Origin of the sequence: Flavobacterium zubiriense (assembly GCF_041729725.1) — a bacterium.
In the GTDB taxonomy this organism is placed as follows: domain Bacteria; phylum Bacteroidota; class Bacteroidia; order Flavobacteriales; family Flavobacteriaceae; genus Flavobacterium; species Flavobacterium zubiriense.
Genome location: NZ_JBCFQL010000008.1, coordinates 1 through 57,671, shown reverse-complemented (window position 1 = coordinate 57,671; position 57,671 = coordinate 1). Strand labels below are relative to the sequence as shown.

The following is a 57,671-nucleotide window of genomic DNA, read 5'->3' as shown; positions in this document are numbered from 1 at the left end:
TTTTGATGGCTTTTTTTATGGTTATAATCGTCAAGAAATTTTCAGCTTTTTATCAATGTCTTTTTTTGGTAATCTAATCTATAAAATTAATATGCCTATTCGATTCATATACCACTCTTTGAAAATGGCAAAAATGATAAACTTGTTTTGAAAATTGACCTAAGTAAAAAACAGGATTTAACGGTCTTTGGAGCCATAGCAAACTTTGATTATCGTTTTTAAATTCCAATAGCGTGATTGGGATTTAATGAACATAAAAAAGCTGCCCAAAAGGCAGCTTCAATAAAAAACTGATTCTGTTTTACTACAAGTATTTAACCAAACAGTTTTAAAGACAGTAATTAATTATTAAATCACTTTACTGAAAAAAAGTTATCAAACATCCAGTTTAACATTTGTATTATTAACAACTCATATCACATAAAAACATCACAGAAACACTGATTTTTAAGGTTTTAACAATATTGTTAATTCTGTTTGAGATGCTAAAAAAATTTGGGCTTTCATTGCAAAATGATTTTTGTTTGTTCTTTGTTTGAGCCATTCCAGCTTTACGTAGACTACAATGGACAAAACATAATGACTGGTTTGAGTTTTGTTTTTTTTGTTGGCAAATTGATAAAACCAGTGTTGTTTTTTATGGATTTATGATATTATTCTACACCCTACCATTTTTTGTAGATCGTAGTTATTTTGTCATATTTAAATCACTACAAGCCGCCAATTGTATCCTTCTTGTTTTTGAAAACTTTTTGTGAGCAACAGCGTAAAATCTAATTCTTTGAGACAAATCTCCACAGTTTGCTGTTCTAGCTTTAGTGTTTCAATACTCATCTATTCCTTTTTATCATTATTTTCTTTTGATAATGCTATTTTCTAATGTTTTTTAAGCCATAAAAAATTGGTTTTTCAATTCTTATTTACAGCAAATCATATACTTTGCCGATGAATACCAGCTTTAAGCCAAAACATAATCAAAATGAAATTTGCCATTGCATTATTTGAGTATCTTTCTGAAAAGCTCATTTCTTGTCACGCTAGCTTTACGCTTAATTTACCTGTTTTAGAATCAACTTCCCAAGAGTCTTTCTTCACAAATCCAACCCCAATAAGCAAAATACCGCCTCCATCAACTTCAAGTTAATCGTACAGAAAATTCACCGCTTTCACTAAGCTGCTAAAACTATGGTCGTAATGGCAACAAAGTGCGCTAACATCAGTATTTAATTTTTCCTCGATCGAATCATCAAAATTTAATGTGATGGTATCTTTGGATTATGTGAGTTCTTGAACGTATGATTTTACCCTTTCCAAAAAATTTTACTGTCATAATCTCTTTTGAATAATTCTTTAGAAACCTTGTGGTGCTTTATATTTAATAAACTAGACATACTAGTAGTGTAAGAGCTAGAACAGATCAAATAATCACTGTATAAATTTGATAATTTCTTCATCATATTCTACACTAAATCTTATCAATATTCCAAATGTTAAAATTATAAATACTTAAGCTATCCATACTCAATATGAGTTAATTAGATTATAAAATGATTTACAAATTCGAAAAAATATTGATCAATATGTATTTACACCTATTTAATGCAAATAACCATCTTTTTAGCATATTCTGTAAACCATTTATGAACAGGATTTGCACATGCTTGTGGATCATTATCATAAGCAATACCTCCATTAATAGATCCTTTATCAATAAGATTTTCTGGAGATAAAACATTCCAACTTACATTACCTGATTCATCTGTAAGAAGTTTAAAATTAGCTCCAAACCCCCAACCTCCTGCTGTTCCTGTTACTCCACCTTTTCCCCAAACGGCATACTTGTCTGGTCCCCAATCAATTTCTGTAACGGCAATAGGTGCTATATCGGCGACTGGTTTTATGTGTTCATTCCAATTGGCTCTAAATAACGTGGGATTATTATTGTCTTTACCCCAATATCCAGGATAGATATGCACAGCATAACCAATATTTTCACCTTCAATAGGATTAACAGCATATCCTTTATATTGTGATTGCCATCCTGAACCTGGAATCCAAAGGATATTATTAGCACCATTAGTTCTAATCATATCGACAATAGGTTGAAAAAATAATTTCAACTGATCAAAATGAGCTTGGGTATTAGCCCCATAAGTACCATCGGCAAGTTTAATTCTTACAGGTTCATTAGCCAGTTCAAACATCACATGATCTGAATTTTTAAGAGAAGGATGTTTCGAAATATAATCCCAAATTACTTTTAAATAATTATGATAAGCATCACCCACTGCTATATGCTCAGGACAAACACCAGGAGGACGCAAAATAATATACATTCCTCTTGTTTTAGCATGTGCAATAAGAGGAATAATCACTTTATCTACAGCATCCTTGAAACGATTGACATTAAATTGAGAAATATCATTTTCTTGAATACCTGAAACTCCTAAATTGTTAGTCCAATATGGATCAATATGCAAGCGTACATAATTAAGATACCAACCTTGTTTAGCATCAGATAATTTATTCATAATTGCTTTGTTATACTGCAAACAAGAAACAACATCATAATTATTCCAACGCCATTCGCCTACGGCTCCTCCATTGAACCAAGGGCTTGGAGTCATGGCAACCCCATGCAAATTAATTATATTGCCACAAGGATCTTTTAAATATTTACCAACCACCTTTAATTTAGGCGTTGCTAATGGCCAAGTAATTGTTTCTTCTACTGGAACTTCTTTTACAGGCTTTGTTTGGGTTGGAATATCATCCTTAGAACAGGACACTAACAACAAAAAAACAAGTTGTATGCTAAATAATTTATATAATTTCATTCTAATCGATTTTAAAATTATTAAACCCTTTGAACGTAATTAAAAAAATAAGTACGTCCAAAGGGTAAACTCAAACTAATTATTTAAGATGAATTCTAAATAATTGAATAGATTGTCAACTATCTATTCCTTATTTCATGGATTTAAGTCCTTCAGCAAATGAAGCATAAGAAGACTTACGAGTAAATGCTAGATTATAGATACCTTGATTTTGTCCAGGTAACCAAGATGAGTTTGATGGGCTGTCCGTTACTCCCCAAACAGTAATTCCATACCTTTGATTTGCTGGTATATACTGCATATACATATCTACAACAAACTTGTACATATCAGCTTGCAATTGAAAATCAAAAGCAGTTGGATTAAGACCTGCTGCTACATCAAGTTCAGAAACTTTAATAAGCTTTCCAGTGGCCGCAAGTAACTGAAACATAGTCTCAATTTTATCCTTGTCAGAATTTATAGTAAGGTGCATCTGTGTACCTATACCATCAACTTTTTGTCCTTTACTTTCAATATAATTCACATACTGAATAAGACCTTTACATTTATCCATACTGTATTCAAGATTATAGTCATTTATGAATAATTTATCCGTTGAATTACCATATTGTCTAGCAAGTCTAAATGCCTCAACTGCATAATCTTTTCCTAAATAATCTTGCCAGTAGAATTCATCAGCAGGCATATTGGTTCTTCCTACACCTGTTTTTAATTCATAAGGACGACCATCATCCATAGGCTCATTGACAACATCCCAAGCTTTTACGTAAGGTTTTGAAGCTGTTACCATTCCAGAAATCCAAGTGTCTAGCGCCTGAGTAATAATAGTTTTCTTTTCTTCAGGTGTTTTCTCTATTGTTTGAATACTACCTGTTGCGTTATATTTTTCTAGTTTGACATTATCAAAGTAAAAACTACTGGCAGTTTTTCCAAAATTAAAGGCTATTGTATTACAGTCTTTCATTTGTTCAGTAACCGTAATCTCTTTAACATATTCTGTCCATGTGGTAGTATAAGGAACATTGCCAAAGAAGTCCCAATGTCTATAACCACCTACATTTAATTGTGCTTGTGTAGGAGAAGATGCTGTAACATCAGCGCGCACATCCATAGTAAGTTTGTATTTCTCACCAACTTTTACAGCAGGAGAAAATTTTATGTAAAATTGTGCATCCCATTCATTAGTACGAACACTAGCATTGGTTAATTTAAGTCCTCTACCTGTCGCTTTTGCACCTTGACCAGCTGCAGTATAACTAACAGCTAAACCTGCATTAGCCTGATAATTAGAACTATTATCGGTCTCAAAATTATTTTCCATAATCAAATCCCAACCTGGGCCTGTTGATGATAAAACATCTGGAGCAATCAACTTTTTTAAATAAGTTGCATTTTGATTGGCATGCCAACAAAGGGTATGCCCAAAAACGGAAATATTAGCGGCAGCGGTAGCTTCATAAAGCTCTTGAACTTTATCAAGCTTTAGCGTTCCATCAGCTTGTACAATAGCACCATGTTTCATTTCATATCCCATAGTAACCTCGTCAAAATTACTATTAACCAATCTATACATTACTGATTTACTTGTATAATCAGTTAAAGTAATACCTGCTCCTAATTTAAAACCAGGATTTGCCTGTCTGTCCACATAAGACTTTAAATCGGAATAAGCATTTATTACCTCCTGATCTGCAATACTCGATGGTTTTTCTACTTCATAAGGAAGAAAATGAGCCTCAGTACATGATGCGAAAGAGAGCACCAATGCTGAAAGTGGTAAAAATTTAAATATATTTTTCATTTTAAATAGTTTTAATTGTTGATGAAATTATCAAACCAAATTAATTATTAATCACTGGAGTAAATACTTCAGCTTTTACCCCTCTATTTCTTAGAACTAAAGTATCCGTTGTAGTAATGTTAAAATTACCATAGTTAACATTGTAATTTAAATAAAGTGCATCTCGATCCTTAGCACCCCAACTATTTTTCTCTCCAAGTTTAACAAATTTCCCAGTTCCAGTGGCTGGATATAAAGTAGGGTTAGAAGAAGAAACACTAATATCTCCTGTAGTTTTGTTAATAGTTAATACCAAATTCAAATTCATATTATTTCCAGATGCATCTTTGTAAGTAACAGGGAAATCAATAGTCGATAATGAAAGTGTGTTGATTTTAAAAACTTGGTCTTGCTCAACATATTGTTGATGCCTCTTATCAGTTCTATTTTGAGTAGAATTAGTACTGTTTGTATAAACGTCAACTCCTCTTCTTAAATAAAAACCGTCCCATGGATTGATATACTTAATGGCATAGAAAATAAAATCCTTAGGAGCAGCAGACCACTGACTGATTATCGCTTTATTAGCATTAGCGATCAATGGATTGCCAGACAAAATTGTATCTGCATTCACTACATTAGTCATTTGCAAAGGGATAACATAGGTTTCTTTAACTGACAAAGGATCAGCAAAAAAAGCATCCGTCAATTGTACATCGATACCACCTGTTATTTGCCCTTTAGATATTACAATTTTATTGGAAAGTAAAGAATAATAGTTACTTGGCATTGCGACTATTTGAGAACCGCCTGGTCTAAACAATAGACCAGCGGTTAAAGGATTAGCCACTTCTACATCGATAGCTACATCTTTATCATTATTATAAACCCCACCTAAGGTAGCCATAATTCTACACTTGTAATCGTTGTCTAGAGACGTATCAAAAATATCTTCGCCCAATGTTATGGTTCTGACAGGAAATTGATATGCAAAATAGACTGACTGATAGTCAAAATTATTAAAATCAGTGTCTTGATTCGTACATGAAGACAATGAGACTAATATGAGGACTAAAACCGAAAATATTTTATTTTTCATTTTTTATTGAATTACATTAAATAAATATCAAATAGAATAGGAGGATTATCTCCACCCTTTGTTTTGAATCAAAGCATTAAACTTCAAAGTTTCTAAGTATGGAATTGGACCATAAATCATATCTGGAGTAAAAGATCTTTCTTCAACCTCAGGAATGATTGTAAAAGTAGAAGAACCAGAAGTTGTTTGGATATTAACACCTTTTGCAGGTTCTGTTAAATTTTCTTTCCAACGGCGTAAATCCCAAAAACGGAAACCTTCAAAACATAGTTCTAAACGACGTTCGTTTCTAATTAAAGTACGCATAGCGTCTTTATTATTCTTAATAGATTCTAAATATAAATCGGTGGTATTAGATCCAATTCCCGCTCTTCTTCTCAAACCTCTAATCACATCATAAGCAGAAAATCCAAAAGTAGAAGTTCCCTCAGGACCAAAAGCTTCATTTGCTGCTTCTGCATAAATTAAGTAAAGCTCTGTGTACCTCATTCTTGCATTGTAGTGTCTTTGCTGCGTTCTTGTTTGAGGATTCAGGTTAACATCTTGTCTCAACAACTTTTTCATGTAATAACCCGTTCTTGTTGATGTCTCAACACGGTTCAAACCGTCAATAGTAGTACTATTACTAGCTGTTGAAATTACAGTATTTGCCACACCAGCAGTTGTTCCATTTAATAAAATGTAGTGATTTAAACGTGCATCACGATTGGCGTAAGGATTAGCAGCATTATAGTTACTCGATGGATGTGTAATAGGGTAACCATTTGAAGCTGGGAATGCATCAACTAAATTTTGAGTTGGATTCAAACGACCACTACCAAAAAGAGAAGGTGGAAAATGTTCTAACTCAAGGTTATTGCTGTTAGCAATATCCCCTCTCCAAACTACTTCTCTAGAATTCACACCTGAACCAAGCGTTTCAATCTCAGGATTACGATACCAAGTTAATCCATTCGGATCGATACCACCTATACCTCCATTAAGTGATAACAATTCTCCAGCAGCATTTGCGGCTTGTGTCCAAGCAGCTTGAGAATTATTCAAATTAAAAGCAGGACTAGCAGCTAGCAATGCAACCTGCGCTTTTAAAAACATAACAATACGCTTAGTAACTCTACCTCTAGCTTGATTATCAAATACTCGATTGTAAATACTTAAATCAACATCAGGAAAACCGGCAGGTACAGCAGTGGCAGTCTCATAATCTAAAGGAAGTAATTGACTAGCCAATCCAATATCACTATAAACCTGATTCAAACACTCTTGAAAAGTATTACGAGGAATATTAAAATTAGAGGTTATTGATTCTGGTTCTAACAAAATAGGAACTCCTAAAAGTTGGTTGTTATCAGTTACACCTGAATGAGCTTGCAAAAGAAAATACATATATAATGCTCTCAAACCATAGGCCTCACCCTTAAGTCTGCGTGCAAAAAGCGATCTTACCACTTCATCATTTGCCCAATTTACTTTATCTACTTCTTGAATAAAAATGTTGAGATATTGTATAGCAGCTTTAGAATTATTCCATTGATCAAAAGGATTAAAATTAGAATCCCATTGACCAGTAGCAGCTCTTCTAAAGTTATTTTGCAAGTTATTAGTAACCGCATTGTCTGTAGCAACATCATTAAAACTATAACCGTTAGTCGGTATTCGAGTGTAACCATTTAAGAGAACACCGGCTGCAAACTCAGGATCTGCATACATAGCATCAAGACCTCTATTATTAGCAATATTAGGCTCAATCAAATCATCACAGCTCGTAAAAGTAAGAACAAATGCTGTTATTAAAATAAGAAAAAAATTATTCATGTCTTTAATTTTTATAATGAATTAAAAAGAGGCTTTCAAACCTAAATTAAAAAATCTAGTTTGTGGAGCACCACCAATATTTAACTCCATCAATTCACGCTCTTGAGATATCGTTAATAAGTTGGCTCCATTCAAATAAGCACTTAACTCGTTAACAAAAGTACTTTGTAATATTCGCTTAGGAAAATCAAATGAAATCTGAATTCTCGATAAGTCAAACCTGTTCGTGCTGTACATCCAAAAATCAGAATTTCTGTAATTATTATCAGATGTAAAAGTTGTCAATCTAGGAAAAGTAGCTGTTTCACGATTTTCAAAAGTCCAACTATTTCTAACATTAACAGAATATTTATCAGTTCCATCAATATTAAAGTATGCACTTTGATTTTTCATTGCATAAGCCCCAAATTGAGCTGTTGCCATAGCAAATAAGGTAAAGTTTTTCCATTTTGCCGTAAAGTTTAAACCTCCAAACAAAGGAGCACCATTGAAACCAGCCTTACCCAAGAATACTTCATCTTGTGCGTTTACAAGACCATCACCATTCACATCTTGATATTTAATATCCCCTGGCTTAACTGTTCCAAATGCAGGAACTGGACTATTAGCAATATCAGCTTCGTCAACATAAAAACCAAGATTTTTAAGACCAAAAATATTATCTATAGGTCTACCTTGTCTTAACTGATAATCAAATTCAGAAACTTCATCACGTTTGTCAATTCTACTGTGGTAATAGTTACCCGTAATACCTAAGGATAAATCGACAGCACCCACTTTTTTGTTGAAATTAATATTAAAATCAATACCAGAACGATCGTCGTTATTAACATTAGACCATGATACAAAAGATGAAGCAGGGAAACCGTTGCTAAAATAGTTTGGTGCTCTATTTGCTAATCGATCAATATTACCTCTCATTTGATTTCTGTAGAAAGTACTATTCAATGTAATCATGCCCTTAAAAAAAGACGCATCAATAGTAGCATTAATTTCTCTCCTTTGTGCAAAAGTTAAATCAAAATTTTCTCCCTGTCTGGCGTCTGTACTTCTATTCAACGCACCATCTCTCCAGCTAAACCATTGACCGTCTGTTTGAGAAAAGATTGGTTGATACAAATAATAGTTGTTAGCACTTAAATCAGTATGTAAAATACCTGCAGAGAAACTCAATTTTAAATTATCAACCGTTGTAGAATTCTTTAAGAAATTTTCTTCGCTCAAACGCCATCCTAAGGTAAGCGTTGGAGAGGGCATCATACGTTTTGACTCAGCAAATCTAGCAGAATGTACAATTGCTTGATTAAATTCCGCATAATACTTACCATCAAAATTGTAACTCATATTCAAACCTAAATTAGCATTACTTTCTTTGAAATATTGACCTGATGTAGAACGCTGAAAACCGTTGACAATGAACATAGCTCCAAAATTATTTTTTTCAATTTGACGCTTATAATCCAAGTGTGTAGAAAAGGTTAATACTTGTCTGTAAAAACTGTTTGATAAATTCTCTATACCGTCACGAGTATCATCATTGATTTTTTGAAGACTTCCAATCTGATCAAAACCTGCAAAAGTATTCCAAGTAGGATTATAAACAGCATAACCATTATTGAATGAAGTACTATACTGTGTATCATAATCAATACCAAAATCTGTGTGCAAAGAAAGTCCTTTCATAAAGCTATTCAAATTAGCATCTACACCAGTATTAAACTGAAATTGTCGACTAATAAAATTACTATTTCCACCAGCATAAGCAGCAGCAAAAGGGTTTGTCATTTCTAATTGGTTACCCCCCAATAAAAACCTACCGTCAACCAAGTTCTTACTATTTCTTATCAATAATTGTGAAGCTTCATCAGAAGCTTCAATCAAATCGATAGGAATTAATGGTGTGTAACGAAAAGGTCTAATAGTAGCAGCACTTTGCCAGTAATTAGCATTAATACCTCTGGAATTAGAATAGATGGCATTAATACCTAATCTTGCAGAAATAAAATCATTAATAGCAACGTCAACATTACCTCTTGCGTTGAAACGAGTAGTTTGGTTGTTAGCTGCTTCTCCAAAATTCAACAAATTACCATTATTAGAAAAGTTTACAATAGTAAAATATCTAGCAACCTCATTTCCACCATTTATTTCTACGTTAGCATCGTATCTTCTTGAGAATTCTCTTAAATACTTTGAAGAATAATAATCTACGTTAGGATAACGAAATTCATTTCCTGATGCGTGATTAAAAATATCCTCATCACTATAAAGTGTCGGAAGACCATCATTAGTCAAAGCTTGATTGTAATACGACATGTATTCTGCAGAACCTAAATATTTAGCATATCGCTTAGGAACATCAATACCTGCATTGGCACGAACACTAATTTGTTGTTTTTGAACCTTACCTCTTTTAGAAGTAATGTAAACAACACCCTGAGCAGCACGACTACCATACAATGCAATAGCGTTTACACCTTTCAAAAATGAAATTTGATCAATTTCTACTGGAAGAATAGAACCTGGATCACGTGGAAAACCATCCACCAAAACCAAGTATCCCCCTTGACCCCAGATATTGTAGTTAAACCCCCCCACTAAAGACTGCATTCCGTCTAAACTGTATGTAGAATAACTTTTGTTCAGTACCTCTTCAACATCGACAAAAGAAATACCACTGGAAAGATCTCTCTCATTTACTTTTTTGAAAGCAACTTGAACTGTATTCTCTTTTGATAAAATTAAATTTATATCATTTTGATTTGAACTTACTGTAAATCTTTTAGCTGTAAAACCTTTGGCAACAACTGATAATCTTGAACCTATAGGAACATTTACTAAAAACTTTCCATTTGAATCCGTAACTGTTAAAATATTGTCTTTTTCACTAACAAGAGAGGCACCAACAATAGGTTTTCCTTCAGCACTACTCACTATACCACTAACATCAATTTTATTAAATTGAGCAAAGGATATAGTAGGAGAAAAAGCAATAATTAAAAAACATAACACTATTCTTAGTTGTATATATCTCATTATTTTCTAATTTGTATTTATAATTTTTAAAATGATTGTAAGTAATTACCATCCTGGGTTTTGGAAAAACTCAGCATACATACTTACATCACTGTTTTTTAAAGGCAACCAATAGTGTTTATCTGAAAAATTTCTTTCCAAAATAGTCACTTGTCTCAAGTTATTAACTTTGTTTGTTTTAGGTGTAGCTGCATTAAAAGAAGCATCACGATCAAACTCAATTGATTTTTTTAGAGTATAAGGACTTTTTGTCAACAATAACCATCGACGTAAATCATTAAAACGATGTCCTTCAAAAGCCAACTCTACAGCACGTTCTCTACGTAGTTCAGGTAAAAAAGCATTAAGAGAACTTGTGAATCTACTCGCTACATGACCAACACCAGCTCTATCACGAACAAAGTTGATGGCTTCTACTGCAGTTTTACTGTAAGATGGATCTTTTGCAGTTGCTGAATTGTAAGCAACAGCAGTAGCTTCTGCATACATTAAATAAACATCAGATAAACGCATCCAAGGTAAATGAATATTCAAGTTACTACCCCAGTCATAACCACCATCATACATGTTAGCTGTAATAGGAATAAATTTGTATAATAAATAACCTGTACGACTACCCGTACTGATATTTCTATAACTTCCACCAGTAAATAAATTGGCATTACGATTGGCTACATTATTAGCTGGCATAGTACCATTAACCATTTTTACCCCATCATAAATGATGTCATTATAAAAACGAGGATCGCGATTTCTCCATGGATAAGATGGATCATATCCAGAAACTGGATCAGCTTGTGTTGGGTTCTCAATTGGTAAGCCATTAGCCATACCATAATTATCAACATAATTAGCTGTTGGTAAGAATTTAACATCACCATCTGTTAAAATTGGTGCAGGTTGGTATTGTTTTGCTGTACCATAAGTTGAGTTGTGAGCACCTAAGTAAGGACCTCTAAAAATAGCCTCAGTTCCACCTGGAATAGCCCAGTTTTGACCAGTTGTATAGAAGTTATCACTGTATTTAGCAAAAGGTAATAAAGCATGTTTAGAACCACCCGACTCTGTAATATTTAATAATTCAGCAAATGCCTCACTAGCTTTTCTACAAAATTCAGTATTGTATGATTCGCTACCTGTAGAAGCTTTATTCATTAATGGACTACCTGCCCACAAATAGTTTTTCCCTAGGTAACCCAATGCCATGATTTTGTTGATACGTAAGGCATTTTTAGTTTCGGTTCTTTTACCAACAACGGTATTGTCCCAATCTGCAGGTAATAAGTCTGCTGCTGCTCTAAAATCAGCTGCAGCTTTCTCTGCGCATTCTGCATAAGATAATCTTGGTAAAGTAATAGGCTCATCAGCAGGAATTACTTGATCTACGTAAGGAAGACCACCAAAATACTGCATGAATTGAAAATGAAACCAACCTCTAAAGAAAAGTAGCTGTCCTTTGATCAAATCTTTTTCTTCCTGAGTAGCTTCTTGTAAAAGATCAAGATTGGCTAAACCTAGATTGGCTTTACGAATACCATACCAACCTAAAGTGTATAGATCCTTATTGAACCTATTGTTGCCAGTATTCATATTTCCTCTGTTTCTATTCATCCAACCTGCTTGCCAGCCATCATGTTCAGACTGCCAACCCAAGAAATTTCCGTTGTCTATTTTTACCACAAAATGGAAATCTCGAGCCGTGGACTGAATCTCATCCTCTCCCCAGTTCCATGAATTAGTCCAATAAGCATTGGTAAAATCTGGAATACACATATACAACTCTTCAGTAAAACCCTGAAATCTTGTGAAATTTTCATAGGCAGCAGTTTCTGTAACAATATTCTCTGGTTTAACATCTAAATACTCTTCACAAGAATTTGTGGCAACCACCAAACTAAATAAAGCACTATATTTTGCTATTGATTTAAAATAATTTTTCATAATTCAAAAATTTAAAAAATAATATTAGCACCTAAATTAAAACGTCTTACAGTTGGGTAGGCACCTTGGGAGGCCCATCCCGTTCCTGCAAAATTACTCTCCCTATCATCAGGCATTTTTGACCAAAGGTATAGGTTATCTCCATTCACAAATACTCTTACATTTTGAATTCCAAGCGCTTTTACAAAAGAAGTAGAATCATCAAAAGTATAAGCAATTTCAGCATTTTTTAAACGAACATAAGAACCATCATACATGAAACGTTGTGCATTATTGTATGAACTAGGTGTTGACAACCAACGTGGCATAGGCACATCCGGATTGGTATTGTCTTTGCTCCAATAAGAGCCTTCGTCATAAACTACGGTATTTTGACCCGCTAAACTCCCTAAAACCACTTGACGTGTTACGTTGTTCACACCATAAAATTGAACAAAAAAACTAAAGTTTTTCCAGTTAACACCAAAATTTGCATTGTAAGTGTTTTGCGGCACACCTGCAAAACCGTATGGAATATCATCAAAAGCATTGATCACACCATCTGCGTTATAATCCAATAAATTTAAATTTCCGGGCAATTTGAATTGATCATTTGCATCTGTTCTAGTACTCGCATACAATTCATCCCAAGTGCTGTAATAGCCTTGAGCAACATGAGCCCTAGCTTGACCTAAAGGTCTTCCCACTCGCTTTTGATAATCTTCTAACAACTGTGGATCATCTAGATTTACCACATTACTTTTTGCATGGGTCATGTTCAAATCTGACCATATATTTAAGCCATTAGCAAAAGTATGATTCAATTTTAATTGCAATTCATACCCCCTGTTATCAACCCTTCCAAGGTTAGCAGGTGGAGGGCTAGAAGCGCCATAATAAGTTGGTATCGCTCTATTTGTACCTGCAATTAAGATATCGGTTCGTCGGTCTTGAAAAACATCTACCGAACCTTGAACAAAACCTTTTAGGAAACCAAAATCTACACCAAAGTTAGTTTTAGTTACTTTTTCCCATCTCACTTCAGGATTTCCAATTGAATTTTCTGTGTACCAAACATAAGGGCTTTGCTCTCCTCCTTCACCATTAAGACCTAAATTGGAACGACCACCAAAACCATACAAAGTTTCATATAAAAATCTACCACTAACAGAATCATCTCCAACCTCTCCGTAATTGGCTCTAAGTTTTAACAAATCGATAAATGATTTAGTCTTTTTCATAAAGTTTTCTTTAGAAACAATCCAACTCAAACCACCTGATGAAAAGAAACCATAACGATTAACAGTACCAAATTTTTCAGATCCATTGTAAGCACCATTGTACTCTGCAAAATACTTCCCTTTATAATCATAGGTAGTACGAAAAACCCAATCCTCACGACGACTTGGTATACGTGAACCTGTTGCAAACTCATTACGGTTTGCTAAAGCCAATGCACCAATATTATGATTTTCACTTATTGTTGTATTGTAGTTCAACTGAGCTTGATAAAACAATCTTCTATAGGACTCTCCATTATTTACAGTACCAGGATTAACAGTCCATCTAATCCCATCTTGAAAATCGAAACGATTGTTAGGATCAAATGCTCTTTTGTAGATAGCATTACCGGTAGCAGGATCAATCCATTTTTCCTGTGTATTGTTAAACAAATCATTTACTCCTCTAGAATCTTCACGAAAGCTGTTATCAAAAGCCAACATTCCTGTAAAAGACAAACCTTTTACAAATTTATCTAATTTTTGATTTAAAGAGAAATCTGTATTGATACGTGTAGTAGTTTGGTATTCCACCCCACTAAGTGCTAAACTACGAACAGAGTTTGAAGCCCTACCTTCATTAGGAGCAAAATACCCCCAAGAATTGTCACTTTCATAAAAAGGAAGGAACACATCTGGAGCTGTTGAATAAGCAGCATCCCACATCGTATACTCATTATTACGTGCGCCAGGCATTTTTCTTACACCATGGGAACCGGATAAAGTAACCTTAAAAGTAGTTGTAGGACTAAAAGTAAAGTCTAAATTTGTTCTAACATTCAGTCTGTCAAAACCATAACCCCCTTCATAACCTCTTCTATTATCCGCTTTTCTAAAAAGATCTCCTTCGTGTAAGTAATCGATGCTAGAAAAATATTTTACAAATTCGGTACCACCACTTACATTTAAACTAGCATTGTGAGACATCACAAAATCCTTAAACAAGGTTTTTGCCCAATCCACATTAGGATAACGTTCTCTTTCAGCTTGATCAGCAGGAAAACGATACTTATCAATGATATCCTGAGGTAAGTAATTATTCCAAGATCCTGGAGATAATGACAACTCATTTTCTATGGCTTGATTTCTTACCATTAGAGCATCATAAGCATCAAACTTGTTAGGTAAACGCGAAGGACTCTTCATGGTAGAGTTTACTCGCGCACGTATTAAAGCCTTACCCAAACTACCTCTTTTAGTAGTAATCAAAATAACACCATTAGCACCTCTACTACCATAAACAGCAGTAGCAGAAGCATCTTTTAATACCGAAACTGTTTCAACAGAACCGATATCAACACTATTCATAGGACGTTCAACACCATCAACCAAAACAAGAACATCAGAACCATTAGGAGAAGTAGCCCCACGAATTACAATACGAGGATCTTCTTCTCCCGGCATTCCCGTACTTGCATTGGTTACTAAACCTGGTGCATTACCGGTTAAAGCAGCACCTAAACTTGAAACACCTCCCGCACGTTCTAACGTTTTACCTGAAACTTGAGAAATAGCAGCAACTAGACTTTCTTTTTTCTGTGTTCCATAACCAACAATAACAACCTCTTCTAAGGTTGTTTGATCTGTTGCCATCACAATATTAATTACAGATTGAGAACCAGGTTTTCTTTCAATAGTTTTAAAACCAATACTAGAGAACACTAAAATATCATCAGATGACGTTAAATTGATTTTATATTTTCCATCAAAATCCGTTATAACACCTAAATTAGGCTTACCCTTAATCGATACTGTAACACCAGGAATAGGCAGCTTATCATCAGAGGAAGTAACAGTTCCCGAAACTGTAATTTGCTGAGTGAATGTTTTTTTGTCAGTTATTGATAAAGGAGTATCAATATCAGCTCCTTTAGCCAATAATACATTCGAAAACATAAACTGAAACAAAACTCCCATTACCACGAAGTTAGCTTTTCGTGGAATTTTTATTAATTGTATTTTCATATTAATATTTTGACATTTTTTAATTTATTACAAATTAGAACTTAACTTTTTAGTCACACAATTTCACAACTACAAACAATATTTAATTAAACATCATTACTTGGGCAGAATTTGACTGACGATTTTGTTTATAAAAATCACCCCCCAATAGTTAATATTTATTTTGAAACAAAAAAAGGGGGCATACTCTAAAAGAAATTGTTATTTCATAGGCTTGGTTAGTTTTTTTAGTTGTTAGTTAATTGATTGGTTATTTTTAGTTTAAAACAATAATTCAATAGAAGAAAATTATTGTTGTTTGAAATTTAAAGCGTACACATTAAATAAAAATATTATTGATATGTTTTTTCTTCATTCATCATTCGTTAACCTGTCTGACTTAATATGTTTTAAAATAGAATCAAAAAATCAGTTTTAAAAAACAACCGATTGCGAAAAAATAAAAAAAAATATTAGTTTACTTATTTAAAAGCCGAGAGTAACCAATTCTCGGCTTTAAATAATAAAACCAGACTAACTAAAATTTATGAAAATAAAAAACCATTAATTATTTACATTTTGTCACATTGCTATTATTAACAAAACATTAAGAACTAAACAAATATAAAATAAAAATACAATATACACAACCGATTGCGTTTTTATTTATAAAAAAAAGGTAATTAAAATTCATATTGCCTAATTTTTACTTATTAAAATTATCAATATATTAATAAAATCGCTTAAACTGAATAAATAATTAATTTAAAAACAAATTTTATCGTTTCGTTTTACGGAAATCATAATAATTTATTTAAAATAAAATTAACATTAAATTACAATACTTAAGTAGTAAAATAAATGTATAATCATTTTTTTTAGCAAAACCTCAACATTAAAAAACCTTAATAATTTAATGCCAGAGACTCAGCTCTGGCATTAAAAAAAATTGTAAATTATTAGTTATTTGGTAATGCGTCATTATTTGAAGTAGCATACAAGCCTAATAAACAACCTGTAAAACCTCCAGCAACATCAGTTGATAAAATATCTCCAGAAACAATTCCTCCTACATTAACAAAATCAGTTCCGTTTACAGAATAAGCAAATTCATAATCATCTCCGTTAGCTTTCATTTGGAGCTGAACTGGTTTTTTGATATCTATTTTAGAGCTTGCAACAATTGTAGAATTTACCACTGTGTCTCTTCTTGTTTTTTGATTTTTTTGTAGCACCACATAATACTCTTTGTCTTTCATTGTAATTCCAAAAACATAATTAGAACCCTCATTTTGTAAGGCTACTACACCTGCTAGTTCTTTGTCTGATTTTGGTTTGTAATCAATAGTCGTTGTCAAAGAAAATCTATTATGTTGTTGACGGTAAAACAAGGTAGAAGTTGGCTTCAACTCTTTAATGTTGGTATCAAAAGGATTAATTGTCAGTCCTTTTTTAGAAGTTGCAATAAATTTTTCTCTTGGCCCTCTTAAACCAATCCAACGGTAATCCAATTTAGATGATGTGAAATTATCGTTGAATGTAAAATTACCATTAGGAAAAAACCCTTCTTTACCTGTTTTGTTTTCAGTAACACCCTGTGGCATTTTTAATTTTGGTTCTAATGGAATTAATCCGTTTTCGAAAACTGGAAATTCTCCTGACCAATCTACAGGCAGCATAAAAGTTTCACGACCTGTATTAACTCTGCTTTTTTCGTTTGGTCTAACTGCTAAGAAAACGCCGTAGTATTTATCTCCAGGTCCTTTAACCAAATCAGCATGACCAGCCCAATCCACTCTGTTTTTTCTATCTCTACCAAAATATTTTTGTGTTAGAATTGGATTACTTGGTGCAGGAATGAATGGCCCTTTAGGGCTATCACTTTTAAAAATAACTTCGGTATGATTACCTCCTGTACCCCCTTCAGCACACATTAAAAAATATTTTCCTTCTTTTTTGTAAAGATGTGGTGCTTCAATCCAAATTGGGTTTTGGGTAGGGTCAACTCCTCCATCTACTATAATTTTATCTGTACCAGGAATTACTTTGTCATTTTCAACATCATAATCCCAAACTTTAATTACACGATGACCGTTGTAACGCTCTTTTCCATTATCAGGAGCATCATTATGAACGACATATCCTTTGCCATTATCATCAAAGAAAATGGCAGGATCGATTCCATTAAAACCTAATTTTATTGGATTTCCCCAGCCTTTCTTAGGGTCTTTTGTTTTTACAATAATATTATTTAAGCCTCCAGAAAATGCGGTCACAATCATATAGAATGTATCATTATGAGGATTATAGGTAATCCCTGGTGCATAAACCCCTTGACTAATACCGGTATCGTGAGGACTGAATTGGGTAACATCATTTAACACACCTCCCAAGTCGGTCCAGTTTACCAAGTCTTTAGAGTGAAAAATGGGCACTCCGGGAAACATTGCAAATGAAGAGCAAACCATATAATAATCATCTCCTTTGCGGGTAATGGCTGGGTCAGGATAACATCCTTGCAAAATAGGTGTGTAAAATTCGTCTGATTTTAATGGATTATCGGTATAAACTTTATCATTCCCTTGATAGCTGAAATTAGAAAATAAAGGAGAATTGCTCTTTTGTTTGTTTTGGCTGTTTGCTCCAGTAAAGGAGAACAGAACAATACTTAAAAATAATAGTACTTGTGTTTTTTTCATTAGGTTAAATTTTAATTGTTTATTATTTATTTGTAATTATTTTTATGCCTACTGCTAATTTAAATTTCTCAAAAACATTTTCTTCATGGTCTTAAACTCATTTTAATAATAAATCTTATGCATACAGAGAATGGTTCTTTTTAATATTTAAAAAGTTTAATTTTAAGTGTGCTAATATTATTGAGATAAACATCTGAAGCTATATTATACGGATTTGGTGGTAGTTTTATTCCAAACTCATCTCCATTTATAGTTCTCTTTTTTTTCCATTTGCCATCAACAAATTTTCCTTCTTCAACGGAAAGAAGCTGGGAATCTGGTTTACTTGAATCAGCAGACGCATACCCAACATTACAAGCATTTCCTGATATAATAAATTCATCTTCAGAAATCTGAATTATCAATCCGTATCCTTTAATAATTGAATCCTTTTGCAAATTGTAGTCAGGCTTAAAGATAAAGCCACCTAGTTGAAAAGATGCAGGTGATGCTTCATCACCTTCCATAAAACTGTTTATTTTATCTTCAACCTGAGCTTTGGTAATAAGTGGCATAAGATTTTCAAGTACTTCATAAGCTTTCTTTATGGAATGGGTACTGTGATAAGTATGATGATCAATACCAAATGGCGAAAAACCCATTGCTTTGAAATGTCCAAAACTAAAAAATGCTTTGGGTGCAGCACTTATAGTATCATTCATCCAAATTGCACAGGCTTCAGGTACGAGCAAAGGATTTTTGTTGTGTACAAAATTTTTAGCTGATAATCCAAATTTTGGTGAGTAATTATCATTGGCAAGAATATCTATATTAGGAGCGCCTGTTTGCCAAATATCAAGCATGAGGTAATTGGGACCTCCGCTAGGCCAAACACCCGGGATGAGATTACCTCCCGATGCATCCCAGGCATTTACGAATGTTGGTATATTATAAATAGCCTTACCCGCTTCTGCAAGTTGATTTACATATTTAGCATAATACCAAGCCATAAATATTTCATCTGTATGGGGTGATTTTCCAAAAACACCTTCCCATGTACCTTGTTTTTTTGAACCATTATTTACATATTGCTCATAAATATTTGGTTTTAATTTATTAAGATTATTGGTAATGTATTTGATTAATTCATTAGGAACTTGTTGATTAAAAAGTTTAGTGGCTTCGGGTGAAAAGTCCCTTGTACCTCCTAATAATCCAACCTCGTTTTCAATTTGCATCATTAATACAGTACCATTCTTATCAACCTGAACAATTCGTTCCATTAACTTTTTATAAGCTTTCAAATCGGCATTTAAACAATCTGTATTGATGTTTGAAATTGTGTTTGAAATTTTTCCATCTTTAAAAAGCATACGAGGAAAACGTTCCATATCAGTTTTAACCCAATCAGGAGTATAATGAGACTCGCCATTTTTCCAGCTTCCAAACCATAGAATAACCAGTTTCAGGTTATTATCATTGGCACTTTTTATATGGCTATCAATAAGGGAGTAATCAAAAGTACCCTCTTTTGGTTCAAATTGCTGCCAATTGATAGGGAGTAAAACAGTATTAACATTTAATGCTCGAACTTTTGCCCAAATATCTTTCATGTGCTCAGCACTCGACGCAGATGAATTTAATAGTTCGCCTCCAATAATTAGAAAGGGTTCATTATTTACATATAATTGTTTGACGTCTCCACTTTCTTTTATCATTGGCAAAGCTAAATTTCTAGCTGAGTTATCTGATTTTGAATAATTTTTAGCATTATTACATGCTACTAATAAAGTTAATAATAGAGTAAAAATTATAGGTAGTTGAATTCTTTTCATGTGTCGATATTTATTGTTTTTTTTAGGATCATTCATGTGTAATTGCTTCACCTATTTGCTATCGTCTGGGCAGGATATATTCATTTTTAGTTGTTTAAAAGTCTAATTTAAACTATTTCTAACACAAAAACAACCGATTGCTTAATTACTACAAAAAAGCGGATTATTCTGAAAATTTCCAATAATCAAAATACATGATATCATTTTTGGCTTTCCCTTTAAAAACGAAATAGACATCGTGAATTCCAGAAACCTTTTTTACATCAATCGTCTGTATTGCCCATCTGTCATTTCCTCCTGTCATTGGAACATTTACAGTTCCAACTAACTCTCCTTCTTTACTATCTAGTCTTACTTCCATAGTTACATTACTATTATGAGTTGTACCTATTCGGGCTGTAAACTTAGTAGCTCCCTCCTGACGAAAATCTACCTCTTTGACTTTGGTATAAGCATTATTATATTTTGCTGTAATAAAATTACCAACTTCATTATTTTTCATCGACTTCACGCCTTCAGACCATGCAATAGTTTCGGCTTCTGTTTTTACATAAGGATTCAATGGAGCTAAACTCTTTTTTATGCCTTCCGTCATATTCATCTGTATAATCGAACCGTCTTTATTAAACTTAGCCTCTTCTATACTAACAGAACGCGTAAAACCTCCTCCTCCGGGAAGAGCACCATTATGATAGAAAAAATAAGTTTTACCTTTAAAATCTATTACTCCAGGATGATTCGTAAAAGAACCTCCTTGTGTAGGCATCACAACACCTTGGTATTTCCATGGGCCTGTTGGCGTTTTGCTGGTTGAATATCCGATATGCTCTGATATTGGCCCTGCGGCAAAAAATAAATAATACAAATTATTGCGTTTGTACAACCAAGGCCCTTCTTCATAGGTGGTAGGCCTTTTAGGATCATCAACGGTACGTTTTCCAAAAGCTTCAATTGTATTAGGAATTTGCTCAACTTCTCCGTCAAGCGAAATCATGTCTTCATTTAGCTTTACAAAATGACATACCGGATTACCCCAAAATAAATAAGCCTGACCGTCATCATCTACAAAAACCGTTGGGTCAATATCCGCGTTACTGTTTGAAATTAACGGCTTGCCTAATGGATCAATAAACGGGCCATAAGGACTATCAGATACCGCTACACCAATCCCATTTTTGCCTTGACGATCAGTGATAGGCACATACATATAAAACTTTCCTTTTCTTTCTACACATTGTGGCGCCCAAGCATTCATTTTTGCCCAAGCAAATTCTTTATAAGATAATACGGCTCCATGATCAGTCCAATTGACCATATCTTCGGTGGTATACAATCGCCAATCGTTCATGGTAAACCATGTAGAATCATCTTCATCATGACTTGTATATAAATATACTTTGCCATTATATACCATTGGAGCTGGATCTGCTGTATAATTAGTTTGTATAATAGGGTTTTGTGCTTCGCCTATTGAACAATTTAAGATGGTAATAAGTATTGCAAATATTTTAAAGTTCTTTTTCATAGCTCTAATTAGTTAATACAAATCCTCCATTAGGCTGTATTGTTATTGATAATTGTCCGTTTTTAGAAACTTTTAAATTGCTTGTATACGTCTCTTTATCCGCTTTATCATTATACATAGTGATCGTTTGACCAGCAAGCATAGGTAATTTTAGTTTTAAAACTTTAGCTGTTTTTTCGGCATTTACACCTGCTACATACCATTTTTGTTTCTGTCTTCGGGCTAAAACACTGTATTTGCCTGGATATCCATCTATAAAAACCGTTTCATCCCATGTTGTTGGAACATTTCTTAAAAAATCCAATTCAAAGGCTGGCACATCTTCAAGATTATTGGGGGTTAGACCAAACATTTGAACAGGATTTTGAAAAAGAACCGCCGTTGCCAATTGAAAAGCATCAGTAGTTAATCTTAGTTGTCCTTTTGTATTTCCTTTGTTTAGATATTTATTTAATAAAACTCCTCCAAATTCCATACTACCTACTGCATTTCGAATAAATGGATGTAATGAGGCAAAATAGGCTTCTTTTTCACGTACATCCTGCGAAAAAATCAACATTTCAGAGGCTACTACAGCTTCACTTCCCACAAAATTTGGATACATTTTTTCCCAACCACGCGGCAATGTAGCACCATGGAAAACAATCATTAACCCATAATCATTAGCGTCTGAAAGGATATCTTCATACAATTTCATGGTTTCTTGTTTGTCTCCTCCAAAGAAATCTACTTTCAATCCCTTTACTCCTGCTTCTTTAAGCCACTTCATTTCGTTTTTTCGAGCAATAGCCGTATTCATTTTATTGAGAGGAGTCTGAAAAGCATCATTAACAGTACCATTAGAATTGTACCACAAGAACACCTCAACATTTTTAGATTTAGCATACTGGATTAGTTCTTTCATTTTTTCATAACCAATTCTATCATCCCACCACGCATCAATCAAAATATACTCAAACTTCATAGCCGCAGCCAAATCAATATATTTTACCTGATCTTCATAGTTCATACTATTGTCTTGCCATACAATCCAGCTCCAACTACCACGTCCCATTTTATACTCTTGCGAAGGCTTGTAAAGTGGTTTTACAACATCAAAAGGAATTGTTGTTTCAACTATTGGTTTTAGTGTTTCTCCCACAGTAATGGTTCGCCAAGGTGTTACACCTGGGAGGCTTATTTGTGCTCCCGAACTTCCAAAACCATTATTTTGTTTCGGATTTGGATATTCTACAGTATATATTCCGTTTTTATAAGCACTTAAATGTGAAGCGGTATACAAACTACTCACTCCTGTTTCAGATAATAAAACCCAGGCTTTATTGGCTAAATTGAAAAGTCCTGGAAATACATAACCTTCAGAAGATGTGGTTTTACTCAATGGAGCATCCGCTTCGTAACCACTTTCATAACTAGGTGCAGTACGAGCAAATCCTGTCATTGGTCGCATCATTGGAGAAAGAAAAGTTGTTGTTGATGACGGAAATTTAAACCCTGTTTTTTCTTCTGAAACCACACAAACTTTAGTATCTCCCCATGCTGGAAGCTCATATCTAAAAGCAATATTATTATTACTTACTTGAAACAAAACTGCTATTTTTTGTTGTTTAGCATTCGAAAATACACAGTTTAAAGTATTTGCTTTATAGCTTACTTGAGATTGTTTAATCTTAGTCTGATTGTAAGTTTCCTCCACTTTAGCTGGAGTTGAATTTACAAAATTCATATTAGTTGTAAAATCACCAGCATTAGTAATTAATCCTAGTGGAGAATCTTCTAATACAATTCCTCCTTTGTAAGTAACGGAATAAAACGCTGTTCCACTCTTGATTAATACATTTAATGTCAGGTCTCCACTAGGACTGGAAACCGACATTGTATTTTGTGAATAAACTGCTGAAAAAATTATAAAGCAGCATAAAAAAAATATTTTTCTCATAGTTTTTTTTAAAATTTATTTACCTGTAAACACAACACATTCTCTTTTATTTATCGAATGTGTTATCCAAAATAGTGTATTGACTCAATGACGAAACATCAACAGCTTTAAACAAAAACTGAGAGAACATATACAAACCATTTTTCCAAACTTTAAAATCATGTCCGCCTGGTTCTAAATAGTACACATGTGGTACATTGTTTTGAAGTAAATAATCGTGTGTACGTTTGCTGTAAGTAATTAAACCATCTTTATCACCACAAGAAATCCAAAGCAATTTTAATTTTTTCTTTGCTTCTTCTGGATTTGGTACTAAAACTTCTGGCATTTTAGTATTTGGCGCAGATGAAAAACCAGCTACCCAGGCAAATTTGTCTAAGTTCCCTAAACCAAAATTAAGTGATTGACCACCTCCCATAGAAAGTCCTGCAATAGCGCGGTTATCTCTATCAGTTAATGTTGGGTAATTTTTTTCGATAAACGGAATCAAATCATCCAAAAGATCTCTTTCAAAATTAGCAAAACCTTGTACCTTATCTGGAGCCATAATATCACCAATAGCTCGGTCGTCTTTTATAGCACGTCCATTGGGTAATACTACAATCATGGGTTTAATTTTTCCTTCGGCAAATAAATTGTCCAATATGATTTGTGGCGTTCCTCCGTTTAGCCACTCTTTTTCATCGCCACCAATACCATGCAATAAATAAAGAACAGGATATTTTTTGTTTTTTGAAAACCCTGGAGTGGTATAAACTAAAGCTTTTCTGGTTGTACTTACTGTTTTTGAAGCATAAGATATTGTATCTATTTTACCGTGAGCAATAGCTGTTCTTCGCTGATCAAATCCTTTTGGACCTTCTTTTTCTATTTTTTGTGCAACAACAATTAGATTACACATAAAAAGCATTGTTGCTGTAACAATAATTTTTTTCATTATATTATTTTTTGGTTGGTTGATATATTATTTTTTTAAAGCCTGTTTAAATTTATTTAAAAAAAGAAATTTTCTTTTTTCCCTGTCCCTAAAGGGTGGAAAATTTCTTAAAAATTCATCAAAATTATACCCTTTAGGGATAGGGGAAATTAATTTTGATGAATTTTAAACAGACTCTTAATCCTTAAAAAGCAAAGGAGCCAATTCTTTAAAACTACGGCGCCAAGTTTGAAATTCGTGTCCTGTTCCTTCTGAAACATAAGAAACAGCATTGTATCCTGACTCTTTTAGACTTGTTACTGCATTTTTCACACCTTCAGGACGCTCTTTACTTCCACAACTTAAAAATATAAGTTTAACCTTAGATTTATCTTTAATATCTTCTGGCTTATAAGTACCTCCACTAAGAAGTGCGTAATGAGAGAAAACTTCTGGTTTGTTAATTGTTATCGTTTTTGTTTCCATTCCGCCCATTGATAAACCGCCCATTGCACGATGAGTTTGTTTGTTAATTGTTCGAAAATTAGAATCAACATAAGGAATCAATTCATCTACAAGAACCGTCTGAAAAGGTTCTATCTTGAAACTTGCCATACCTCCCCATTTAACTTCATTGGTCATTCCGTATGTCATTACAATAATGAATGGTTTTATTTTCCCTTCGGCTATTAAATTATCCATAATTAAATTGACACGTCCCTGATTACTCCAGGCAGTTTCAACTTCGCCCCAACCATGTTGTAAATACAAAACAGGAAAACGTTTTGATTGTTCTTTGGAATAACTCGGTGGTGTATAAACATAGGCACGACGTGAAGTATTAGTGCTTTTTGAGGGAAAAAGAATTTGCTGTACAGTACCATGAGGAACGTTTTTTAACGCATAAAAATCTTGATCATAAGCTGGTATTTCTATTCCACTTTCCCAACGCGTAGATCCATAAAAATTTAATGCTCCTGGATCGTTAAAAACTCCTCCATCAACTGTAACATGATAATAATGAAATCCTTCATCCATTACGCCTGCAGTAGTGCCCGTCCAAAAACCATTTGCTCCTTTGGTAAGAACAGTGCCGCCTTTTGCTCCTCCTAGTCCAAGACTTACAACAACCGATTGTGCTTCGGGAGCTAAAATTTTAAATCGGGCGTATCCCTGAGAATTAACTTGTGGGTATTCTTGTCCTGGTTGATTGACAGTAGATGGCTTAAAATCTTCTACAATGATTTGTCCTGAACACAAATAATTAGATAAAAAAAATACTAATAACATAACATTTAAATACTGTTTCATATATGTGAAATTTATTTTTTTGTGGTCATATATGTTATCGCCTTTTATTTATTGGTGTTTGCTTACGCAAACTTCTTGTTAATGGCGATTTCATATTCTACATTTTAAGTTTAAAAATTTAATTAATTTTTGGCTCTATAATCTGATAATTTCCACTAAGATGCATTAAACTAAATAGATACATCAAACCATCATAATAAGGGTCAAAATAGCCATCTTCATAAGGCTCTAGTTTAGCATTCCAAATAGCATGAACAAAATCTATGCTTTGTTTATCTTTATTGACAAGCGAAGCAGTTGCTGCAGTGGAAACCAATCCTATAGAATGTCTCAACTTTTTAACTGGACCCGCCTGAAGGATAAAATCCGGAGTAGATCCATCTAAATTGAATTGATCCTCATAAGTTTCTAATCCTTTCGATCTAAGAAAATTTTGAAATCTCTTTGCATAATCTTCCTGCCATTTTTTATCTTTCCCATACCAGGTATAATCCATCGCTATATTCATTGGAACACGCCAGGAATCATATCGAAAAGCTGCTGGCATCCAACGTGTCGAATGTGGTTCTCCATTAAACTCAGTATAATCTGCATTTAAACCCGTTACAGGATGACAGGCTTTATGTAAGAAATCTCTAGAAACATCGGCACATTCTTTATAAAACTGCTCGTGACCATCTTTAGCATACAATGCCCAAACTTCATAAAAAGCAGGCAGATGATAAGAAGGATCGGTCCAATTATAACTTCCTCCTTCAGGAACAAAAGTTATTTGTTTGTGTTCTGTATTGATAAGATTGTATATGTTATCAGTACCATCTTTTTTCCACATGGCGTCTAATATTCTTCGGGCTTCCTTGTAATAGTCTATTCCAGTATTGTTTCCCCATTTATTAGAAGCAAATAATAAACTGGTTATATAATACAGTTCACCATCCGAGGCAGAACCTTGTGAATTTTGTTTTTTGGTCTGAGGATTTACACTCCAAGCAAAATACCCTTCTCTTGGACCGCTTTGATGCTGCATGTATTTTACTGACCAACGCCAAAGACGGTCAAAAACATCTTTTTTATCCAATTGAACTGCGACCATCATACCATAAGACATGCCTTCGGTACGAGCATCATTATTTTTAACATCAGAGACGTAACCTAAAGAATCTCCTTCTTCAAAATATACCCGATTAGGACTTTCAAAAACATCATAATAAGCTTTTGCTAATTTCTTATCTATCTCAACCTGAATATAACCTGCTTCTTTAAAAATATTGCGATATTGAGGTGATTTGAATTCTGATTTCTTTGTATTGTTTTTATTTTGACTCATTGCCAAAACTGGAACAATCAAAATAAGAATCAGTACAAAAATTCGAAAATAATCTTGCTTATGTATTTTACTAATATCCATAGTTATCTTTTTAATTTAATTATTTAATCCTGAACCAATCAAAATCTACATATCCACCAGTATTTTTGGTAGCATAATTAAACAAACCAAAACGGTAACCCATAAAATGAGGTAGTGTATAAGGTAATTTTATAGTGTTTCCAATACTAATCCATTCTTTTCCGTCTAAACTATAATAGAACTTTCCTTTATCAGCTTTGTTTTTAAAATCGCATGTTGCTTTAAAATACACTTTGTCTTGATTTAAAGCTATACTAGCAACTTCTTTTGGAACTTCTTTTACAGCATCCATCATTACAATTTTTTTAGAGCCATTTTCGATTCTTACAGCGATAAATCCATATTCCTTTTGTAACAAAGAAAGTCCTGCAAAGTCTCCTTCTTTCATTTTAGATACTTCAACAAGTGTAGTTGCTGAACTTTCTGGTCCAAAGGTTCTTTGTGTCAAGGTGTTTTTTGCTTGAACAAAACTGCTGTCTATTCTCGCTGTTTTTAATCTTAAATAGCCTTTTCTTTCTCTAACAGACCAAAGCGCATTGTCTGGATTATGATTCCATTGCCAAACTAAAGGCAAAGCTGCATCTCTTTTTTTACGTTTAAATTCATCTGAATTTGCAATTCCGGGAATTAGCCCTTTACTTGGAGGTAAATCTAAATATTCAGGAACTTTTCCATTCACTCCTAATATTGGCCAGCCATCTTCCCATTTAACCGGAACTAAATAAGGTATGCGTCCTACACCTCCGGCATCTTTGAATAAATAAGAAAACCATCTGCCATCGGGAGTGTCGATTAGTCCTCCTTGTGCAACACCTTGATCTTGTAGTCCATTTTTTCCTTCCCAAGGACCATTGATGTTGTCGGCACGATGAATAATTACGGTACGCATTCCTCCTCTTGGCCAGTTGATATTAAATAAATAATATTTTCCATAAACTTTAAAAAGTTGAGAACCTTCAGATTGCAACATTATATTGTTTCCAGCAGGAGCACTTGCATTTTCTATTAAGACTCTTTTGGTTTCTTCTTTTACGCCTGAAAGATCCTTGTTTAGCTCTATAATTTGAAGTTTTCCTGCTCCCCAAACCATATACACTTTTCCATCATCATCAAAAAGAATGGAGTGATCGTGGTATGAATTATTTAATACAATTTTTTTCCAAGGTCCTTTTTCTATGTTTTTTGTTGAATAAATATATGTTTTACCAGTGGTTCCTGAAAAAGTGCTAACATAATAAATTCCTTCATGAAAACGCAAACAGCTAGCCCATGAACCTCTGCCATAATCATTTTTTCCATTGTCTAAATTGAGTCTGTCATTATTATCCTCTAATGTTTCGTAAGCATAATTAACCAGTTTCCAATTGACTAAATCAGTAGATTTCATAATTGGAACTCCTGGATTAACGTGCATTGTAGTGCTGCTCATGTAGTACGTATTACCTACTCGAATCATTGATAAATCAGGAACATCTGCATGAATCAATGGATTTTTAGCTTTATTTTCCTGCGCATAATTAGTAGTAATTGTTAAACCAACTAGCAAAACAATATAAAAAAAGGTATCTCTTATTTTCATGTCAATTTTTATTTTAAAGCTTTTACACCTTCAGTAGTTTGTACTATTTTTTGAATAGTTCCATCCTCATTATAATACATATAATCTACACAAACCGAACGTCTATAACTTCCTCCTGTAGGCAAAGCTCCGTTATGGTAAAAAAAGTATGACTGTCCTTTGTAATCAATAATTCCTGGATGTGTAGTAAAACTGTTAGTTACATTTTCCTGAATAATACCCCGGTATGTCCATGGTCCAGCTGGATTTGTAGCAGTACAATATTCTATCATTTCTGGTTTTGTACCTGCACTAGCATAAACTAAATAATAAAGTCCCTTTCTCTTATAAACCCACGGTCCTTCGATATAATTTTTAGGTTTAAAAGTGGTAATAGGACCATCCATTTCTATCATGTTCTCTTTCAATTTCACCCATTTACAGCTTCCATTCCCCCAAAACATGTAAGCTTGTCCGTCATCATCCACAAATACGGTAGGATCAATATCATCCCAAGCGTGAGGTAAATCTTTGGTCATTTCGTTAATCACAAGAGCTTTACCAATGGCATCTTTAAAAGGACCTGTAGGCGTATCTGAAACAGCAACACCTATAGCAGCTCCACCTCCACTAACTCCATCTTTTTTATGAAACGTAGAAACAAACCAGTAAAATTTACCATTTCTCTCGATACACTGTGCTGCATAAGCATCACCTGTAGCCCACGAAAAAGTACTCGGCGAAAGTGGTGCCCCGTGATCTTTCCAAGTGGCCATATCGGTTGTAGAAAAAACATGCCAATCGGCCATTTTATAATTAGTATCAGCTTCGGTAGCGACATCATGCCCTGTGTATAAAAACAGCGTATCTTTATGTACTATTGGCGAAGGATCAGCAGTAAAAATATGCTTGATGATAGGATTTTGTGCTGTAATTTCAATCATCGACAAACAACAAAACGCCAATAAAACCTTGGTATTCAATCTCATATTTATATTTTTTTGGTTGGTTATTTTAAAAGACTAGCCTGATTTAAATTTTATTCTTTTTCATTATCTCAAGCATCTTTGAAGCATATCGTTTCCCTAACATTCTATATCCTTCGGCTGTAAAATGAAGATTATCTTCGCCATCCTGACATCCGCTGGAAGAAATCACATAGGAATTGGGTATTGTTTGTGGCAAAGTGGCAATTATTTTATTCATACTGGCACAAATTCCATTCTGATCGGCATGAACCACTTCACCAGCCAGTAAAGGCGTAGATTCAGCCTTAAGATTTAAATCTTTCAATAAATTATCATACACTACTTTTACCTTTTTTGTCCAAAGCGTATCACCAGTATTCGATTCTCCCTGATGCAATAATATCCCTTTTATCACTCCGTCTTTCTGTGCAATTTTAGCCATTTCTAACAGTCTAGCATACGGATTTCCATCATATTGAGCTACCGTTGATTTCAGCCATTGTGGTGCTGTGCTCACATAAGTTTCATAATTATCTTTATCGAAAAGTTCAATTTTACATCCTCCTACAGCTACATTAATTACACCAACTTTTACATCTTCAGGTAGATTTGCAATCATTTCTCTTCCAAAATAATCTGCTGGGGTAAGTCCTGTAGTACAACGACTCAAAGGTGGAACTGCAGTATACCATTGTCCTTTTTTTCTATTTAAATTATCACAATCAACTGCTTCTAATACCTGAAAACGTTTGTTTACTATAGTATCCTGAGGTTCAATTTTAGCACTTCCTTCCATATTAGATTGTCCTAAACAGAGATAAATATGAAATTTAGGATTCTGTGCAAATGTATTTGTTCCAAAAAACAATAGTGAGACAGCAAAAAGTAGATTTAAGTTTTTTTTCATTTCAGTTCTATTTTAGATTTTATAAAATTATTTTATTTACTAACGAATGTATGAACACTTCCTTTTTTTGTTAAAATATCAACTAAAACTGTAGGTTTAAGTTCGAGTGGTTTTATATTAGATTTATTAGAAATAATGGCTGCTGCCGTTTCATCAACAAAATAAAAAGGATTCGGATTTTCTCCATTTGCCATTGCTAATTCAGCACCTGATTTTTGTTTGAGATTATTTGGCAAACGCAACCTTAGATTTCCTCCTAATGTTGATTTTACAACTAATTTAGTAATCTTAGAATTATTCCATTTCATCTCTACAATTTCAAATCCACCTCTGGCTCGTATTCCTTCAATATTCCCTTCTGTCCAAACATCTGGTAATGCCGGAAGCAAATGAATAGCTCCATCCGAGCTTTGAACTAACATTTCAGTAATTCCCGAAGTACATCCAAAATTTCCATCAATCTGAAATGGAGGATGCGCATCAAAAAGATTATTATAAGTTCCTCCACCTCCAGGATTTACACCTAAAGGAGTCAGTTGGTTTTTTATAAGAGAAAAAGCATGATTTCCATCTTGTAATTTTGCCCACCAATTAATTTTCCAGCCCATACTCCAACCCGTGGATACATCGCCACGGTGAAGTAAAGTATTTTTTGAAGCAGTAAATAATTCAGGTGTCTTATATGCAGAAATTTGATTAGAAGGAAACAATCCATAAAGATGAGACACATGACGATGATTGTCTTTAGGATCATCAATATCATCCAACCATTCTTGAAGCTGATTGTGTTTTCCCACATGCATAGGAGCTAATCGACTGCGTAATTGTTTCAGTGTATCTATTAAAGTAGCATCTTCTTTTAAAATTTGCGCTGCGCGAATTGTCGTAGAAAAAACATCATAAACGATTTGGTTATCCATTGTAGTTCCGGCATCAAGCGATGAACCATTATGAGCCTGTGGAGCATTTTCTGGAGAGTTCCCGGGATTTACAACCATCCATTTATATTTCGGATGCTCTACAAGAAAATCTACATAGAATAAAGCGGCACCCTTTAATACAGGATATATAGATGCTAAATATTCTTTATCTCCTTTATAAAGATAATGTTCCCACAAATGTTGACTCGCCCATCCGCCTCCCGCTGTCCATAATCCCCAGAAAGCACCATCTACTGCGCCAGTAGCACGCCAAATATCAGTATTATGATGCGCCATCCATCCTCTTGTTCCATACATGGTTTTGGCAGTTTCCTGTCCTGTAACAGCTAAATCTTTTACCATTTGTAAAAAAGGTTGATGCAACTCTGAAAGATTAGTTTTTTCAGCGGGCCAATAATTCATTTCTGCATTGATATTAATCGTGTATTTACTGTCCCAAGCAGGAGTAAGACTGTTATTCCAAATTCCCTGTAAATTAGCTGGTTGTCCTCCAGGCTGTGAAGAGGATATCAGTAAATAGCGACCATACTGATAATATAATGCTACAAATTGTGGATCATTGGTATTTCTAAAATTTTTCAAACGCTCATCTGTTGGGAAATCAGCTGCTGGAGTTATCCCCAAATCTAATTTAACCCGATTGAAGTATTTTTGATAAGCAGCAATATGTTTCTTCTTAAGTGTTTCATAAGATTTTCCATAAGCAGTATTTATATAATCAGCAGCACGTTTCGCTTCATTACCGCTTACATCATTATAACTATTAAAATTAGTAGCCATCGATATAAAAATAGTAACAGCATTGGCATTTTTCACAATAAGGGAATTATCAGTTTGTTCTAATTTTCCATTATCTAATTTAATACGGGTTATTCCTTTAAAATTAATCAAACTCTTTACTCCTTCATGATCGCTTGTAGTACCTGTAATTTCAAGATCTTTTGAATTGCTTACCGCAAAATCCTTAATCTTATGTGGCGAAGTATAATTAGCCGTGAATGAAATACTTCCTTTTTTATCTGCTGTAAGATGAATTACAATTACTCTTTCTGAAAATGAAACAAAAGCTTCTCTTATATATGTTACACCATCAACCTGATAACTGGTTTTTGAGATTGCATTTTCTATGCTAAGTTCTCTCCTATAGTTAGAATACTTTTCATGTCCTTCAAAATTCAAATTAAGATTTCCTACTGGCTGAAACATTTGTCCATGTGATTTTTTTGAAATAAAAGCTTGGTTTGCTAATTTTTCAGCATCCTTATGTTTCCCCTCAAAAATCATTTTTCTTATTTCTGGTAAAGCAGCTAAAGCATTTGGATTATCATTTCTATTCGGTCCACCACTCCATACTGTATTTTCATTTAACTGGATAATTTCATGTTCAACATTTCCATAAACCATGGCACCTAAAAAACCATTACCAATAGGCAAAGCATTTTCCCAAATTTTCCCTGAAGGTTGATTATACCAAAGTTTAAGGTCTTGTTTGTCTTGTGAATAACCGAACGCTAAAGTAAGAAAAAAGAAAGCGTATATTTTTTTTTTCATATCCCCTATCTAATTGTCTTTAAAATAGTTATACCTATTTATTAACTTAATAATAATGTAAAAGAAACATGAAAACATGAATCGTTTCTAACATCTAAATCATAAACAAAAAATTATGTAAACAAAAAAATACATAACATTACAAATATACTATTTTACACAATCGGTTGCATAATAATATTAATTTTATTTTTACAAAAAAATAACGTCTTTTTTTTATAATTAGATGTTTTAACTTAAATAAATCAATAAAAAATTAAATACCTAAATTGGGACTTAAAAAAACATCACTAAGAATTACCAATTATTTTATATCAATACTTCGGTAGATTTACAGTTAAACATCTGTTTATCTATAAATAATAATGAAAAAATACGCTAAAATTAAGAGTTTCTATAAAATAATAAGATTGATTTTAAATTATATTATTTTAAGTTTACAGGTAATAAACAACATAATACATTGATTGTTGGCGTTTTAAACAATAAAAACGTTTAACTGTTTAATAAATCTAGAAAGAAATTCATTAAGTATGCATTTGTATCATTTATAAGCATAAATAGTAGAATTAATTTCCTTCAGTTGGAAAGATTTGGAGAATATTCAGAATGTACGAATCGTAAACAACATAAGGAAAAGTTTGATTTTTACGAGTTTAACAAAAGCTGGGTAAATAATTTACAGAGGAGGTTATATTAGAATTTAACTTTTCTTATCTTTCTAAATCAGGAAAAAAAACATGGTGTTGGCTATTTTGGTCTGGAATTGCAGGGAAATCGAAATGGGTTTTAGAATTTGCAGGTTTTGCAACTATTAATCCTGTTCTGAATACCGCTTATCATCTCGATGCGTATCAAACTCCTGCCAATCAAGAGCTGGATTCATAGGGAATGACGTTATTGGTTTACTATGCGAGTTTTATAACAAAAAAGTTTAGAAATCCTTACTTACTGCAAAGCTAGACTTCAGGTAGAATTCATTATCAGAGATAAAAACAATTTATAAGAGTTATTACCCGTGAATCCAAAAGCAAAAATAAAACTAATCTTTTATGTAAATACCGATTTAATTGTTGTAAATTTTGTGTGGGTATGTTGGTTTTCAAATGGGAATAATAATAAGTCTTTTTCTATTGCCAACTATAAAAAACACTTCAACAACGAGTTAATTATAAACAGATTTTTTGGCCTGTTCAGGATAAACCCTAACAAGTATAAAATAGGGTACTCATTCGGGAACTTTTGAATTATGAAAAAACAACAGCTTAAAATCTAACGAAGTATTGAAAATAGTAATGCCTCCATATTGGCTAATCGGTTTCGGGGATCATTTTTCTTGTCGAATTTAGGAGCTTGGTGGCGTTCGATTAATCATGTAAGCAAAAAAAAACTTAATCACGAACAGTTCTTTTAGAGACCGAAATTACTGATTCAGATGATTTATCTTTTACAATTCAAAAAACCAATTTTTAGTTTTTTCATACCACAAATGTCCCTGAGAAACTTCAAGTGGGCAGTCAAAATTATTAGTATAAAGTCCTCCGGTTCCCAATCCTTGAGGCATTAAATTATGCTGTAAAAATGTCCATTGTGCAATCGCATTTAATCCTACATTACTCTCTAAAGCGGAAGTAATCCACCAACCAATTTGGTGCTTTTCGGCTAACGAAATCCACTCTTGAGTTCCTCGAAATCCGCCTACAAAACTGGGTTTTAAAATGATATATTGCGGCTTGATTTTTTGCAATAATTGCTCTTTTTCAACCAATGAGAACACACCAATTAGCTCTTCATCTAAAGCAATAGGAAAAGGAGTTGTTTTACACAACTCTGCCATCCTGTCAGTATTATTTTTTTGAATAGGTTGTTCAATACTATGTAGTTCAAAACCATACAATTTATTTAATTTATATAAAGCTTCATTTAAACTAAAAGCACCATTAGCATCCACCCGAATTTCTACTTGTTCCGGAGTAAAATGTTCCCGAATAAAACGCAATAACTCCAATTCTTTATAGAAATCTATAGCGCCAATTTTGAGTTTTACACAACGAAAACCTTGTGCTAGTTTTTCCTCGATTTGCTGCTTCATAAAAGCCGCTTCGCCCATCCAAATCAAACCATTAATTTCGATTGATTTTTCGCCTTCGGTAAAGGCAGAAGGAAACAATAAAAAAGGACTTTCACTAGCTAAAGATTGAAATGCCATTTCAACACCAAACTGTATCGAAGGAAAGTCCATTAAAGCTTCCCAAAGTGCCTCTTTCCCTAAATGAATATTAGTGCAAGTCCATTGCAATTTGGCTTCATAATCCGGTCGGTCATCCGCACTTAAACCTCTTAGAATTCCGCACTCTCCTATTCCCTTTTTTCCGTTCTCTTCCAGAACCAAAAACCAAGTTTCTTTTTCGGTCATCACACCACGAGAAGTTCCTGATGGTTGTTTGAAGTTAAGAATGTATTTATAGTAAGTTGCTTTCATTTTTTTTTCTGCAAAGATTCGCTAAGATTTATCATTAAAAAGTTATAGACTTTACTTGAATTAACAAATCTTTCAACCAAGCTCTTTCCTCTTTTTTCTTTATTCTATTTTCTATTTTACCAACTTCAAAACCTTTTCAAAATCTTCACTTTGAATTCCTGCTTTCGCAAAAGTTTGATAATCATCTTTTATTTTTTGCACCCAGCTTAGGCTATCGGTTACATTTTGATTTTGATATTCCTTGTAAATTGTTTTTGCTTTCGAATATTCGCCATTCAATAAATAAGCGTGTGCCAAATTCAATTTGACTAACAACTCTGTATCGTCCAGTTTTTCGCCTTCTTTCAGGGTTTTAATCGCTTTTCCGTATTGTTTGGTCAATAGATACCCATAACCCAAATTGCTATAATCTAAAGCAGTTGCTTTTTGTTGATTGACAATTTCGTTGTAATTTTTTATTGCCGAGCTGTAATCGCCTTTTTTAAGATCATTAGCAGCTTTTGCTCTCAAATCATTAAAAACGGTGTTGGCAATGCCGGTTTCTTCAAAACAACTCGCACCAAAATCTTTATACGCCTTAGCTTGCTCCATAGCCAAGAGTTTTTGGAATTCCTGGAAACTATATTGTTTTTGGATTTTTTCGCCAATACAAACGCAGAAATCGTCTGAATTTTCCATTTTTCTAGCCAAGGCCGAAGTTTTGCATTGGCTAATGATGTTTTTTCTGTTTTCCAAAGTCCAGCCTCTACTCAATTTCGTATCAACCCAAGGCACTACTTCCAAAACAATTTTCTGTTTCATAAACCAATTGGAACTTTCGAAACCAAAATACAATTTGGTCGTATTTGTTTTAATACAACTCGATTTATCAATTGAAAGTCGCTTGGCGTCTTTGCTCAAAGCCACATTTTGAGCTAAGCAGGCATTAGTAGTTTCTCCTTTTGAGCTGTAGGCTTTGGCTAATTCATTCGTAGAAAAAATAGCGTATTTGCATTTATCATCGCCTGAAATTTTAGACAATAAAAAAACCGCTCCTGCTGAACCTTGACTGATTCCTGTTGGATCCGGAATGGATTTTAGCACTGAAACTAAACTACTTGCCATTTGTTGATTGTTATCCAAAAGCGTAATTCTATAAATCAATTCAGTTGTTCCTGTGGGAAAATCATCGGTTTCTACAACGATTCTATCCCTTGCCGTAACAACAATTTCTTTATAAGTGGCTCTTTCTTTGTCCCAATAACCTGATTTCTGAGCAAATATGGATTGATAAAAAATGCTAATCAATAGCAAAAAAATTATTTTTTTTAACTTCATTTAATTTAGTGTTGATAAATTCTAAAGAGATAAATTCTTTTTATTTTACAATTCGATACTATCTCCTATTTCAAGTAACATCAAGTCTTTTCCTTTGTCGAAAAATCGTTGGATAGCTTCTTTTTTATTGATTTTTATATATCCAAAAGTATCGTAATGATAACCTAAGATTTTATCGCATTCGACAAAATCAGAAGCCAGAATAGCATCTTCTACATCCATCGTGAAATTATCACCTATGGGGAAAATCGCTAAATCCAACTTAGTACGCATCGGAATCAATTTCATATCCATTGTCAAAGCGGTATCACCAGCAATATAAACATTTTTATGTTCGCCTTCGATAACAAAACCGCCTGGATTTCCTCCGTTAGAACCATCAGGAAACGAACTCGAATGAATGGCATTTACATATTTTACTTTTCCAAAATCAAAATTCCAGCTTCCACCGTGATTCATAGGGTGCGTTTCAAAACCTTTGGCAGCATAATAATCTGCAATTTCAGCATTAGAAACAATTACCGCATTTGTACGCTTTGCAATTGCTTCAACATCTAAAACGTGATCACCATGCGCATGCGTTAGCAAAATATAATCGGCTTTTAAATTGTTTATATCAATGTGTTCCGCCAATGGATTTCCTGAAATAAAAGGATCTACAATAATATGTTTTCCACCCACTTTAATCCCTAAAGCGGCATGTCCGTAATAAGTTATTTTCATATTTTTATTTTTTAAGTGATAAGCAACTAGTGAAAAGTACCTAGCCAATAAATTAACTTTTAGCTAATCACTAATTAATTCTCACTAGTTACTACAATTTATCTTCCGCCTAAAAGCGTGTTAACAACTATATCTGAAAAAAAGTAAATCATACACAAAGACAACAAAACCGAAAGCAGAAAAGTACTCAAGGCTAGCTTTTTTAATTCGGGATCTAAAGCTCTAGGCTCTTGGTTTTTAGACACCGTAACTAAATGGTTAGTTAAAGGAATATAAGCCAATAAAAACAGATATTGGTCAAATTTGAATCTGCTTATAATGGCAAATACTAAAGTCAAAACCATGGCGCTGACAATTAAAAAGTAGTGGTATTTTTTTGCTTTTGCTCCACCAATTTTTACCACAATGGTATTTTTGCCTGCCTTTTTATCGGAAGCTTCATCGCGCATATTATTCAAATTCAAAACACCTACGCTTAAAAAACCGATAGCCATAGCTGGTAAAACTAATTCGAAATCCAATTGTTTTGAATATAAAAAGTTGACTCCTAAAGTACTTACCAATCCAAAAAAAACGAATACAAATACATCACCATAACCTCGGTAGCCGTAAGCGGTATTTCCAACAGTATATCGAATAGCCGATAAAATGGCCAGGATTCCTAACGCAAGATAGAATAGCGAATAAAACAAATTTGTACCTCCAAAAGCGTAATAAATCAACGCTATTGCTGAAAGTAAGGTCAAAAACGAAGTGATGATTATAGCACGTTTCATAGCAGCAGGTGTAATCACACCGCTCTGAATGGCGCGTTTAGGCCCTACGCGATCTTCATTATCAGTTCCTTTCACTCCATCACCATAATCATTGGCAAAATTAGAAAGGATTTGTAATCCTAAAGTAGTCAGAATGGCAAAGCCAAAAAGTCTCCAGTTAAAAACGTCGGTTGGTGTTAATATTTCTTCGGTAGGATGTGCCAGGGCGTACATACTGCCCACAATAATTCCTGATACAGACAAAGGTAAGGTGCGCAATCTTGCGGCTTCAATCCAGTGTTTCATTATAATTTTATTGTTTATAGTTTATGGTTTGCGGTTTTTAGTTTGCGGTTCTAACTGAATACTAAAAACTGAACACTGCCTACTAAATTATGGCAACCATTTCTTCTCAAAATTAGGCTTTCTTTTTTCAAGGAATGCATTTCTACCTTCCTTCGCTTCTTCGGTCATATACGCTAATCTTGTTGCTTCACCTGCAAAAACCTGTTGGCCTACCATACCGTCATCGGTAAGATTCATTGCGAATTTTAGCATTTTGATTGATGTTGGCGACTTCGCTAAAATTTCCTGAGCCCATTCGTAAGCCGTAGCTTCTAATTCGCCATGAGGAATTACAGCATTTACCATTCCCATCTCAAAAGCTTCCTGAGCCGAATAATTACGTCCTAAAAAGAAAATTTCACGTGCTTTTTTCTGTCCAACCATTTTAGCCAAATAAGCTGAACCGTAACCTCCGTCAAAACTAGTTACATCGGCATCTGTTTGTTTAAAAATAGCGTGTTCTTTGCTTGCCAAAGTCATATCGCAAACCACGTGCAAACTATGCCCCCCGCCTACAGCCCAACCTGGAACTACTGCAATAACTACTTTTGGCATAAAACGGATTAAACGTTGTACTTCAAGAATATTCAATCGGTGCTGACCATCTTCACCTACATATCCTTGATGTCCTCGGGCGTTTTGATCGCCACCGCTACAAAATGAATACACTCCATCTTTAGTTGAAGGCCCTTCGGCAGATAACAAAACAACACCTATAGAAGTATCTTCTTGAGCATTATAAAAAGCGTCATACAATTCAGAAGTGGTTTTAGGTCTAAAGGCATTTCGAACATTAGGTCTGTTGAATGCTATTCTGGCAACACCGTTACATTTTTTATAAGTGATATCTTCGTATTCTTTTGCTGTGATCCAATCCATCTTAATGGGTTTAAATTATTTTAGCGTAAAAATAAATCATTTTTTAGACTTTATCTAAGCTATCCCTTATTTAGCCTGAAAAAAGAATCGCTAACTCAAATAAAACACATTCAACTCCTAGGGTGTAACTAATAAAAATGTCAGTTCTGGTGTTTTTTTTGTGCAGTCCAAACACTTTTTAGGACGAAACAAAAAATGTATCCAGAATCGGTTGCAAAGAAAACGCTCTTGTTTTCGATACATTTTGCTGTGAAGAATGGCTCCAACTGACAAAAAATTATCAACTTAAAACAAGTATTTTATTACTTTATTTTTTATATTTACAGTAGTTCCTAATATAAGTAAGTCGAAAGTTTTAAAGTCGTTAAGTTAACAGAGGATTTATTAGTTTAAATAACTACAAATTAATATTTTAAACAAAATTATATCGTCTAAAAATACGACATCATATAGTTTTAACTACTTATAAAACACCTTTTGATTATGAAAATATGGAATAAATACACTTCAATTGTCAGGGAAAACATCTTGTTTTCGTCCAAAAAAAACACAGACTTAAAATATTGGCGAGATGATATGTTTGCAAACACCATAATATATATCATCCCATTAAGTATTATAGCTTTAATCCCTTCGGTCATTTGGGCCTTTGAATCACAACACTACATAATGGTCTTTGTTGATATTTTATCTGTTTTATTAGCTCTTTTTACTGGTGTTAAAAAAAGTATCAAAATAAAAAAACGCAAACTATTGTTTATTGCAACAGTATACACTTTGAGTACTTTCTTAATCTATTTTGTTGGATTAAACAGTACCTTGTATTTGCTTGCAGCTTGTTTTTTAGCCACGTTTATATATACATTTAAAAACCAATATACTCCAGCTCTCTTTAATGTATATATTTCTGTTTTTTATATATGCCTATATTATCTTGACTTAACTCCTCCACACAATATCAATTTTGATTCAAAAGAACTTTTTGCGGTTTTTTCAAATCTAATTTTTCTTAGTTTTTTAGTTTGTTCCTTAGTTCCAAAATTATTCAATGGTCTTGATGAAAGTTTTAAAAACAATATTCAACATACCCAAAAAATAGAAAAACAAAATGAAGTATTAAAAGAAATAACTAGGATTCAATCTCATGTGGTAAGAACACCGCTGTCGCGTTTAATGGCAATAACTAACCTTTTAAAAGAAAATGATAATACAGAAGAAGAAAAAGTATTTCTAATTGAAAATATAATTGTGTCCAGTAATGAGCTAGACGAAATTATTAAAGAAATTGTCACTAAATCCGAAAGCATACGGTCTACAGAAAATTAATTTAAGAGCCTGTTTAAATTTATTTAAAAAAAGAAATTTACTTTTTCCCAACCCGCCGAGGCGTGTGAAAAATCTCTTAAAAATGTATCAAATTTACATCCGCGGCGGCGGAATGGATAATTAATTTTGATGAATTTCAAATAGACTCTAAGATGATTTGATTAAGAGGTAAAAACTATATAATGTAACCCGTTGGGTTAAATTAGCAAAAACGTCAGTTCGAGTGTTTTTTGCATAATGAAAAGAAGCGAAAAATGTATCGAGAACCGTTTTCTATTCAATATTTTCTTGTTCTCGATACAAATTTTCCGAAAAAGCTGTCGCGTTTTCTGAAAATTCACTCGAACTGACGAAAATTTAATATCCAAAAACAATTTCACCCAACGAGTTATAATGTAGCATTTTGAGACGATATAATTTTGTTTAAAACACTAACTTGTAGTTGTTTGAACCAATAAAACCTCTTTTGACTTAACGACTTTAAAACATTCGACTTACTTAGTACTTTTAAATAATATCTTTTTTATCATTTCGTCTTAAATTGATTTTTCAGTAATCCTTATCCCATTAATCTTTTAAAAATGTTAAATTTTGTCAAATAAAGACTTTTTTTGAAAACCGAAACATTTTTTTTATTAATTTAGACGTAGTTAGTTGAGGATTTAGTTAAATATTTACAACGCTAACTAACATTAAGAGTCACTTCACTGATTTATTAACTTAAAAGAAGAATATTGAAACAAACAACACGCTTTATCACTCTTTTTTGTACGTTACTAAATTTAAACTTCGGAAGAAAAGAGCCCAAATGGGAAACACTAAAGCCTATTAGAATTTATTCAAAGTAGCACCTACGGTAAGCATTTGGATTACTATACAAGATGGAATCATCATTAAAATGAATTTGTAAAATCCAATTTTTTTTTTATACCAACGGTTTTTATTGCAAAATGAAATTCCAAATAGTTTTTAGAAGTTAAAAAAAGATAAAGAAAGAACAGTTAACGTGAAACCGCAAATTATGGTTTCCAATTGTTAAATACATTATAGCTAATTAAACTAAAAAAACAGCTATAAAAAGAGAAAGACTAACCACAAGGATTAGTCTTTCTTTTTTTTTTATTCTTTTATCAGATAAATTCCGTCTTCCTTAATTTCAATTAATTTCTCTTTGTACAAAGCTCCAATGGCTTTCTTAAAAGTCTTTTTACTCATCTTCAATACCGTTTTGATGTCTTCGGGATGCGAATTGTCATTTAATCTTAAAAAACCTCTGCTCGCTCTTAGTTCGTCCAAAATTTTCTCGGCATTCGGTTCGATACTTTCGTAGCCTTGTTTTTGTAACGAAACATCAATTTTGTTATCAGGTCGAATGTTTTTAATAAAACCACGCATTCTGTCACCAGTACGAATTGCATCATCATAAACCTCATCTTTATACAAAAGTCCTTTGTGCTTCTCGTTAATAATTACATTAATCCCGATTTCAGTAATATGCGAAACAATCAATTCTACTTCTTCGCCGTTCTCCACCGTAAGATCATCGTTATTAAGAAATTGATTCGTCTTACTTGAAGCCACCAATCGATTGGTTTTTTCGTCCATATAAAGGTAAACCAAATAACGCTTCCCTTTTTCCATTGGTCTGGCTTGTTCCTTAAACGGAACCAGAATGTCTTTTTCCATTCCCCAATCCATAAAAGCACCTACCTGATTGGTGTAATTCACACGCAAAAGCGCAAATTCATTCAACAAAATATAAGGTTCCAATGTAGTAGCCACCGGACGTTGTTCGTGATCTAAATAAACAAAAACTATAAGCTCTTCGCCTATTTCAAATTCGTTAGGGACATATTTATTTGGCAAAAGGACGTCGTGAATTCCTTCTGGATCTTTTTCGGGATTACCCAAAAACAATCCCACTTTAGTATCACGTAATATCGTTAAGCTGTTGTATTTTCCTATTTTAAGCATATTCTTCTTTTTTCTAAGCCGCAAAGGTACGATGTTGTAAGATGATTTTACCGCAAAGTTCGCAAAGTTTTTCGCAAAGGTCAGAAAGTTCAAAAATCTGCATATTGAAAACTTTTCTCGCAGATATTAAAGATTCAGCAAATTTAAAATAAAACTTTACAAAGCTTTTACATTTACTTTGCGTAAGCCTTTGCGAACTTTGCGGTTCATTTTAAAGCAAATTATTTTTTCACCAAAGTCACATCGTCTACTAAACAAAACGCATTTGCAGTTCCATTTGCAAAAAAACCAACGGTTATTTTACCATTTTTTACCAAAATATCTGAAATACGAATGCTCGTCCACGAGGTATTCTTGGTTTCAATACTAAATTTATAATTAACACCGCCCGTATTAGCATGCATTTTAAGTCCGCTGAAACCTTGGCTGTTTTTAACTTTGGCTGTCAAATTGTAAACACCATCTTCTAAGGCTACATAAGAGGAAGAGGTAATTTGTTGCGTAATTTCTCTTGTAAAATCGACTGTGTCGGTAATATTTAAACTTTTTTCGCCTATGACTTCTTTTCGGTCATTTTCTGTATTGAAATAATTCAATTGTGGCGAAATTTCACTTTTCACTTGAATAGGATTTCCTTTAATCACTTCGGTTTTCCAACCTAACAATTGTTCCTGAATGGGCTTAAAATTGCTTGGAATTTTGTTTCTATCGGCTTCAAAACTGCCGTTTTTTACATAATTGTTATCTGTAGCAACAGTCCAATCTCCTGTTTTTTCGTCCAGATTCCATGAACTTAACGAATTAAAATAAGGTTTATGTCCATCAAAAGAAAGCGGAAACCATTGGTTATACCCTAAACCATTACCAGCAAAATCAGCCCAACGATCACCACAATAAATTACGGTTTCTTTACCATTTCGTTTTATAGTATAGAAAAAACCAGTTTGTGTTACGTGTGCATAATCTTCGGTAGAACCTGCCATAATTTGCATATCATTGGTTGGTAAATAAGGTCCTCTAATATTATCTGAAACCAAATAATAAGCGAAAGAAGCATCCCAACCATAAATATTCGAAGCAGCCATGTAATACTTGTTTTTGTATTTAAACATACAATTTCCTTCCCTACTTTCTCCTTGAAAAACTTTAGTACAATCTAAAATAGTTACTTTTCCGTCTTTTACACCTATTTCAGAAACATAAATTTTATTTCGCCCTTTTCCATAGGAATAAATCAAATAAGATTTTCCATCATCATCTGTAAAAACAGTTTGGTCACCTGTGTTTGTTGTACCAATCCATGGTTTCATATTTATTTTTTGATGCCAAGAAAACGAAGCTGTAGGTGAATCTCCCAGCAGAACAAGAACCTGACTTCCATGTTGAACAAAAAGGGCATATTTATTCATTTCTTTTACAAAAGCAACTCCCAAGCGTCCAACCCATGTTTTTCTTCCATCAGGAAATGCGTTTTCATCAGTAAAAACATCACCTTCAAAAGTCCAATTCACTAAATCAGTGGAACTATAACAAGTTATCGATTTAAAAGTACAACGGGGATAGGTTATAATTGGTTCTTTGCGGTATTTCTCAGCTTCTTCATAATGCACTCCGTACCAATAGTACTTTTCAATTCCTGTTTTAGGATTTTCAAACTTAAAAACACCACCACCCTGACTGTAAATAGGAAGTCCTTCTTTGGTGTCCCAAAAAACATCATTTTTTATATTTTGGTTTTGTGCTATTATTTTAATTGTGGAACACAGCAACAACATCACAATCCATACTAGTTTAGAAATCTGCTTTAAACCACTCTTTTTTATCATATTTTAGGGAATTATAATGTTAAAGAGGCTAATATAAATTAGGAAAAACACAAAATCATCCTGTACTGTCCCGATTAAATAAATCACAACAGAAAATTATTTATTAATGGTGTAATAACTATTCCTAACCACAGGAATTCCATTGCTTGTAATCCCTTCTAAAGCTATTTTTACTTTTGTTTCTACTTTAGTATTGAAGTAATTCACAGTTGCATTACCATCTTTGTCTGGATGTACATACGGATTCCAGTACAGGGTATTTCTTACTGTTTCTTTAATGTCTAAAGTCAAAAGTTCTTGTTCATTCTTTGGTGCATAAAAAACACGTGCGGTCTGAAAACCTTCTATGTCTTGCTTGATGTAGTTAAAACCGCTTTTTTCTTTTATTGTTTTGTTGGGTTTTGTAAAAATTGATATTATACCACTTGCTGCTTGCTCACCATAAAAAGTGGCTGCTTGAGAACCTCTTACCGATTCTATTTTCAGAACGTCTTGTGGCAGTATAAAATTTAATAAACCCGTATTGTCTATCATATTATCAATCAAAATAAGCGCCGAACCTTGAAATCGAATGAAACGAATTGATTCATTTTCGATGATAACTCCTGGGATTTTTTGCTCTATTAATTCAAAAATAGAAGTAAAGGTTTTTAAACTTTCATCAGCAACATAGGTGTTTTCTGGAATTCCGTATGCTCCTACGAGTTTGTTATTCTTTTTAGCAACAATGCTAACTTCTTGTAACACATTTTCAGGTTTTACTCCAAAAGTGGTGTATTTTTTAAAAACATTGTCAACAATTAAGCGATTGGTTGGATTCCAATCAATTGTTTGTTTTTTGAAATCGACAGCTATAGCAGGTTGCTCAATTGGATTTAACAAAATTTCGCCTTTGTATTTTCCTTTTTCATCTTTAGAGCTTACAGTCATTTGCATTTTTTCAGAAAACTTTAAATTTTCAAACTTGAATTCTCCAATAGAATCGGTCGTTGTCTTAAATGTGTTTATGTGTTTTGAGTTTAATAAGACGAGTCCAATTGTGTAGTTTTCTTTGGTTTTATCTCCAAAAAGTTGCTTGACTTTCCCAGATATGTTAATGCCTTTTTCTGCAATATAATTTTTTGTATCGCTTGCTTTTGGCATTGTTTTCCAAAGAAAATCTCGCCAACCTTGGGTTAAAAGTAAATTATCTAAATGATCCAATCGTTTTAAATTGGTCGCATCAAAATAATAGGCTGGATTATGTATTTCGCCTCTAATGTCTGCCTCCAGCAAGAAATTAGAACTTATGTTTGTGCCAAAATCTTTATTTTCTTCTACTCCATTCATGTCCGTCACACTCATTGAAAAACTACCCGATTTGGCACTTCCAGTTTTAGTTTTTGACGAAAAAGTGACAGTCGCTTTTTCATTTGGCTTATAAGTGGATTTGTCTGTAGCTAATTGAATGTCTAAATCCTGTTCTTTTTCGATATAAATCAAACGCTCACTTTGTGGTTTTGAATTATTGTCAATTAAAGTAATTTGGCTAATGCCCTCGGGTGTGCTATTTTTATCTAATTCAAAAGAAGATGCCGTTTGCGTTATTGTTAATGTATTTTCTAAATAAGAAACCCCTTTTGACTTGCAAACAACCGTTATTATGGCATTAGGATTTTGCAATAAAGTAGCTTCGTTGGTTAGTACAGAAACAATATTTTTACCTCTTACTACTCTATAATTTAACAAATAGCCTTGGTTAGTCACTTTTGGCAGTTCTTCCCGCAGTTCGGTTCCGTCTTCGGTTTTTATTTTTGCATAATAATTTTGAGCATCCATGGGAATCATTTGAAATTTACCCATTCCATCATGAACGCTTGAAAAAGAGCCAACTACTTCGTTATTGCCATCAAAAATTTCTCCAGTAATAGGTATGGGTTTTCCGTTACTATCAACGGCTTTGAAACCCACGATGCTAGCAACATTTGTCAAAAGGGAGCCACTTTCTGGAAAAAAATCGACCTTTATTTTACGCTCAACAATAGCTTGTGCTTGTGGTTTAGTCTTTCCTTTGGTTTCTGTGACTGTTATTGGTGTTTTATTATCTTTGGAATTCGATTCAAAAACATCTACAACTTCAATATTTTTTTTGAAAACAAAATCTTCTCCAAAATTTCTGTTCCAATTAGTGTAGGCTCTCAATTGATAAACACCCGGTTTTACGCCAAGTGAATCCGTTAATTGAAAATCACCATGACCCAAACCTATTTGAAGATTGGTTTTGTTTCGGGCAAGAATTTCTTGATCTGGTGAAATTAATTCTACATATAAAATAGTACTATTATCAAAAAGAACATTATTTGTTGCACGTACATTATAGGCTTTGTAAAATAAATCATCGCCAACAAAATACAGAGACTTGTCTGTGTGAAGATATACTTTTTCTATATCAGAAACCTTTTTTTGGTCTTGAGCATTCAAAAAACCAATCGAAAAAACTAACAAAACCAAACAAATAAAAGGACAATTTTTATTGCTTTTAAAAACTTTTAACATCTATAATCTATATTTATGTTGAACAAATAACAAAAGGATGAAGATATGTAAAAATCTTCTTAATTTTCATTTAATTCCTGTTAATTTTTGATTGTATAATAAACATTCTTAACCACCGGAATTCCGCTAGCTGTAATCCCTTCCAAAGCAACTTTTACTTTAGTTTCTACCTTGGTATTGTAATAATTTACAGTTGCGTTACCTGTTTTGTCAGGTCGTAACTCTGGATTCCAATAAATGGTGTTTCTTACTGCGGCAATAACATCTAACTCGGCTTGTTCTGGAGTTGGTGCATAAAAAGTACGCCCTAAATAATAACCGTCTATTTTTATTTTAATCGATTGATTAATATCTTTTTTGGGTTGGTTGCCAGTGCTTTTCCCATTTGTAAAAATAGAGATTACTCCTAAACCTGCATCTGGTCCGTAAAGAGTTTTGAGCATTTCAGTACCACGCAACGCTTCTATTTTTTCGATTTCTTCAGGAGAGACAAAATTCAATTGTGCCAATTCATTTATTGGATTTCCATCAATCAAAATGACAGGAAGTCCCTCAATTGTCGAAAAAGATTCTGGCGAAATGAGTTTATTAAAATCGAACATCTGAAACTTATCCATAATCAAATCACTAGCACTAGAAAACTTCAATCCTTCTTTATCCATTTTATAATCAAAATCAGGTCGTCCATATAATACAGTTGCATATTTTTTCTTTGCTGTAATTTTCACCTCGTTCAATCTGTTTTCGGGTTTTATTCCAAAAGCGGTATATTTCTTTAACACATTATCCGCAATTGATTTTATGGTTTCGGAAAAGCCAATAGATTCATTTTGGAATCCAACTGGTGGCGGTGTTCTGTAAACGGAATCTAAAACTATTTCACCACTGAATTTGCCTTTATCGTCTTTGGTGCTTAAAAAGAGTTGGGTGGTATTGTAAAAAATCAGATTCTCAAATTTGAATTTTCCAATAGAATCGGTTGCTGTATTAAAAAATTGCATTCCTTTTTTGCCCATTAAAGACAATGACATATTGCTGTTTACTTTTGCCTTTTTACCCAATAATTGTTTTACCCTACCTGATATTTCAAGTCCCTTTTCTGCGGCGTACCGAATGGTTTTGTTAGGATTTGGATTCGTTTTCCATATAAAATCACGCCAACCTTGAGTTAAAAGCAAATTGTCTAAATGTTCTAATCTTTTGGGATTAGTTGCATCAAAATAATAGCCTGGATGATGCACTTTTCCTCTAATGTCTGACTCCATCAAAAAGTACGAACTAATAGTTGTACCAAAATCCTTGTCTTCCACTCCATTCATATCCGTTACACTCAATGAAAAACTAGCTGATTTGGCAACTCCTTTTTTAGATTTAGAAGAAACATAAACTATTGTCTTTTCATTGGGTTCATATGTTTCTTTATCAGTTACGAGTTCAACCTCTAAATCATTTTCTTTTTCGATATAAATTAATCGCTCGCTTTGTGGTTTATTAGCATTGTCAAACAATGTGATTTGGCTTATGCCTGCTGGAAATTTATCTTTTGGCAATTCAAATGACAATGTGGTTTCAGTGAGCGTTTGTGTAGTTTCTAAATACGTAATTCCTTTGGCTTTGCCAATAACTGTTAAAGCTGCATTAGGATTTTGTGCTAAAGTGGCTTGGTTTGTATTGATACTTACAATGTTTCTGCCTTTCATTCCTTTAAAACTCAATGAATAGCCCTGTTTGAGAATGTTAGGGAGTTCTTGACGAAGTTCTATTCCTGTTGAAGTTTTAATTTTTGCATAATAACTTTTTCCTTCCATCGGTAACATTTGGAATTTTCCCATGCCATCGTGAACACTTTCAAAAGCAGTGACTAATTCGTTATTCGAATCGTAAATTTCTCCGTTAATTTCTATTGGTTTTCCGTTATTATCAACCGCTTTAAAACCAACAATACTGGAAACATTTTCTATAAGGGAGCCGCCTTCCGGAAAGAAATCGATGCGAAATGTGTTTTGTTTAGCGGCTTCTTTTTTAGTGATTTTAGTTTCCGAAGCAATATTTTGAGCCGTCTTGGATTTATCATTCGATTCAAAAACATCGATAATTTCAATATCCTTTTTGAACACAAAATCATCTCCAAAATTCCTATTCCAATTCGTATAAGCTCTTAATTGATAAATCCCTGGTTTTACGCCCAAAGAATCCTGCAATTGAAAATCGCCGTGCCCTAATCCCATTTCTAAATTAGTTTTGTTTTGAGCAATTATTTTAGATTCCGACGAAATTAATTCGACATACAAAATGTTGCTGTTATCAAAAAGTAAGTTATTAGAAGCACGCACATTATAGGCTTTGTACCATATATCTTCACCAATAAAATAAGTGGATCGATCGGTGTGAAGATAGACTTTCTCTACATCAGCTTTGATTGTCTTTTTGTCTTGTGCCTGCAAAAAAACAATTGATAATACGAACATAAAAAAGCAAACGAAGATGCTTTTTTTATTTTCACAAAAAACTTCAACCATTTCAAATCTAAATTTATATTAAAGAATAAAAAGATGAAGATATATAAAAAAAGAATTGTTTTACAAAACCGAGCACATAAAAACAAGAAAAAACCTATTTGTAATAGATTACAAAAAAGTTATCCTTGATAAAAACTTATATTTCAAAAAAAGGTTAAACTAATTCTTTAAAAAATTGCTTCAAGACCGCATCATTTTCAAGAGTGGGTGTAAATACTTCTAAAATTGAAGCTTGGTTATTTTGAACATACAATTGTTTTAAACCAATTTGCAAAGTCGTTTCATCCTTCGCAATTATATATTCAAAACCATACATTTTGGCTAAATGTTCCGCCGTCAAGCAATGCGAAGTTTCGAAAAAAGTATTAAAAACAGGCGTTTCTTCGTGACCAGGTAAAATTCTAAATATACCTCCTCCTCCATTATTGATGAGGATAATTTTAAAGTTTTTAGGAATGTAATTATTCCATAAGGCGTTGCTATCATACAGAAAACCAATATCGCCAGTCATAAAAACAGTCGGCTTATTATTTGCAACAGCGGCACCTATGGCAGTAGAGGTACTGCCATCAATTCCGCTAGTTCCTCGATTGCAAAACACTTCCACACTCGAAGGTATTTCCATTAATTGTGCGTAACGAATAGCCGAACTGTTACTAATTTGTAACTGACTATTTTCTGGTAAGGTCTTGAGTAGCTTATCAAAAACATAAAAATCTGAGTACGAAACTTTTCTTAAAAAAAGATCTTGTTTTTCTTTTCGAATGGCTTGAATGCGATTCATTTTTACAAAATAATCACTTTTTACACTATGGGTTAAAGGCAAGAAATTAGCAAAAAAAGTATTTGGATTGGTTTCAAAATGTTTAGTCAAAATTCCAAAAGTATCATACGCGCGTAAAGTATCAATGTGCCAATGTTGTTTCGGTTTGTATTTTCGTAAAAAGGCTTTGATGCGTTTAGAAACAATCATTCCGCCAAAAGTGACTAAAATATCGGGACAAAAATCTTCAAAATCCTCATTGGTAAACGGAGTAATTATAGTGTCAATATTCGAAATAAAACTAGAATGGTGTAAGTTAGAAGTCGTTTCGGTCATCACCACCACCGATTCGTCATTGGCGAAAGCCTCAATAGTGGCATTCGAAATAGCATCAGGATCATTTACTCCTACCAATACTAATTTTTTTGTCGATTGGTTCCAAATGTCCACAAAAGCTGTCAAATCTTCTAACGGAGTTATTGGATTCAAACTAGCAAAATTATCAACCATTACATCTACCGAAAGTTCGGAAACAGTTTCATACAAAGGTTCTTCAAAAGGAGCGTTGATGTGTACAGGCCCTTTTTTATAAAAAGCAGCGTCTATGACCGCGTTGATTTTGTGATCGTTTGTTTTTGAAGCTTCTTCGGTTAAATTAGCATTGTACAACGAATGATTTGCAAAAACATTTTCCTGACGAATGGTTTGTCCGTCGCCAATATCAATCTTACTTTGCGGTCTATCTGCCGAAATAACAATTAAGGGAATCTGACTGTAAAAAGCTTCGGCAACAGCGGGATAATAATTCAATAATGCCGAACCTGAAGTACAAACTACGACTACTGGACGCTTGATTTGTTGGGCAATTCCTAATGCAAAAAATGCTGCACAACGTTCATCGGCAATGCTGTAGCACTTAAAATCAGGATTAGAGGCAAAACCAATTGTTAAAGGTGCGTTTCTGGAACCTGGAGAAATTACGATATCGAGGATTCCTTTGGCTAAACAAATCTGAATAATGCTTTGCGCTAAAGGTATTTTGGGATAAATCATTTTTTTTATTTCGAATCACAAAGTTACGAAGATGACATTACTTTAACATAAATACGAGAATTAATTTCTTTACTATTTTTTATAAAAAAAAGCGATTTCTAAATCAAGTTAAAAATCGCTTTTTTGTAAAATATAAGATTCTTTATTGCTTGATCCAATTTACAATTTCAGGTGCATCAGGTTTTGTTTTAGAGTAATATACTTCTACCAAATGTCCTTTTTCGTCGATCAGGTATTTTTGGAAATTCCATTTCACTTCCGAATCTTTCACTCCGTTTTTCTCTTTTTGAGTTAAAAATTGATAAATCGGACTCATATCTTTTCCTTTTACTGAAATTTTATCCATTATAGGAAAAGTTACTCCGTAATTAATTTTACAAAAAGTCTCAATATCTTTGTTTGTTCCTGGTTCTTGTCCATTGAAATTATTAGCTGGAAAACCTATAACTGTAAAACCTTTGTCTTTGTATTCTTTGTAAATGGCTTCTAATTGTTCGTATTGTGGGGTAAAACCGCATTTGGAAGCCGTATTTACAATTAAAACTTTCTTTCCTTTTAAAGTGGAAAAATCAAATGGTTCTCCATATAAATTATTCACTTTAAATTGGTAAATACTTTTTGTATCCATGGCTTTTGTTTTTTTATTTTGTGCCTGAGTAAATCCGTTAAGGAGTAAAAACACACTGCACATAATAAATAATAAGTTTTTCATATCCGTTTATTTTTTTTTATAAAATTAATCAAATTCACTGCTTCACAATTCTTTTCAAGAACTAATTTTAATTAAACAATTGTTAAAAATAAACTAACGAGAAATGTGTACATAAATAAGATGCAAATTATTTTGTTTTCAAACAACTAAAAAAAATAGTATTAAATGGAAAGCGAAACCCATACAAAACATAGGATTCAATATCTTAGGTGTAAAAAATCATAATGGTATATTTGATTTGTTTTTCAAAAGATTGAATGAAAAACACCATTTTAATTTCTGAACTGAACAAAACCTAGCACATTTTTAAATAAGTTTGCATAAGTTTGTATGCGTAAAAAAACCAAAAACTATGAGCCAAGACGAATTATTAGTTTTAATTTATAAAAAGGACGAAAAAGCCTTTACACATCTTTATGATATGTATGCTAAAAGTTTATTCTCCGTTATTAGTGTTCTGATAAAAAACACAGAAGAAGCAGAAGATGTTCTCCAGGAAGTATTTGTTAAAATTTGGAAAAATCTTGATAGCTATAACGAAAGCAAGGGACGTTTTTACACTTGGATACTCAATATTGCCCGTAATACTTCAATTGATAAATTACGTTCTAAAAATTTTAACAACAGTCAAAAAAACCTATCTACTGATAATTTCGTAAATCTATTAGAAGACAGTAATAAACTTGTGAATAAGGTGGATGGAATAGGAATGCAGGAATTTATTAAAAGGTTAAAACCAAAATGCATCCAGATAATAGACCTATTGTTTTTTAAAGGGTATACTCAACAAGAAGCAGCTGAAGAACTAGAAATTCCGTTGGGAACCGTAAAAACACACAACCGAAACTGTATTAATGATTTAAGAATCTACTTGAAAGTATAGTATAATGGAAACAAAAGAATATATAGAATCTGGCATATTAGAACTTTACGTTTACGGTTCGTTAACTGAAACCGAAAGCGAAGAAGTAGCAGTAATGGCTAAAAGACACACCGAGATTAATGCTGAAATTATAGCAATTGAAAAATCAGTTGTAGCATTATCTTCCAGTTTTTCACCATTTCAATCGGCTGAAAATTATGCTAAGATTAAAGAAAAATTAGGTTTAAAAACTGCCGAAGTAATACCAATGGCTTCTGATAGAAATTGGTCTCAATACATTGGCTGGGCTGCTGCAATACTGTTATTGGTTGGTATAGGATTCCAATACAACCAACTGGAAGAAACCAACAGGCAAGTTGTTACAACCACAACCGAGAAATCTAAAATTGAGCAAGAAAAAAACCAATTGATTCTCGAAAAAACTGCTATTGAAACTAATTTGGCCGTTGTAAAAGACGATAAAAATACAGTAGTTGCTCTTGGAGGCCAAACGGTAGCACCAGAATCATCGGCAAAAGTGTATTGGAACAAAGAAACCCAAGTGGTTTATGTAGATGCCTCAGGACTTCCTGAACCGCCAAAAGGTATGGTATATCAAGTTTGGGCATTAAAACTCAACCCGCTTACACCTACTAGTATTGGTTTACTAGAAGACTTTGATAACAATGGCCAACGCTTCTTTGCTGTCAACAATACGGGAGATGCTGAAGCATTCGGAATCACATTGGAACCAGCTGGAGGAAGTTTATCGCCTACTATGGAACAATTATATACATTAGGAAAAGTGTAAATTAAATATTTATTATTTTACCATTAAGAGAGTTAAGAAAAATTAAGCAAAAAACTTTATGAAACTTAAATCTCTTAATGGTTAAAAAAACTCCATTTTAGAATAAACCAAAGACTTTCCGTTGAAAGTCTTTTTTTGTTTTACAAAGTGTAGTTTGCATTGATTATATTTGCGCAATTCTATTTTTCATGAGCTATACCCTTCTTTCTTCGCCACTCCAAGGATTTACTGATTTTCGTTTTCGAAATGCACAAAATAAATATTTTGGAGGGATTGATACTTTTTATTCGCCGTACATTCGTTTAAACGGAAAACTGATTATCAAATCGTCTTATCAGCGCGATTTATTGCCCGAAAACAACAGTAGTTTAGAAGTAATCCCGCAAATTATCACCAATGATGCCGACGAATTTTTATTTGTTTCCAAATATGTTCAGGAATTAGGATATAAAGAATTGAATTGGAATCTCGGTTGTCCTTATCCCATGGTAACCAAATCAGGTATGGGGTCAGGATTGATTTGTCAAACCGAAAAAATCAATAGTATTTTAGAAAAAGTACATGCCGAATCGGATATTATTGTATCGATGAAAATGCGTTTGGGATATGATTCGCCTGAGGAAATTTTGAATGTATTGCCACTTATTGAAAAATACCCCGTTAAAAATATAGCTATTCATGCCCGTATTGGAAAACAATTGTACAATGGTGGAGTAAATTTAGATGGTTTCCAGCAATGCGTTGATAATACAAAATTGAAACTGTATTACAATGGCGACATTACTTCGGTTGCTCAATTTCACAAAATGCAAGAACGTTTTCCATCCATAGATCACTGGATGATAGGTCGCGGCTTAATTGCCGATCCATTTTTACCTTCCATGATTAAAAACAACAGCTCCGAATATCCATCGAACAAAATGGAATTATTCAGTAATTTTCATGATACTTTATACGCCGGCTACAGCGAATCTTTATCTGGAGCCACTCATATTTTGCTAAAAATGCACCACTTATGGGAATATTTTTCAGTTATTTTTTCGAATCCTCATAAAGTGAATAAAAAGATTAAAAAGGCTAAAAGTATTCGGAATTACGAACAAGCGGTTAAGGAGATTGTTAAGGAGGGGTAATTTTTTATTTTAACAAAAAAGGTTCAAACGTAAAAGTTGAACCTTTTTATTAGATTTTAAATCCCATTCTCTTTTAATAAACGCTTTATTTTTTATTAAAAATTATGCAGGATCATCTATTAAATCCCCTGTTACATAAATACGTTTTTGACCATTAACAGTAATTACATTTACCCTAACAGTTCCTTCTGGACGAATCTTAAATTCTCTAACATTAGACCTAGTAGTAGTTGAATAGCTACTATTTGGAATTTGGTAATAAAAAATTTCATTATTGGCTTCAACAGTTAAATAATCATTTGATTTAGTATTTATAATTGTACAAGTAAATCCAGCAGGAAGATTATTAGCATAATTAAAAAGAGAGCCATTAAAATTACTGTCCGAAACATAAATCACTGATCCCGAGTAAGAATCATCTAAATATACATTTGTACTATTAAAAACCGTAGCAAGACCTCCAGTTGAAGGACTCGTCCAGCTTGTTGTTCCATCGCCATTAGTTGATAATACTTGTCCATTTTGTCCATCCGTATTAGGATAAGTCACATCTCCTACTTTTAATGTGCTTACCGTTGACTCCGTTACCACACTTCCGTTTTTAGTCAGTGCTTGTGCTGAATTATATTGTGTAATCAAGACTATTGGTACTATAAAAAGATATTTTTTCATAATTGTATTTTTAATAAAATAATTAAACAAATCAACCGGCCTTAGTTATAATTATTAGTAGCCGAATAATCAAATTGTATTCTATCCCCATCAGTCAAAGTATTATCCCCATTGTTTTCAGGATAGTATGTTAAACTAGTTTCGTTTATGGTGTATGCAGTATTACTTATTCTGATTCCGTTGATGTACATTTTTACTTTACTATACACCGTGGGTGTTTGAGTCAATGTAAAACTAGTTTGAGAAGCTGTGGCTGTAAATTCATCGGCAACTTCTATTGCAACAGTACCATCAGACATCATATATCCGTTAAGCCCGTCCCGACGTACAAATGAATTTGCAAAGATATTTCCACTAGTGGAAACACTAGTTATCTGATTATTTCCTAATTGAATAGTATTACTTCCATTTCCTATAGCTCGATATCCAATAACTATCTGATTAGTCTGAGGTGGCATATTCCCATTATTATTCTCATAATCAAAACTTTTTGTTTCAGCTCCGATAAAAACCGAATTGTCCATTACATTATTTAAAAACCCCCTTCTATCAGTAGCACCAGCATTTTTACCCACAGCAGTATTATTATCACCATCAAGAAGTACTTCGATAGCGCCTGAACCTATGGCCGTATTACTTTGACCTCTACCAATTTGTGAAAGTGCGAAGTAACCTAAAGCAGTATTATATGTTCCCATACTTAAAGTACCAAGTGCTGAAACTCCCATAGCAGTATTAGTAGGAATACTTCCGTTTCCTAAACCAACAGTGATGCCGTCTACAGTAAGGTTTGAGCTGAACGTTTTATTCCCAGCAATAGTTTGATCAGTTGTTAAATCTACAAAATCGTCGCTTGAAGCAGATGTGGGGGTCGTCCAAGATAAAATACCTTCTCCGTTTGTACTTAATACTTGTCCTAGCGTTCCATCTGTATTCGGTATCGTTATTGCTCCTGTTGTAATAGAACCGCTCGTTTTAACATCTGTTACTGTAGTATTACCTAATTGAATAGTATTACTTGCTGAAACTACAGCAGCATAACCAATAGCAGTAGCATTATTCAATTCCCCTGAAGATACATTTGCTTCAGCACCAATTGCGGTATTGTTAGTTCCTGTCGTATTATTGAAAAGTGCTCTGTACCCGTGTGCAGTATTTGAATCCCCAATGGTATTAGAAAAAAGTGTTAAATATCCACTACTTGTATTTTTACTACCTGTTGTATTAGAAAAAAGTGAAACTCCACCATTACTCGTATTTTGCCCCCCTGTTGTATTAGAACGAAGAACTCCCTGCCCTAGAGCAGTATTATTTGCTCCTGTTGTGTTACTGTAGAGTGCTTCTAATCCATTAGCGGTATTCTGACGTCCAGTTGTATTAAGATGAAGTGCTGATTTTCCAACTGCAGTATTAGAATCTCCGGTAGTATTTGACAATAGCCCCTCATTACCAATTATTGTGTTATCATAACCAATCCCTTTACCAACAGTTATTCCGTTGACTACAATATCACTACTAAAAGTTTTACCCCCATTAATGGTTTGCGCAGTAGTCAAATCAACAACGTTTTCGCTTGCAGCAGCCACTGCAGTAGAAACAAACTGAGTTGTAGCAATTTGATTTGAATTTGTTCCCGCATCAGCAGTAGCAGCAGTTGGTTCTCCTGCTAAAGCTATAGAGCTTGCAATTTTATCCGAGGTCACAGCTCCGTCTAATAACTTTGTTGTAGATAC

35 protein-coding genes are annotated in these 57,671 nt (G+C 33.4%); 4 read left to right on the top strand and 31 right to left on the bottom strand.

What is annotated here, in order from left to right; translation table 11 throughout:
* Window positions 1-1,592 precede the first annotated feature (1,592 nt).
* The 23 genes from AAGV28_RS08590 to AAGV28_RS08480 form a co-directional block, all read right to left on the bottom strand.
* Window positions 1,593-2,837 (bottom strand): cellulase family glycosylhydrolase, encoded by a 1,245-nt coding sequence (locus tag AAGV28_RS08590; protein WP_373406411.1) that lies wholly within the window; start codon window positions 2,835-2,837, stop codon window positions 1,593-1,595.
* Between the two features lie 130 nt (window positions 2,838-2,967).
* The gene (locus tag AAGV28_RS08585) at window positions 2,968-4,641 is read right to left on the bottom strand and encodes an endo-1,4-beta-xylanase (RefSeq protein ID WP_373406410.1); all 1,674 of its coding nucleotides are present in this window, start codon (window positions 4,639-4,641) and stop codon (window positions 2,968-2,970) included.
* A gap of 40 nt (window positions 4,642-4,681) precedes the next feature.
* Window positions 4,682-5,719 carry a DUF5627 domain-containing protein gene (locus tag AAGV28_RS08580; RefSeq protein WP_373406409.1) on the bottom strand — a complete coding sequence of 346 codons (1,038 nt, stop codon included), beginning with the start codon at window positions 5,717-5,719 and terminating at the stop codon, window positions 4,682-4,684.
* A 45-nt stretch (window positions 5,720-5,764) separates the two neighbouring features.
* On the bottom strand, window positions 5,765-7,534 hold the full coding sequence (locus tag AAGV28_RS08575) for a RagB/SusD family nutrient uptake outer membrane protein (RefSeq protein WP_373406408.1): 1,770 nt from the start codon (window positions 7,532-7,534) through the stop codon (window positions 5,765-5,767).
* Window positions 7,535-7,555: 21 nt separating this feature from the next.
* Window positions 7,556-10,570 (bottom strand): SusC/RagA family TonB-linked outer membrane protein, encoded by a 3,015-nt coding sequence (locus tag AAGV28_RS08570; RefSeq protein WP_373406407.1) that lies wholly within the window; start codon window positions 10,568-10,570, stop codon window positions 7,556-7,558.
* Between the two features lie 45 nt (window positions 10,571-10,615).
* On the bottom strand, window positions 10,616-12,511 hold the full coding sequence (locus AAGV28_RS08565; RefSeq protein ID WP_373406406.1) for a RagB/SusD family nutrient uptake outer membrane protein: 1,896 nt from the start codon (window positions 12,509-12,511) through the stop codon (window positions 10,616-10,618).
* A gap of 11 nt (window positions 12,512-12,522) precedes the next feature.
* Window positions 12,523-15,735, bottom strand: coding sequence for a SusC/RagA family TonB-linked outer membrane protein (locus AAGV28_RS08560; RefSeq protein WP_373406405.1), 3,213 nt, complete (start codon window positions 15,733-15,735; stop codon window positions 12,523-12,525).
* Window positions 15,736-16,673: 938 nt separating this feature from the next.
* Window positions 16,674-18,413, bottom strand: a complete 1,740-nt coding sequence (locus AAGV28_RS08555; protein ID WP_373406404.1) for a glycoside hydrolase family 43 protein — start codon at window positions 18,411-18,413, stop codon at window positions 16,674-16,676.
* A gap of 140 nt (window positions 18,414-18,553) precedes the next feature.
* On the bottom strand, window positions 18,554-20,227 hold the full coding sequence (locus AAGV28_RS08550) for a GH35 family beta-galactosidase (RefSeq protein ID WP_373406403.1): 1,674 nt from the start codon (window positions 20,225-20,227) through the stop codon (window positions 18,554-18,556).
* A gap of 163 nt (window positions 20,228-20,390) precedes the next feature.
* Window positions 20,391-21,752, bottom strand: a complete 1,362-nt coding sequence (locus AAGV28_RS08545) for a glycoside hydrolase family 43 protein (RefSeq protein WP_373406402.1) — start codon at window positions 21,750-21,752, stop codon at window positions 20,391-20,393.
* Between the two features lie 4 nt (window positions 21,753-21,756).
* The gene (locus tag AAGV28_RS08540; RefSeq protein WP_373406401.1) at window positions 21,757-23,628 is read right to left on the bottom strand and encodes a glycoside hydrolase family 97 protein; all 1,872 of its coding nucleotides are present in this window, start codon (window positions 23,626-23,628) and stop codon (window positions 21,757-21,759) included.
* A 109-nt stretch (window positions 23,629-23,737) separates the two neighbouring features.
* Window positions 23,738-24,628, bottom strand: coding sequence for an alpha/beta hydrolase (locus AAGV28_RS08535; RefSeq protein ID WP_373406400.1), 891 nt, complete (start codon window positions 24,626-24,628; stop codon window positions 23,738-23,740).
* 177 nt (window positions 24,629-24,805) lie between these two features.
* Window positions 24,806-25,918: an alpha/beta hydrolase-fold protein gene (locus AAGV28_RS08530; RefSeq protein WP_373406399.1), complete on the bottom strand. Its 1,113-nt coding sequence runs from the start codon at window positions 25,916-25,918 to the stop codon at window positions 24,806-24,808.
* Between the two features lie 118 nt (window positions 25,919-26,036).
* The gene (locus AAGV28_RS08525; RefSeq protein WP_373406398.1) at window positions 26,037-27,326 is read right to left on the bottom strand and encodes a glycosyl hydrolase family 8; all 1,290 of its coding nucleotides are present in this window, start codon (window positions 27,324-27,326) and stop codon (window positions 26,037-26,039) included.
* Between the two features lie 19 nt (window positions 27,327-27,345).
* Window positions 27,346-28,905 carry a glycoside hydrolase family 43 protein gene (locus AAGV28_RS08520; protein ID WP_373406397.1) on the bottom strand — a complete coding sequence of 520 codons (1,560 nt, stop codon included), beginning with the start codon at window positions 28,903-28,905 and terminating at the stop codon, window positions 27,346-27,348.
* An 8-nt stretch (window positions 28,906-28,913) separates the two neighbouring features.
* Window positions 28,914-29,873 (bottom strand): glycoside hydrolase family 43 protein, encoded by a 960-nt coding sequence (locus tag AAGV28_RS08515; protein WP_373406396.1) that lies wholly within the window; start codon window positions 29,871-29,873, stop codon window positions 28,914-28,916.
* A 43-nt stretch (window positions 29,874-29,916) separates the two neighbouring features.
* Window positions 29,917-30,759, bottom strand: coding sequence for a sialate O-acetylesterase (locus AAGV28_RS08510; protein ID WP_373406395.1), 843 nt, complete (start codon window positions 30,757-30,759; stop codon window positions 29,917-29,919).
* 32 nt (window positions 30,760-30,791) lie between these two features.
* Window positions 30,792-33,251, bottom strand: coding sequence for a glycoside hydrolase family 95 protein (locus AAGV28_RS08505; protein ID WP_373406394.1), 2,460 nt, complete (start codon window positions 33,249-33,251; stop codon window positions 30,792-30,794).
* 1,447 nt (window positions 33,252-34,698) lie between these two features.
* Window positions 34,699-35,733 (bottom strand): o-succinylbenzoate synthase, encoded by a 1,035-nt coding sequence (locus AAGV28_RS08500; protein ID WP_373406393.1) that lies wholly within the window; start codon window positions 35,731-35,733, stop codon window positions 34,699-34,701.
* A 111-nt stretch (window positions 35,734-35,844) separates the two neighbouring features.
* Complete coding sequence (locus AAGV28_RS08495) at window positions 35,845-37,050, bottom strand: tetratricopeptide repeat protein (RefSeq protein ID WP_373406392.1); 1,206 nt, start codon at window positions 37,048-37,050, stop codon at window positions 35,845-35,847.
* 45 nt (window positions 37,051-37,095) lie between these two features.
* A complete protein-coding gene (locus AAGV28_RS08490; RefSeq protein ID WP_373406391.1) occupies window positions 37,096-37,773 on the bottom strand; it encodes a metal-dependent hydrolase in 678 nt (225 codons plus the stop codon).
* Between the two features lie 98 nt (window positions 37,774-37,871).
* A complete protein-coding gene (gene menA / locus AAGV28_RS08485) occupies window positions 37,872-38,834 on the bottom strand; it encodes a 1,4-dihydroxy-2-naphthoate octaprenyltransferase (RefSeq protein ID WP_373406390.1) in 963 nt (320 codons plus the stop codon).
* A gap of 87 nt (window positions 38,835-38,921) precedes the next feature.
* Complete coding sequence (locus AAGV28_RS08480) at window positions 38,922-39,752, bottom strand: 1,4-dihydroxy-2-naphthoyl-CoA synthase (protein WP_373406389.1); 831 nt, start codon at window positions 39,750-39,752, stop codon at window positions 38,922-38,924.
* A gap of 483 nt (window positions 39,753-40,235) precedes the next feature.
* Here AAGV28_RS08480 and AAGV28_RS08475 point away from each other — a divergent pair, with 483 nt between their 5' ends.
* The gene (locus AAGV28_RS08475; protein ID WP_373406388.1) at window positions 40,236-41,078 is read left to right on the top strand and encodes a hypothetical protein; all 843 of its coding nucleotides are present in this window, start codon (window positions 40,236-40,238) and stop codon (window positions 41,076-41,078) included.
* Between the two features lie 1,119 nt (window positions 41,079-42,197).
* Here the strand turns inward: AAGV28_RS08475 and AAGV28_RS08470 are convergent.
* The 6 genes from AAGV28_RS08470 to AAGV28_RS08445 all read right to left on the bottom strand — a co-directional run bounded on the left by AAGV28_RS08470 (window position 42,198) and on the right by AAGV28_RS08445 (window position 52,460).
* On the bottom strand, window positions 42,198-43,052 hold the full coding sequence (locus AAGV28_RS08470; protein WP_373406387.1) for a CvfB family protein: 855 nt from the start codon (window positions 43,050-43,052) through the stop codon (window positions 42,198-42,200).
* Window positions 43,053-43,273: 221 nt separating this feature from the next.
* The gene (locus AAGV28_RS08465) at window positions 43,274-44,878 is read right to left on the bottom strand and encodes a family 43 glycosylhydrolase (RefSeq protein WP_373406386.1); all 1,605 of its coding nucleotides are present in this window, start codon (window positions 44,876-44,878) and stop codon (window positions 43,274-43,276) included.
* Window positions 44,879-44,974: 96 nt separating this feature from the next.
* Entirely contained in the window at window positions 44,975-47,413 is a 2,439-nt protein-coding gene (locus tag AAGV28_RS08460; RefSeq protein WP_373406385.1) for a TonB-dependent receptor, read from the bottom strand.
* An 80-nt stretch (window positions 47,414-47,493) separates the two neighbouring features.
* Window positions 47,494-49,881 carry a hypothetical protein gene (locus AAGV28_RS08455; protein WP_373406384.1) on the bottom strand — a complete coding sequence of 796 codons (2,388 nt, stop codon included), beginning with the start codon at window positions 49,879-49,881 and terminating at the stop codon, window positions 47,494-47,496.
* 205 nt (window positions 49,882-50,086) lie between these two features.
* Window positions 50,087-51,748, bottom strand: coding sequence for a 2-succinyl-5-enolpyruvyl-6-hydroxy-3-cyclohexene-1-carboxylic-acid synthase (gene menD / locus AAGV28_RS08450; protein ID WP_373406383.1), 1,662 nt, complete (start codon window positions 51,746-51,748; stop codon window positions 50,087-50,089).
* A 142-nt stretch (window positions 51,749-51,890) separates the two neighbouring features.
* Window positions 51,891-52,460 carry a glutathione peroxidase gene (locus AAGV28_RS08445; RefSeq protein WP_373406382.1) on the bottom strand — a complete coding sequence of 190 codons (570 nt, stop codon included), beginning with the start codon at window positions 52,458-52,460 and terminating at the stop codon, window positions 51,891-51,893.
* 352 nt (window positions 52,461-52,812) lie between these two features.
* Here AAGV28_RS08445 and AAGV28_RS08440 point away from each other — a divergent pair, with 352 nt between their 5' ends.
* The 3 genes from AAGV28_RS08440 to AAGV28_RS08430 all read left to right on the top strand — a co-directional run bounded on the left by AAGV28_RS08440 (window position 52,813) and on the right by AAGV28_RS08430 (window position 55,266).
* Window positions 52,813-53,343, top strand: a complete 531-nt coding sequence (locus tag AAGV28_RS08440; protein WP_373406381.1) for an RNA polymerase sigma factor — start codon at window positions 52,813-52,815, stop codon at window positions 53,341-53,343.
* Window positions 53,344-53,347: 4 nt separating this feature from the next.
* A complete protein-coding gene (locus AAGV28_RS08435; RefSeq protein ID WP_373406380.1) occupies window positions 53,348-54,133 on the top strand; it encodes an anti-sigma factor in 786 nt (261 codons plus the stop codon).
* Window positions 54,134-54,321: 188 nt separating this feature from the next.
* Window positions 54,322-55,266 (top strand): tRNA-dihydrouridine synthase family protein, encoded by a 945-nt coding sequence (locus tag AAGV28_RS08430; RefSeq protein ID WP_373406379.1) that lies wholly within the window; start codon window positions 54,322-54,324, stop codon window positions 55,264-55,266.
* A gap of 102 nt (window positions 55,267-55,368) precedes the next feature.
* On the opposite strand, the gene AAGV28_RS08425 is transcribed toward AAGV28_RS08430, so the two are convergent.
* Entirely contained in the window at window positions 55,369-55,938 is a 570-nt protein-coding gene (locus tag AAGV28_RS08425) for a hypothetical protein (RefSeq protein ID WP_373406378.1), read from the bottom strand.
* A gap of 41 nt (window positions 55,939-55,979) precedes the next feature.
* A partial coding sequence (locus AAGV28_RS08420; protein ID WP_373406377.1) for a beta strand repeat-containing protein occupies window positions 55,980-57,671 on the bottom strand: 1,692 nt, incomplete at its 5' end.

Coding starts and splice junctions, on each gene's coding strand:
- AAGV28_RS08445 (WP_373406382.1), bottom strand. CDS start 52,460: ATGAAAAACTTATTATTTATTATGTGCAGTGTGTTTTTACTCCTTAAC.
- menA (WP_373406390.1), bottom strand. CDS start 38,834: ATGAAACACTGGATTGAAGCCGCAAGATTGCGCACCTTACCTTTGTCT.
- AAGV28_RS08460 (WP_373406385.1), bottom strand. CDS start 47,413: ATGTTAAAAGTTTTTAAAAGCAATAAAAATTGTCCTTTTATTTGTTTG.
- AAGV28_RS08590 (WP_373406411.1), bottom strand. CDS start 2,837: ATGAAATTATATAAATTATTTAGCATACAACTTGTTTTTTTGTTGTTA.
- AAGV28_RS08565 (WP_373406406.1), bottom strand. CDS start 12,511: ATGAAAAATTATTTTAAATCAATAGCAAAATATAGTGCTTTATTTAGT.
- AAGV28_RS08525 (WP_373406398.1), bottom strand. CDS start 27,326: ATGGATATTAGTAAAATACATAAGCAAGATTATTTTCGAATTTTTGTA.
- menD (WP_373406383.1), bottom strand. CDS start 51,748: ATGATTTATCCCAAAATACCTTTAGCGCAAAGCATTATTCAGATTTGT.
- AAGV28_RS08490 (WP_373406391.1), bottom strand. CDS start 37,773: ATGAAAATAACTTATTACGGACATGCCGCTTTAGGGATTAAAGTGGGT.
- AAGV28_RS08480 (WP_373406389.1), bottom strand. CDS start 39,752: ATGGATTGGATCACAGCAAAAGAATACGAAGATATCACTTATAAAAAA.
- AAGV28_RS08425 (WP_373406378.1), bottom strand. CDS start 55,938: ATGAAAAAATATCTTTTTATAGTACCAATAGTCTTGATTACACAATAT.
- AAGV28_RS08495 (WP_373406392.1), bottom strand. CDS start 37,050: ATGAAGTTAAAAAAAATAATTTTTTTGCTATTGATTAGCATTTTTTAT.
- AAGV28_RS08545 (WP_373406402.1), bottom strand. CDS start 21,752: ATGAAAAAGAACTTTAAAATATTTGCAATACTTATTACCATCTTAAAT.
- AAGV28_RS08435 (WP_373406380.1), top strand. CDS start 53,348: ATGGAAACAAAAGAATATATAGAATCTGGCATATTAGAACTTTACGTT.
- AAGV28_RS08510 (WP_373406395.1), bottom strand. CDS start 30,759: ATGAAAAAAAACTTAAATCTACTTTTTGCTGTCTCACTATTGTTTTTT.
- AAGV28_RS08575 (WP_373406408.1), bottom strand. CDS start 7,534: ATGAATAATTTTTTTCTTATTTTAATAACAGCATTTGTTCTTACTTTT.
- AAGV28_RS08515 (WP_373406396.1), bottom strand. CDS start 29,873: ATGAGATTGAATACCAAGGTTTTATTGGCGTTTTGTTGTTTGTCGATG.
- AAGV28_RS08550 (WP_373406403.1), bottom strand. CDS start 20,227: ATGAAAAGAATTCAACTACCTATAATTTTTACTCTATTATTAACTTTA.
- AAGV28_RS08500 (WP_373406393.1), bottom strand. CDS start 35,733: ATGAAAGCAACTTACTATAAATACATTCTTAACTTCAAACAACCATCA.
- AAGV28_RS08440 (WP_373406381.1), top strand. CDS start 52,813: ATGAGCCAAGACGAATTATTAGTTTTAATTTATAAAAAGGACGAAAAA.
- AAGV28_RS08560 (WP_373406405.1), bottom strand. CDS start 15,735: ATGAAAATACAATTAATAAAAATTCCACGAAAAGCTAACTTCGTGGTA.
- AAGV28_RS08535 (WP_373406400.1), bottom strand. CDS start 24,628: ATGAAAAAAATTATTGTTACAGCAACAATGCTTTTTATGTGTAATCTA.
- AAGV28_RS08530 (WP_373406399.1), bottom strand. CDS start 25,918: ATGAAACAGTATTTAAATGTTATGTTATTAGTATTTTTTTTATCTAAT.
- AAGV28_RS08555 (WP_373406404.1), bottom strand. CDS start 18,413: ATGAAAAAAACACAAGTACTATTATTTTTAAGTATTGTTCTGTTCTCC.
- AAGV28_RS08505 (WP_373406394.1), bottom strand. CDS start 33,251: ATGAAAAAAAAAATATACGCTTTCTTTTTTCTTACTTTAGCGTTCGGT.
- AAGV28_RS08540 (WP_373406401.1), bottom strand. CDS start 23,628: ATGTCGGTTTCCAGTCCTAGTGGAGACCTGACATTAAATGTATTAATC.
- AAGV28_RS08470 (WP_373406387.1), bottom strand. CDS start 43,052: ATGCTTAAAATAGGAAAATACAACAGCTTAACGATATTACGTGATACT.
- AAGV28_RS08475 (WP_373406388.1), top strand. CDS start 40,236: ATGAAAATATGGAATAAATACACTTCAATTGTCAGGGAAAACATCTTG.
- AAGV28_RS08585 (WP_373406410.1), bottom strand. CDS start 4,641: ATGAAAAATATATTTAAATTTTTACCACTTTCAGCATTGGTGCTCTCT.
- AAGV28_RS08520 (WP_373406397.1), bottom strand. CDS start 28,905: ATGAAAATAAGAGATACCTTTTTTTATATTGTTTTGCTAGTTGGTTTA.
- AAGV28_RS08465 (WP_373406386.1), bottom strand. CDS start 44,878: ATGATAAAAAAGAGTGGTTTAAAGCAGATTTCTAAACTAGTATGGATT.
- AAGV28_RS08580 (WP_373406409.1), bottom strand. CDS start 5,719: ATGAAAAATAAAATATTTTCGGTTTTAGTCCTCATATTAGTCTCATTG.
- AAGV28_RS08455 (WP_373406384.1), bottom strand. CDS start 49,881: ATGTTCGTATTATCAATTGTTTTTTTGCAGGCACAAGACAAAAAGACA.
- AAGV28_RS08430 (WP_373406379.1), top strand. CDS start 54,322: ATGAGCTATACCCTTCTTTCTTCGCCACTCCAAGGATTTACTGATTTT.
- AAGV28_RS08570 (WP_373406407.1), bottom strand. CDS start 10,570: ATGAGATATATACAACTAAGAATAGTGTTATGTTTTTTAATTATTGCT.